The sequence below is a fragment of the Pseudomonas putida genome, from assembly GCF_001941965.1.
Taxonomy (GTDB): Bacteria; Pseudomonadota; Gammaproteobacteria; order Pseudomonadales; family Pseudomonadaceae; genus Aquipseudomonas; species Aquipseudomonas putida_L.
The window spans coordinates 1-54,590 of sequence record NZ_MKZO01000013.1; the positions used below are offsets into that span (position 1 = coordinate 1).

56 protein-coding genes and 3 pseudogenes (1 of these 59 running past the window's edge) are annotated in these 54,590 nt (G+C 64.2%); 32 read left to right on the forward strand and 27 right to left on the reverse strand.

The window, feature by feature from the left end:
- Together PSEMO_RS09355 and PSEMO_RS33775 are read right to left on the reverse strand one after the other, a co-directional pair.
- Positions 1-1,316 (reverse strand): NorM family multidrug efflux MATE transporter (locus PSEMO_RS09355; protein WP_256721065.1); only part of this gene is annotated, 1,316 nt, incomplete at its 3' end.
- Complete coding sequence (locus PSEMO_RS33775) at positions 1,294-1,419, reverse strand: hypothetical protein (RefSeq protein WP_256721066.1); 126 nt, start codon at positions 1,417-1,419, stop codon at positions 1,294-1,296. The genes PSEMO_RS33775 and PSEMO_RS09355, both read right to left, overlap by 23 nt.
- A 29-nt stretch (positions 1,420-1,448) precedes the next feature.
- Here PSEMO_RS33775 and PSEMO_RS09360 point away from each other — a divergent pair, with 29 nt between their 5' ends.
- From PSEMO_RS09360 to PSEMO_RS34205, 3 genes and pseudogenes are all read left to right on the forward strand, one after another.
- Positions 1,449-2,393, forward strand: coding sequence for a LysR substrate-binding domain-containing protein (locus PSEMO_RS09360; protein ID WP_075802788.1), 945 nt, complete (start codon positions 1,449-1,451; stop codon positions 2,391-2,393).
- Positions 2,394-2,544: 151 nt separating this feature from the next.
- A pseudogene (locus PSEMO_RS34200) lies at positions 2,545-3,660 on the forward strand (Cache 3/Cache 2 fusion domain-containing protein); the annotation flags it as partial.
- 135 nt (positions 3,661-3,795) lie between these two features.
- Positions 3,796-4,527, forward strand: a complete 732-nt coding sequence (locus PSEMO_RS34205; protein WP_372239107.1) for a methyl-accepting chemotaxis protein — start codon at positions 3,796-3,798, stop codon at positions 4,525-4,527.
- Positions 4,528-4,640: 113 nt separating this feature from the next.
- Here PSEMO_RS34205 and hglS read toward each other — a convergent pair whose 3' ends face one another.
- Together hglS and PSEMO_RS09375 are read right to left on the reverse strand one after the other, a co-directional pair.
- Positions 4,641-6,017, reverse strand: coding sequence for a 2-oxoadipate dioxygenase/decarboxylase HglS (gene hglS / locus PSEMO_RS09370; RefSeq protein ID WP_075802790.1), 1,377 nt, complete (start codon positions 6,015-6,017; stop codon positions 4,641-4,643).
- Between the two features lie 97 nt (positions 6,018-6,114).
- Positions 6,115-7,014: a LysR family transcriptional regulator gene (locus PSEMO_RS09375; RefSeq protein WP_075802791.1), complete on the reverse strand. Its 900-nt coding sequence runs from the start codon at positions 7,012-7,014 to the stop codon at positions 6,115-6,117.
- A 131-nt stretch (positions 7,015-7,145) separates the two neighbouring features.
- Here PSEMO_RS09375 and amaB point away from each other — a divergent pair, with 131 nt between their 5' ends.
- Entirely contained in the window at positions 7,146-8,636 is a 1,491-nt protein-coding gene (amaB, locus tag PSEMO_RS09380) for an L-piperidine-6-carboxylate dehydrogenase (RefSeq protein ID WP_075802792.1), read from the forward strand.
- Positions 8,637-8,754: 118 nt separating this feature from the next.
- On the forward strand, positions 8,755-10,044 hold the full coding sequence (gene amaA / locus PSEMO_RS09385) for an L-pipecolate oxidase (RefSeq protein WP_075802793.1): 1,290 nt from the start codon (positions 8,755-8,757) through the stop codon (positions 10,042-10,044).
- A 157-nt stretch (positions 10,045-10,201) separates the two neighbouring features.
- On the opposite strand, the gene PSEMO_RS09390 is transcribed toward amaA, so the two are convergent.
- Positions 10,202-11,620, reverse strand: a complete 1,419-nt coding sequence (locus tag PSEMO_RS09390) for a mechanosensitive ion channel family protein (protein ID WP_075802794.1) — start codon at positions 11,618-11,620, stop codon at positions 10,202-10,204.
- Positions 11,621-12,075: 455 nt separating this feature from the next.
- On the opposite strand from PSEMO_RS09390, the gene PSEMO_RS09395 reads away from it, so the two are divergent.
- The 3 genes from PSEMO_RS09395 to vapC all read left to right on the forward strand — a co-directional run bounded on the left by PSEMO_RS09395 (position 12,076) and on the right by vapC (position 13,115).
- Complete coding sequence (locus PSEMO_RS09395) at positions 12,076-12,393, forward strand: DUF6124 family protein (protein ID WP_075802795.1); 318 nt, start codon at positions 12,076-12,078, stop codon at positions 12,391-12,393.
- Between the two features lie 78 nt (positions 12,394-12,471).
- Positions 12,472-12,702 carry a type II toxin-antitoxin system VapB family antitoxin gene (gene vapB, locus PSEMO_RS09400; protein ID WP_075802796.1) on the forward strand — a complete coding sequence of 77 codons (231 nt, stop codon included), beginning with the start codon at positions 12,472-12,474 and terminating at the stop codon, positions 12,700-12,702.
- Positions 12,702-13,115 carry a type II toxin-antitoxin system tRNA(fMet)-specific endonuclease VapC gene (gene vapC, locus PSEMO_RS09405; RefSeq protein WP_075802797.1) on the forward strand — a complete coding sequence of 138 codons (414 nt, stop codon included), beginning with the start codon at positions 12,702-12,704 and terminating at the stop codon, positions 13,113-13,115. The genes vapB and vapC overlap by 1 nt, the downstream gene beginning before the upstream one ends.
- 9 nt (positions 13,116-13,124) lie before the next feature.
- On the opposite strand, the gene PSEMO_RS09410 is transcribed toward vapC, so the two are convergent.
- A complete protein-coding gene (locus PSEMO_RS09410; RefSeq protein ID WP_075802798.1) occupies positions 13,125-14,621 on the reverse strand; it encodes a YifB family Mg chelatase-like AAA ATPase in 1,497 nt (498 codons plus the stop codon).
- Between the two features lie 224 nt (positions 14,622-14,845).
- On the opposite strand from PSEMO_RS09410, the gene PSEMO_RS09415 reads away from it, so the two are divergent.
- Entirely contained in the window at positions 14,846-15,115 is a 270-nt protein-coding gene (locus PSEMO_RS09415) for a hypothetical protein (protein ID WP_075802799.1), read from the forward strand.
- Between the two features lie 295 nt (positions 15,116-15,410).
- Here PSEMO_RS09415 and dmeF read toward each other — a convergent pair whose 3' ends face one another.
- From dmeF to PSEMO_RS09430, 3 genes are all read right to left on the reverse strand, one after another.
- Positions 15,411-16,319 carry a CDF family Co(II)/Ni(II) efflux transporter DmeF gene (dmeF, locus tag PSEMO_RS09420; protein ID WP_075802800.1) on the reverse strand — a complete coding sequence of 303 codons (909 nt, stop codon included), beginning with the start codon at positions 16,317-16,319 and terminating at the stop codon, positions 15,411-15,413.
- Between the two features lie 9 nt (positions 16,320-16,328).
- Entirely contained in the window at positions 16,329-16,604 is a 276-nt protein-coding gene (locus tag PSEMO_RS09425; protein ID WP_075802801.1) for a metal/formaldehyde-sensitive transcriptional repressor, read from the reverse strand.
- Positions 16,605-16,761: 157 nt separating this feature from the next.
- Complete coding sequence (locus tag PSEMO_RS09430) at positions 16,762-17,025, reverse strand: accessory factor UbiK family protein (RefSeq protein ID WP_075802802.1); 264 nt, start codon at positions 17,023-17,025, stop codon at positions 16,762-16,764.
- A 413-nt stretch (positions 17,026-17,438) separates the two neighbouring features.
- Between PSEMO_RS09430 and glnK the strand changes: the two genes are divergently transcribed.
- The 3 genes from glnK (at position 17,439) to sutA (ending at position 19,924) form a co-directional block, all read left to right on the forward strand.
- On the forward strand, positions 17,439-17,777 hold the full coding sequence (glnK, locus tag PSEMO_RS09435) for a P-II family nitrogen regulator (protein ID WP_002555808.1): 339 nt from the start codon (positions 17,439-17,441) through the stop codon (positions 17,775-17,777).
- A gap of 40 nt (positions 17,778-17,817) precedes the next feature.
- Positions 17,818-19,155 (forward strand): ammonium transporter, encoded by a 1,338-nt coding sequence (locus tag PSEMO_RS09440; protein WP_075802803.1) that lies wholly within the window; start codon positions 17,818-17,820, stop codon positions 19,153-19,155.
- Between the two features lie 445 nt (positions 19,156-19,600).
- Positions 19,601-19,924 carry a transcriptional regulator SutA gene (gene sutA, locus PSEMO_RS09445; protein ID WP_075802804.1) on the forward strand — a complete coding sequence of 108 codons (324 nt, stop codon included), beginning with the start codon at positions 19,601-19,603 and terminating at the stop codon, positions 19,922-19,924.
- A gap of 192 nt (positions 19,925-20,116) precedes the next feature.
- Here sutA and PSEMO_RS09450 read toward each other — a convergent pair whose 3' ends face one another.
- The 6 genes and pseudogenes from PSEMO_RS09450 to lptM all read right to left on the reverse strand — a co-directional run.
- Positions 20,117-20,812, reverse strand: a complete 696-nt coding sequence (locus tag PSEMO_RS09450; protein WP_075802805.1) for an HAD family hydrolase — start codon at positions 20,810-20,812, stop codon at positions 20,117-20,119.
- Positions 20,809-21,708: a tyrosine recombinase XerC gene (gene xerC, locus PSEMO_RS09455; RefSeq protein ID WP_075802806.1), complete on the reverse strand. Its 900-nt coding sequence runs from the start codon at positions 21,706-21,708 to the stop codon at positions 20,809-20,811. Before xerC ends, PSEMO_RS09450 begins: the two co-directional genes overlap by 4 nt.
- Positions 21,709-22,446: a DUF484 family protein gene (locus PSEMO_RS09460; RefSeq protein WP_075802807.1), complete on the reverse strand. Its 738-nt coding sequence runs from the start codon at positions 22,444-22,446 to the stop codon at positions 21,709-21,711.
- Positions 22,447-22,459: 13 nt separating this feature from the next.
- Positions 22,460-23,290, reverse strand: coding sequence for a diaminopimelate epimerase (gene dapF / locus PSEMO_RS09465; protein ID WP_075802808.1), 831 nt, complete (start codon positions 23,288-23,290; stop codon positions 22,460-22,462).
- Between the two features lie 4 nt (positions 23,291-23,294).
- Positions 23,295-24,542, reverse strand: coding sequence for a diaminopimelate decarboxylase (gene lysA, locus PSEMO_RS09470; RefSeq protein ID WP_075802809.1), 1,248 nt, complete (start codon positions 24,540-24,542; stop codon positions 23,295-23,297).
- A gap of 12 nt (positions 24,543-24,554) precedes the next feature.
- A pseudogene (lptM, locus tag PSEMO_RS09475) lies at positions 24,555-24,689 on the reverse strand (LPS translocon maturation chaperone LptM); the annotation flags it as partial.
- Between the two features lie 185 nt (positions 24,690-24,874).
- Here lptM and cyaY point away from each other — a divergent pair.
- From cyaY to rnk, 3 genes are all read left to right on the forward strand, one after another.
- The gene (gene cyaY, locus PSEMO_RS09480; protein WP_075802810.1) at positions 24,875-25,207 is read left to right on the forward strand and encodes an iron donor protein CyaY; all 333 of its coding nucleotides are present in this window, start codon (positions 24,875-24,877) and stop codon (positions 25,205-25,207) included.
- Between the two features lies 1 nt (position 25,208).
- On the forward strand, positions 25,209-25,427 hold the full coding sequence (locus PSEMO_RS09485) for a DUF1289 domain-containing protein (protein WP_075802811.1): 219 nt from the start codon (positions 25,209-25,211) through the stop codon (positions 25,425-25,427).
- A 196-nt stretch (positions 25,428-25,623) separates the two neighbouring features.
- The gene (gene rnk / locus PSEMO_RS09490) at positions 25,624-26,034 is read left to right on the forward strand and encodes a nucleoside diphosphate kinase regulator (RefSeq protein WP_075802812.1); all 411 of its coding nucleotides are present in this window, start codon (positions 25,624-25,626) and stop codon (positions 26,032-26,034) included.
- On the opposite strand, the gene PSEMO_RS09495 is transcribed toward rnk, so the two are convergent.
- The 3 genes from PSEMO_RS09495 to PSEMO_RS09505 all read right to left on the reverse strand — a co-directional run bounded on the left by PSEMO_RS09495 (position 26,035) and on the right by PSEMO_RS09505 (position 29,677).
- A complete protein-coding gene (locus PSEMO_RS09495) occupies positions 26,035-28,887 on the reverse strand; it encodes a class I adenylate cyclase (protein WP_075802813.1) in 2,853 nt (950 codons plus the stop codon).
- A 176-nt stretch (positions 28,888-29,063) separates the two neighbouring features.
- A complete protein-coding gene (locus PSEMO_RS09500; protein WP_075802814.1) occupies positions 29,064-29,309 on the reverse strand; it encodes a TIGR02647 family protein in 246 nt (81 codons plus the stop codon).
- 83 nt (positions 29,310-29,392) lie between these two features.
- The gene (locus PSEMO_RS09505; RefSeq protein ID WP_075802815.1) at positions 29,393-29,677 is read right to left on the reverse strand and encodes a hypothetical protein; all 285 of its coding nucleotides are present in this window, start codon (positions 29,675-29,677) and stop codon (positions 29,393-29,395) included.
- Between the two features lie 147 nt (positions 29,678-29,824).
- Here PSEMO_RS09505 and PSEMO_RS09510 point away from each other — a divergent pair, with 147 nt between their 5' ends.
- A complete protein-coding gene (locus PSEMO_RS09510) occupies positions 29,825-30,493 on the forward strand; it encodes a glutathione S-transferase family protein (RefSeq protein ID WP_075802816.1) in 669 nt (222 codons plus the stop codon).
- 112 nt (positions 30,494-30,605) lie between these two features.
- Here the strand turns inward: PSEMO_RS09510 and argH are convergent, their stop codons facing one another.
- A complete protein-coding gene (argH, locus tag PSEMO_RS09515; RefSeq protein WP_075802817.1) occupies positions 30,606-32,000 on the reverse strand; it encodes an argininosuccinate lyase in 1,395 nt (464 codons plus the stop codon).
- A 304-nt stretch (positions 32,001-32,304) separates the two neighbouring features.
- Between argH and PSEMO_RS09520 the strand changes: the two genes are divergently transcribed.
- The 7 genes from PSEMO_RS09520 (at position 32,305) to PSEMO_RS09550 (ending at position 38,704) form a co-directional block, all read left to right on the forward strand.
- Positions 32,305-33,051 (forward strand): LytR/AlgR family response regulator transcription factor, encoded by a 747-nt coding sequence (locus tag PSEMO_RS09520; protein WP_075802818.1) that lies wholly within the window; start codon positions 32,305-32,307, stop codon positions 33,049-33,051.
- Positions 33,052-33,168: 117 nt separating this feature from the next.
- On the forward strand, positions 33,169-34,110 hold the full coding sequence (hemC, locus tag PSEMO_RS09525; RefSeq protein ID WP_075802819.1) for a hydroxymethylbilane synthase: 942 nt from the start codon (positions 33,169-33,171) through the stop codon (positions 34,108-34,110).
- Positions 34,107-34,874, forward strand: a complete 768-nt coding sequence (locus PSEMO_RS09530; protein ID WP_075802820.1) for a uroporphyrinogen-III synthase — start codon at positions 34,107-34,109, stop codon at positions 34,872-34,874. Before hemC ends, PSEMO_RS09530 begins: the two co-directional genes overlap by 4 nt.
- Before the next feature lie 44 nt (positions 34,875-34,918).
- Positions 34,919-36,049: a uroporphyrinogen-III C-methyltransferase gene (locus PSEMO_RS09535; protein ID WP_075802821.1), complete on the forward strand. Its 1,131-nt coding sequence runs from the start codon at positions 34,919-34,921 to the stop codon at positions 36,047-36,049.
- On the forward strand, positions 36,046-37,284 hold the full coding sequence (locus PSEMO_RS09540) for a heme biosynthesis HemY N-terminal domain-containing protein (protein ID WP_075802822.1): 1,239 nt from the start codon (positions 36,046-36,048) through the stop codon (positions 37,282-37,284). Before PSEMO_RS09535 ends, PSEMO_RS09540 begins: the two co-directional genes overlap by 4 nt.
- Positions 37,285-37,483: 199 nt before the next feature.
- Complete coding sequence (locus PSEMO_RS09545) at positions 37,484-38,005, forward strand: disulfide bond formation protein B (RefSeq protein WP_075802823.1); 522 nt, start codon at positions 37,484-37,486, stop codon at positions 38,003-38,005.
- A gap of 228 nt (positions 38,006-38,233) precedes the next feature.
- Positions 38,234-38,704 carry an Rsd/AlgQ family anti-sigma factor gene (locus PSEMO_RS09550; RefSeq protein WP_075802824.1) on the forward strand — a complete coding sequence of 157 codons (471 nt, stop codon included), beginning with the start codon at positions 38,234-38,236 and terminating at the stop codon, positions 38,702-38,704.
- A 28-nt stretch (positions 38,705-38,732) separates the two neighbouring features.
- Here the strand turns inward: PSEMO_RS09550 and PSEMO_RS09555 are convergent, their stop codons facing one another.
- Entirely contained in the window at positions 38,733-39,395 is a 663-nt protein-coding gene (locus tag PSEMO_RS09555; protein ID WP_075802825.1) for an FKBP-type peptidyl-prolyl cis-trans isomerase, read from the reverse strand.
- Positions 39,396-39,635: 240 nt separating this feature from the next.
- On the opposite strand from PSEMO_RS09555, the gene PSEMO_RS09560 reads away from it, so the two are divergent.
- A complete protein-coding gene (locus tag PSEMO_RS09560) occupies positions 39,636-40,790 on the forward strand; it encodes an AlgP family protein (RefSeq protein ID WP_075802826.1) in 1,155 nt (384 codons plus the stop codon).
- On the opposite strand, the gene PSEMO_RS09565 is transcribed toward PSEMO_RS09560, so the two are convergent.
- Complete coding sequence (locus PSEMO_RS09565) at positions 40,766-41,248, reverse strand: TIGR02444 family protein (RefSeq protein WP_075802827.1); 483 nt, start codon at positions 41,246-41,248, stop codon at positions 40,766-40,768. The genes PSEMO_RS09560 and PSEMO_RS09565 overlap by 25 nt on opposite strands.
- Positions 41,249-41,298: 50 nt before the next feature.
- Between PSEMO_RS09565 and PSEMO_RS09570 the strand changes: the two genes are divergently transcribed.
- The 3 genes from PSEMO_RS09570 (at position 41,299) to PSEMO_RS09580 (ending at position 44,514) form a co-directional block, all read left to right on the forward strand.
- Positions 41,299-43,209, forward strand: a complete 1,911-nt coding sequence (locus PSEMO_RS09570; RefSeq protein ID WP_075802828.1) for an ATP-binding cassette domain-containing protein — start codon at positions 41,299-41,301, stop codon at positions 43,207-43,209.
- On the forward strand, positions 43,209-43,796 hold the full coding sequence (locus PSEMO_RS09575) for a mechanosensitive ion channel family protein (RefSeq protein ID WP_075802829.1): 588 nt from the start codon (positions 43,209-43,211) through the stop codon (positions 43,794-43,796). The genes PSEMO_RS09570 and PSEMO_RS09575 overlap by 1 nt, the downstream gene beginning before the upstream one ends.
- A gap of 85 nt (positions 43,797-43,881) precedes the next feature.
- Positions 43,882-44,514 (forward strand): LysE family transporter, encoded by a 633-nt coding sequence (locus tag PSEMO_RS09580; protein ID WP_075802830.1) that lies wholly within the window; start codon positions 43,882-43,884, stop codon positions 44,512-44,514.
- A gap of 110 nt (positions 44,515-44,624) precedes the next feature.
- On the opposite strand, the gene PSEMO_RS09585 is transcribed toward PSEMO_RS09580, so the two are convergent.
- Genes PSEMO_RS09585 through PSEMO_RS09600 form a run of 4 tightly spaced genes read right to left on the reverse strand, consistent with a single transcriptional unit; the run spans position 44,625 to position 47,761 of the window.
- A complete protein-coding gene (locus PSEMO_RS09585; protein ID WP_075802831.1) occupies positions 44,625-45,368 on the reverse strand; it encodes a penicillin-binding protein activator LpoB in 744 nt (247 codons plus the stop codon).
- A 3-nt stretch (positions 45,369-45,371) separates the two neighbouring features.
- The gene (gene lpoB / locus PSEMO_RS09590; protein WP_075802832.1) at positions 45,372-45,962 is read right to left on the reverse strand and encodes a penicillin-binding protein activator LpoB; all 591 of its coding nucleotides are present in this window, start codon (positions 45,960-45,962) and stop codon (positions 45,372-45,374) included.
- A gap of 18 nt (positions 45,963-45,980) precedes the next feature.
- Entirely contained in the window at positions 45,981-46,352 is a 372-nt protein-coding gene (locus tag PSEMO_RS09595; RefSeq protein WP_075802833.1) for a YcfL family protein, read from the reverse strand.
- A gap of 14 nt (positions 46,353-46,366) precedes the next feature.
- Positions 46,367-47,761, reverse strand: a complete 1,395-nt coding sequence (locus PSEMO_RS09600) for a COG3014 family protein (RefSeq protein WP_075802834.1) — start codon at positions 47,759-47,761, stop codon at positions 46,367-46,369.
- A 328-nt stretch (positions 47,762-48,089) separates the two neighbouring features.
- Between PSEMO_RS09600 and PSEMO_RS09605 the strand changes: the two genes are divergently transcribed.
- Together PSEMO_RS09605 and PSEMO_RS09610 are read left to right on the forward strand one after the other, a co-directional pair.
- On the forward strand, positions 48,090-49,985 hold the full coding sequence (locus PSEMO_RS09605) for a cytochrome c/FTR1 family iron permease (protein ID WP_075802835.1): 1,896 nt from the start codon (positions 48,090-48,092) through the stop codon (positions 49,983-49,985).
- Between the two features lie 63 nt (positions 49,986-50,048).
- Positions 50,049-50,510 carry a YaiI/YqxD family protein gene (locus PSEMO_RS09610; RefSeq protein ID WP_075802836.1) on the forward strand — a complete coding sequence of 154 codons (462 nt, stop codon included), beginning with the start codon at positions 50,049-50,051 and terminating at the stop codon, positions 50,508-50,510.
- Between the two features lie 106 nt (positions 50,511-50,616).
- On the opposite strand, the gene elbB is transcribed toward PSEMO_RS09610, so the two are convergent.
- A complete protein-coding gene (gene elbB / locus PSEMO_RS09615) occupies positions 50,617-51,282 on the reverse strand; it encodes an isoprenoid biosynthesis glyoxalase ElbB (protein WP_075802837.1) in 666 nt (221 codons plus the stop codon).
- Between the two features lie 113 nt (positions 51,283-51,395).
- On the opposite strand from elbB, the pseudogene PSEMO_RS33780 reads away from it, so the two are divergent.
- Positions 51,396-52,022, forward strand: a pseudogene (locus PSEMO_RS33780) (sterol desaturase family protein); the annotation flags it as partial.
- A 501-nt stretch (positions 52,023-52,523) separates the two neighbouring features.
- On the opposite strand, the gene PSEMO_RS09625 reads toward PSEMO_RS33780, so the two are convergent.
- Positions 52,524-53,159, reverse strand: a complete 636-nt coding sequence (locus PSEMO_RS09625) for a DedA family protein (protein ID WP_075802839.1) — start codon at positions 53,157-53,159, stop codon at positions 52,524-52,526.
- 208 nt (positions 53,160-53,367) lie between these two features.
- On the opposite strand from PSEMO_RS09625, the gene hemB reads away from it, so the two are divergent.
- Both hemB and ppk1 read left to right on the forward strand, forming a co-directional pair.
- Positions 53,368-54,378 carry a porphobilinogen synthase gene (gene hemB, locus PSEMO_RS09630; RefSeq protein ID WP_075802840.1) on the forward strand — a complete coding sequence of 337 codons (1,011 nt, stop codon included), beginning with the start codon at positions 53,368-53,370 and terminating at the stop codon, positions 54,376-54,378.
- A 97-nt stretch (positions 54,379-54,475) separates the two neighbouring features.
- Positions 54,476-54,590, forward strand: partial view of a polyphosphate kinase 1 gene (ppk1, locus tag PSEMO_RS09635; protein ID WP_372239108.1) — the 5' end (the start) only. 2,051 nt of this gene lie beyond the right edge of the window; the window shows 115 of its 2,166 coding nt (coding positions 1-115); it begins with the start codon at positions 54,476-54,478; its stop codon lies beyond the right edge, outside the window.

The window sequence follows — 54,590 nt, forward strand, 5'->3', positions numbered from 1 at the left end:
CACTGCGGTATTGCTGACGGCGCCGACCTGGGAGTCGGTGGACAGCCTGTTCGCCCGCGACCGTAACGCGGTGGTCCTGACCACACCGGGCCGCCAGCCAGCGCCCCGATCAGCCAGTAACAGCACAGCCCCACCAGGAAGGTGGTCTTGGCATCCTTCAGCCCGCGAATCGAGCCCATGGCCACCGTCTGGATCCCGTCGAACAGCTCGAACCACGCCGCCACCATCAACAGGCTCACCGCCAGCTTCACCACCCCGGCAAACGCCGGATCCTCCAGGTCGAGGAACAACCCCACCAGCGCTTCCGGTTTCAGCCAGAACAGCACCGAGAACCCAAGCATCACCGCCGCGCCAAAGCCGATCCCGACCCGCCCGGCATGCCGCGCCGCCAGCAGCCGGTCGGCGCCGTAGTGCAGGCCGACGCGCATGGTCACCGCATAGGACAACCCCGCCGGGATCATGAACGCCGTCGAGACGATCTGCAGGGCGATCTGGTGCGCGCCCAGTTCGGTACTGCCCATGGTCCCCATGCACAGCGCGGCGAAGGCGAACAGGCCGACTTCCACGGTGTAGGTCCCGCCAATCGGCAGGCCCAGGCGCCACAACTCGCGCAGCGCCGGCATCGATGGCCGCGACAGGTTCCTGCGGATCGGGTAGGGCGCATAGGCCGGGTGCTGACGGATATACAACGCCAGGGCCACCGCCATGCAGTTGGCGACGACCGCCGTCACCAGGCCGATACCCACCAGCCCCAGCTTCGGCAGGCCGAACATGCCCTCGATCAGCGCGTAATTGAGCAGGAAGTTGACCACCGTCCCCACCAGGCTGATGACCATCACCGGCGACGAGCGCCCCAGCGCACTGGTAAAACCGCGCAGGGCCATGAAGGTCAGGTAGCCGGGCAGGGCGAAGGGCAGCAACAGCAGGAAGTGCCCGGCATTCTCGACGTTGCCGGGTGTCTGCCCGAGCAGCAGCAATACCGGCCCGAGGTTCCACAGCACCAGCGCCGCCACCACCGCCATGACCCAGCCCAGCCACAGCCCGGCCTGGGTCAGGCGGGTGGCGCCTTCGGTGTCGCCGGCGCCATGACGGATGGCGACCAGGGTACCGACCGCGGCGATCACCCCGAGGCAGAAGATCGACACGAACGAATAGCTCGCCGCACCCAGGCCGCCGCCGGCCAGGGCCTCGGGGCTGATCCTGGCCATCATCAGGGTGTCGGTGAGCAGCATCAGCATATGCGCCAACTGCGAGGCAATCAGCGGCCCCGCCAGCCGCAACAGTGCCTTGAGTTCATGGGTTGGCGCCGCCTGCATGGTCGGATTCCTCGAAAAATGAAGTGACAAGCCGCCAATTCTCGACCTTTGCGCGGTTGCGCACAAAAGGATAAAAGCGATCATTGGCATGATTAAAACTCATGCGAAGATGCATCCTTACGGAGGTCCTTCATGTCCAGTCGTCTTCCCCCGCTGTACGCCCTGCGCGCCTTCGAAGCGGCGGCGCGGCACAGCTCGTTCACCCGTGCCGCGGATGAGTTGAACATCACCCAGAGCGCGGTGAGCCGGCATATCCGCACCCTCGAGGAGCATTTCGCCTGCCGTCTGTTCATCCGCAACGGTCGCAGCCTGCAACTGAGCGAGGCGGCGCGCCTGCTGCTGCCCGGCGTACGCGAAGGCTTCGGCGCCCTGGAGCGGGCCTGCAGCACCCTGCGCAGCGAAGAGGGCGTGCTGCGCATGAAGGCGCCTTCGACCCTGACCATGCGCTGGCTGCTGGCGCGGCTCAGCCGCTTCCGCCATCTTCAGCCGGGCAACGAGGTACAACTGACCAGCGCCTGGATGGACGTGGACCATGTCGACTTCAACCAGGAACCCTTCGACTGCGCCGTACTGCTGGGCGACGGGCACTTCCCGCCGGACTGGGAGGTGAGCTGCCTGTTCTCCGAATGGCTGGTGCCGGTGGGCGCGCCGGAGTTGCTCAAGGACGGCCCCTGGGATGTGGAAAAACTCGCCGCCTGCGAACTGCTCCACCCGACCCCGGACAAGCGCGACTGGCGCACCTGGCTGGCACGCATGGGCCTCACCGAAGACGTCTCGCTCAAGGGCGGCCAGGTGTTCGACACCCTGGAGCTGGGCATGATCGCTGCCGCCCGGGGCTATGGCGTGTCCATGGGCGATTTGCTGATGGTCGCCGAGGATGTCGCCCAGGGCCGGCTGAGTCTGCCCTGGCCGGCGGCGGTGGCCAGCGGGCTGGACTACTATCTGGTCTGGCCACGCACCCGTCCCGGTGGCGAGCGCCTGCGTCGGCTCAGCGACTTCCTGCAAGGTGAGGCACGGGCGATGCAGCTGCCAGATGTGGAAATGCTGCGGGCAAATGCTACCAACAGCGGCGAATGAACGTTTGCGCGTGAAATAACCGCGCCCTGCGCTCAAGTAATCCCGCGCCAAGCCGAATTAGCAGGCAAGGGCCCGGAATGAGGCCCGTCCGACCCGCCCATCGTGCCCCCGCGATCAGGATGATCCCGGCCTTACTTCGCCAGGAGTTTTCATGTCTCGACCCCGCGCCCGGATTGCCTCGCAGCTTGGCCTTGCGCTTGCCGCCGTGCTGGCCGTTGTCATCACCGGCAGTACCCTGTTCGCCCTGCGCTCCCTCGACCACGCCAACCTGATCACCCGCCAGGAGCACCTGACCAGTGAAGCCCGGCTGCTGGCTGACCAGCTCGGGACTTTCCACGACTCCCTGAAGGACAGCACCCAGCGCCTCGCCGGGTTGTTCGAAAAGCGCTTCAGCGGTTTGACCGTGCAGGCGGGAACGTCCATTCCCGTGGCCGGCATCGCTGCTCCCGGGTTGTTCCTCGACGGCCAGGCGCTGAACAACGATTTCAGCGAAGTCGATGAATTCCGTCAGATGACCGCCGGCGTCGCCACGATCTTCGTGCGCAGCGGCGACGACTTCGTGCGCATCAGCACCTCGCTGACCAAGCAGGATGGCAGCCGCGCCATCGGCACCTTGCTCGACCGGCAGAGCCCGGCCTACGGGCGGATCATGAGCGGCCAGTCCTACGTCGGGCGCGCCTTGCTGTTCGACCGCTTCTACATGACCCAGTACACCCCGGTGCGTGATGCTGGCGGGCAGGTCATCGCCATTCTCTTCGTCGGCTTCGACTACACCGACGCGCAGAAGAACCAGTTCGACAACCTCAAGCGCTTCCGCATCGGCCAGACCGGCTCCCTGGCCCTGCTCGACGAGCAAGGCCGCTGGCTGGTGCCGCCGGCGGGCGTGACCGACCTGGCAAAGGCCGCCAGCGAGGCGGCCGGCTTCGTCGGCAAGCCGGGTGAAGGGCGCTTCTGGAATGACGGCGTGGAAGATCTCTACAGCGTCGCCATGCCGTTCGCCGGCGGCCCCTGGACCGTGCTGGCGAGCATGCCGGAAGCGGAAATCCGCGCGGTGACCTGGAGCGTCGGCACCCGCCTGGCGATTGGCAGCCTGCTGGCGATGCTGCTCGCGGTGGGCGCCACGCTCTGGCTGTTGCGGCGCAAGCTGCGGCCGCTGAGCGACCTGGTGCATCAGGCCGAAGCGCTGGGCGCGGGTGACCTGGATGTGCGTCTGCAGGTCACCAGCCAGGACGAGATCGGCCAGTTGGCCGCCAGCTTCAACCATATGGGCGAAGCGCTGGCGAACATGGTTGTGCGTATCCGCGAGGCGTCGCAGCAAGTCGGCCAGCGTGCCCATGCCCTGGCCGATCTCTCGGCGGGTGCCTGCGATGGCATGGACCGGCAATCCGGTGAGATCACCAGCATGGCCGGCGCGGTGGAAGAGTTCAGCGCCACCTCGGCGAATATCGCCGACAGCATGGGCAGCACCGAGCGCATGGCCCGGGACAATGCCCAGCAGACGCGGATCGGGCGGGCGTCGATGGACGAAGCCTCGACCTCGCTGCAGCAGATTGCCGAAGCCTTGGGCGACACCGCCAAGGTCATCGACATTCTGGGTGCCCGCTCCCAGGACATCGGCGGCATCGTCGGCACCATCACCTCAATTGCCGAGCAGACCAACCTGCTGGCGCTCAATGCCGCCATCGAAGCGGCGCGGGCCGGGGAGCAGGGGCGTGGGTTTGCCGTGGTCGCCGACGAGGTTCGGCACCTGGCGGCGCGTACCCGCCAGGCCACTGATGAAATCTCCTCGATGATCGACAGCGTGCAGCAGCAGACCGGGCATGCCATCAGCACCATGGAGCAAGGTAACCGCCTGATGCGCGAGGGGCTGGAGCGCAACGCCCGGGTCGCCGAGGCGCTGGCGCGCATCGACGAGCAGAGCCGCAGTGCCGGGGAGCAGTTCGCGGTGATCACCACCGCGACCCAGGAGCAGAGTGCGACGGCGACGGTGCTCAGCAGCAACCTGCAGAGCATTGCCACGACCAACCATGATCAGCGGGAAGTGGCGAACGATCTGGCGACTACGGCGCGTCAGTTGGAGGGGTTGGCAGGGCAGTTGCGGGAGGAGGTGGACCGCTTCCGCGTTCGCCACTGATTCTGTTAGTTCATGCTGGCCTCATCGCTGGCAAGCCAGCTCCCACAGGGACCGCGTGCACCGCTGAACCTGTGGGAGCTGGCTTGCCAGCGATGAGGCCAGACCTGACAACCTCATTGCTCAAGCCGGTTCAGGGCTATGATGCAGGCCTCGATAGAGCGCTTTTCACTCTCGGCATACAACGCCAACTCATCCTGCACCACCATCCCCAACGCCTGCTCGAACGCCTCCCTATTGGCATTGCTGCCATACTCCGCCTGACCGTCATCCCCCAGGTTGGACTGGAAAATCCCCGCCGCACTGACCGGCAGAAAATCCTCGTACACCAGCGCCTCGAAGTGGACATGCCCCGCTTCGATCAGCCCTTCCAGCGTCTCGGGCTGCTCTTTCGCCGCCAGCCCCTTCTCCGTCGGGAAGTACCGGAAGTACGCCAGCCCCTGCTCGCGCATCTGCCGCAGATCATCCGGAAACGCCCGGAACGTCTCGGCCAGCAGGCTCATGTAGCGATCGGCATTGCTCTCTGCCGGCACCCCGCCCAGCACATCACGGGTGGCATCGAGCAGTTGGTCATAAAGCAGCCGCCCCTTCGGCGTCAGCGCCGCACCACGCTGTTCGATCTCGCCAAAGCGCGCCGTATGGCTGCCCTGCGTATCACGGAAGGCAATCGACTCCTGCAACGCCTTGAAGCTGGTCTGGCGCAACAGGATCGGATGGCGCCGCGTCGGCGGCCCCTCGATCACTGCCTTTGGCGGAATCCCGTGGGCCGGCATCCCTAGCTGGATCGCATCGATATCCAGGGTGCGCGGGGTCAGGTGGTTGATATGCGGGCCCTTGAACGCCACCACATCGGCGATCAGACGATGCTGGTCGTGCAGTTGCTGGTACTCCTGCGCCGTCACCGTGGCTTCATGGTGCCAACGGAAGGTGTGCAGGGCTTCGTCGACGAACGCCTGGGCATCGGCGTCGTTCAGGCCGCCCTCCTGCTCGCTTTGTTCGATCAACTGCAAGGCGCGCGGCGTGAAGATCTGGCGCTTGTCCAGGATCGACCGGGCCAGCTCGCGCAGGTCCGGATCATCGATCAGCTCCAGGCGCAGCAGCGAGGTGAAGACCCGGAACGGGCTGATATGCAGCGCCTGTTCATGCACCGGACGAAACGCCGTGGAATGCACCGGCACCCCGGCGGAGCTCAGGTCGTAGTAGCCCACCGGCTGCATGCCCATCACCGCGAACAGTCGACCGATGGTCGCCAGCTCCGCCGCCGTGCCGACGCGGATGGCGCCGTGGCGTTCCTGGTCCAGGCGTTCCACCTCACCGGTCCAGCGCAGCGCCTCGGCCACCTCCGGGCGCATCGCCATCACCTGCCGGTTGACCTCGCTCACCAGCGCCAGCAGCGTGCCGTAGAGCGGGACTTCCTGCTTGTACATCAACGACATGGCGGCGGAGAACCGCGCGCGGATAAGGTCCGGGCTGACGAAATCTTCTGCGGGCATCGCGGGCTTCCTGGTGAGTGGTCGGGTACTCATACATGAAAGCGAGGAATGCTGACGGACTTCAAGCGAAAAAAAGTCGAGCAGTCATTCCGTAAATTCAGGACTTTTCCGCGGCGACCTGCTCGGCGATCCAGTCCACCAGGCAGCGCACCTTGGGCACTTCGGCAGCGTGCTCGGAGAACGCCAGGAAATGCGCGCCATTGCTGCGCACGCGGTGCGCCCAGGGCACCACCAGCTTGCCCTCGGCGATATCGGCCTCGGCCAGGTAACCAGGCACCAGCGCCACGCCGCAACCGGCCTGGGCCGCACTCAGGCACATATGGAAGGTGTCGAAGCGCGGGCCGTGATAGCTGTTGGGCGAGTGCAGGCCCTGTTCGAGAAACCATTCGTGCCAGGCTTCCGGACGCGTCGTGCTTTGCAGCAGGACGAAGTCGGACAATTCGCTGGCGTCGCTCAGGCTGCGCCCTTGCAGCAGGTCAGGCGCACACACCGGCAATACCTCTTCGCCGAACAGCTCGATGCAGGTCGCCCCGGGCCAGGTGCCCTGGCCATAGAAGAACACCACATCGGCCTTGGCCTGCAGCAGGGAGAACGGCTCCATCTCGTTGCGGATATCCAGGTGGATATTCGGATAACGCTTGCCGAAGCCCTTCAGGTGCGGGATCAGCCAGCGCACGCCGAAGCTGGGCTGGGTGGCGACCTTGAGTACTTCGGTCTGCTCGCCGTAGGACATGATGTAGCGGCTGGACATGTCCACCTGGGTTAGGATCTTGTTCACCTCGGCCAGGTACAGCGCGCCGGCGGGGGTGAGTTGCAGGCGCCGGCGGATGCGCAGGAACAGGTGATGGCGGAGCATCTCCTCCAGTTGCGCCACCTGCTTGCTCACAGCGCTCTGGGTCAGGTGCAGTTCCTCGGCGGCGCGGGTGAAGCTCAGGTGCCGGGCGGCGGCTTCGAAGCATTGCAGGGCGGCCATCGACGGCACCAGGCGTTTGGACATTGCGGAGCTCCAGGATCATTACCTGACGGAATGATGTGCGGAATAAAGGTCGTTTGTTGCGCCAGAGTGATCGGATTAATACTGATCCCCACCAACGATTACAACCTTTCACCGCCTTGCAGGAGAACAAAATGGTTGATGGACTGCTTGACCGCCTGGGTGTCCCGGCCAGTGCCTACACCAAGGGCAACCATCCCGTTCACACCCCCATCGACGGCAGCGTGATCGCTTCGGTGCAGCTGGAGCCGGCCGCGGCCGTGGGCGCGAAGATCGCCCAGGCGCAGCAGGCCTTCGAAGCCTGGCGCAACGTGCCGGCGCCGCGTCGCGGCGAGCTGGTGCGCCTGTTCGGTGAAGTGCTGCGTGAATACAAGGCGGAGCTGGGTGAGCTGGTTTCCGTGGAAGCCGGCAAGATCACCCAGGAAGGCCTGGGTGAAGTGCAGGAAATGATCGATATCTGCGACTTCGCCGTTGGCCTGTCGCGTCAACTCTACGGCCTGACCATCGCTTCCGAACGCCCTGGCCACCATATGCGCGAAAGCTGGCATCCGCTGGGCGTGGTCGGCGTGATCAGCGCCTTCAACTTCCCGGTCGCGGTGTGGGCGTGGAACACCACGCTGGCGCTGGTCTGCGGCAATGCCGTGGTGTGGAAACCTTCCGAAAAAACGCCGCTGACGGCCCTGGCCTGCCAGGCGCTGTTCGAAAAGGCCCTGGCGAAATTTGGTGAGGCACCTGCGGGCTTGAGCCAGGTGATCATCGGCGATCGTGATGCCGGCCAGGCGCTGGTGGATGATCCGCGCGTGCCGCTGGTCAGCGCTACCGGCAGCACCCGCATGGGCCGTGAAGTCGGGCCGCGTGTGGCGGCGCGCTTCGGTCGCAGCATCCTCGAACTGGGCGGCAACAACGCCATGATCCTCGCCCCGAGCGCCGATCTCGATCTCGCCGTGCGTGCCGTGCTGTTCAGCGCCGTCGGTACGGCCGGGCAGCGTTGCACCACCTTGCGTCGGGTGATCGTGCATCGCTCGGTGAAGGATGAAGTAGTGGCGCGGGTCAAATCCGCCTACGGCAAGGTGCGCATTGGTGATCCGCGCGAGGGCAACCTGGTCGGTCCGCTGATCGACAAGGCGTCGTTCCTGTCAATGCAGGACGCGCTGGCCCGTGCCCGTGACGAGGGTGGCCAGGTGTTCGGTGGCGAGCGTCAGTTGGCTGACCAGTATCCGGATGCCTATTACGTTGCTCCGGCCATCGTCGAAATGCCTGGCCAGACCGAGGTGGTGCGCCACGAGACCTTCGCGCCGATCCTCTATGTGATGGCCTACGATGATTTCGACGAAGCGCTGCGCCTGAACAACGAAGTGCCGCAAGGCCTGTCCTCGTGCATCTTCACCACCGACCTGCGCGAGGCCGAGCGTTTCCAGAGTGCGGCGGGCAGTGACTGCGGGATCGCCAACGTCAATATCGGCACCAGTGGCGCGGAGATTGGCGGGGCCTTTGGGGGCGAGAAGGAAACGGGTGGCGGGCGTGAGTCCGGGTCGGATAGCTGGAAGGCGTATATGCGCCGGCAGACCAATACCGTGAACTACTCGCGGGAGTTGCCGCTGGCCCAGGGCATCGTGTTCGACTGATTCGCAAGCAAGCACACTCCTGCAGGACCGCCACGGTCCCTGTGGGAGCTGGCTTGCCAACGATGCTTTTCCAGGTTCAGAAATAACAAGATCAATACCTGCTCCGGGGAGCCCACCAATGGTCGACCTGCGTCAACAATGCTTGTGGGAACACATCACCCCGCCCCCGGCCCCCGCCTCGGCGCTCACCACTGACGCCGTCGCCGATGTCTGCATCATCGGCGGTGGCATCACCGGTCTTTCCGCCGCCCTGCACCTGCTCGAACAGGGCAAGTCGGTGGTGCTCCTCGAAGCCCGCGACATCGGTCACGGCGGCTCCGGCCGCAACGTCGGCCTGGTCAACGCCGGCACCTGGATCCGCCCCGACGATGTCGAGGCCACCCTCGGCCAGCAACAGGGCAGCCGCCTGAACAAGGTCCTGGGCGAGGCCCCGGCGGAAGTCTTCGCGCTGATCCAGCGCCTCGGCATCGACTGCCAGGCGCACAACGAAGGCACCCTGCACATGGCGCACAACGCCACTGGCGTCGCCGACCTCGAGGCCCGGCACGAGCAATGGACCCGCCGCGGTGCCGACGTCGAACTGCTCACCGGCGCCCGTTGCGAAGACCACTGCGGCACCCGCCAGATCTCCGCCGCGCTGCTCGACCGCCGCGCCGGCACCCTCAACCCCATGGCCTACACCCGTGGCCTGGCTGAGGCCGTCGAACGCCTGGGCGGACGCATTCACCCGCGCTCCCCGGTGCAGGGCCTGGAGCGCAACGGCAACAAGGGCTGGCGGGTAAAGACCGCACAGGCGGTGGTCGATGCCGAAAAGGTGGTCATCTCCACCGGCGCCTACACCGAAGGCGACTGGACCGACCTGCAAAAGCACTTCTTCCGCGGCTACTACTACCAGGTCGCCTCGGTGCCGCTGCACGGCACCGCCGGCGACAATGTGCTCAAGCACGGTCAGGGCTCCTGGGACACCCGCACCGTGCTCAGCAGCATCCGCCGCGACGACCAGGGCCGCCTGTTGCTGGGCAGCCTCGGCCGGGTCGACAACAAGCCCTCATGGTTCATCCGCAGCTGGGCCGACCGCATCGCGGGGCACTACTTCCCGGAGCTGGGCAAGGTCGAATGGGAAATGCACTGGACCGGCTGCATCGACTTCACCCCGGACCACCTCATGCGCCTGTTCGAGCCGGCGCCGGGCATTGTCGCTGTCACCGGCTACAACGGCCGTGGCAACACCACCGGCACGGTGATCGGCAAGGCGTTTGCCCGGTTCCTGATGCAGGACGACCCGGCGACGCTGCCGATACCGTTCTCGCCGATGAAACCGGTGGCGGTGCCCGGGTTGCGCACCGGTTTCTATGAAACCGGGTTCTCGCTGTATCACGCAGGCCAATGCCTGCGGGTCGTTCTTTAAAGGCTGGCGCGGTTCAGGTAGGAGCGTGGCTTGCCCGCGAAGGAGTGCGAAGCGCTCCCAGAAATGGTGGCAACAATGAGAATTTGGGACCGCTGCGCGGTCCTTCGCGGGCAAGCCACGCTCCTACGAGCACGGCGTCGCTCAGATATCGATGCCTTTAAGGCTTGCGCTGCAGCCAGTGCAGGAAGCCGCCTTTCTTGATCGCGGCGGGTTTCTGCAGCAGCAGCGACTGGCTGTTCTGCTGGCGGACGCTCTGGAGCTTGCCCAGGGCATCCTTCACTTCATGGCGCTGTTCCAGGCACTGCTTCACCTCGGCCTTGTCGATGCGGTAGAGCAGGCAACTGGTCAGGGTGCGGAATTCCGCGGCTGACATGGCGTCGTCCAGCAAACCCTCGACGCCGAGCACCTCACCCGGCCCCATGCGCCCGGCTTCCAGCAGTTTCTCGCCATCGTGGACCGCCGCCGACACCACGCCGGTGCCGATCACCAATACATGATCGGAGGCCTCGTCGACCCCGAGGATCACCTGGTCGGCCGGGTACTCCACGGCAATCATGCGCTGGCTCAGGCTGTCCTTCTCCTCGCTGCTCAGGGCGCGGAAGATGCGCACGTCCTCCAGCAGGCTGCGCTGGCGGCTCCAGGGGCGGGTATCGTTTTCCGGGTTCCAGATCACCCCGGCGGCGACCAGGTGGCGGTGGGCCAGATCGAACATCTGGTTGCGCACGCTGGTCTTCTGGTCCATCGCCGCGACGAAGCCGCTGGCCTCGTACTCCACCGACTCCAGGGTCGAGGTCTTGATCGTCGCCTTGGGCTTGGGCACGGCGAGCAGGGCGCTGCTGCCTTGCAGGGTCTTCTCCAGTGCATCGAGCACCTTGCGCGGGCGCACGCTGGCCGGCACCACCACGCTGATGGACACCCCATGCACATCGTTGGGCCGGCTGAAATTGAGCAGCTTGGCCTTGGCCGCCACCGAATTGGGGATCACCGCCATGCTGCCGTTGCCGGTCAGCAGGCGGGTGGCGCGCCAGTCGATATCGATCACCTTGCCCTCGGTGCCGTCGATGCTGATCCAGTCATCGATCTGGTAGGGGCGGGTGGTGTTCAGGACGATGCCGGAGAACACATCGCTCAGGGTGCTTTGCAAGGCCAGGCCGATCACGATGGCCATCACCCCGGAGGTCGCCAGCAGGCCTTTGACCGGCAGCTGCATCACGTAGGCGGCTGCGGCGACGATGGCGACCAGGAAGATCAGGGCGCCGAGGACGTCCTGGAGCAAGCGGCCGGTGTGGCCGCTGCGGGCGATCAGGAGCAGGCCGATGACCACCGTCAGCGTGCGCGCGGCGAACAGCCACCAGGTGATTTCCAGCACCGTGGCGATCAGGTTGCGGGCCAGGTCTTCGGGCCAGGGCGGGGGTTGCAGCGGGCTGATGCCGGCGCTCAGGAGCACGCCGGTGAACAGCAGGAAGGCCACGACCCGGGCGGCGGTGCGCCAGTTGCGGCGTTCCACGGGGATGGCGCGCCAGAGGAGCAGGTCGAGGAGGAGGAGGAAGGCGCCGAGCAGGAGGGGGTAGGGCATGGGGTTCTCGGGAGTTGGGCCTTGGGTGGGTGTGGTGTGGCTGATGGCCTCATCGCTGGCAAGCCAGCTCCCACAGGTACGGTGCATGCAGTCCCTGTGGGAGCTGGCTTGCCAGCGATGCGATCTCAAATGTCATTCGAAACAACAGATTTCACAATGGTCTGTAGCCGTTTTCTGTCAGACGCTTCTGAATCATACTGCGCGGCCTGTTGCTCTGTTGCGAACCCAGGCTCAGACCTTCATGTTGCAGTGATCGGGTGTCGCAGCTCGAAGCAATAGACGCAGCTTGTCATCAGTTTCGCCCTCTTTTGAGAGGCGTCTCTTCAATGGCGGCTGTGCGTGGGGCACCTTCGGGTGCGCCGGTTCCTATTGCCCGGTCTGCGAACCCACGTACAGCTGCCACCCTCCGTTTCGCAGCGTATCGGTGTCAGCTCAACTGCAATAGGAGTTGCGCTATGAAGAAGCCCGTCCCCGATCCACCGCCCTTCGACTTTTCCCGTTTCAAAACCCGCGGCATATCTTTTGGCCCCCACGATTTCAATGGCAAGTGCATGTTCAACGTCAGTGAGGAACTCTGTGCTGAAGATGCGCTGGTCCACGCCTGTCTGTTGCTCAATTGCTTGCGCGCGTCTGCTTGCGATGCCGCTTCGCACCTCACTGCCAACGATCATGCCCTGGTGATTGGTATCGCCCAGCAAGCGGAAATGGCCAAGGCGTTGGTGGACTCGGTGTTGGCGGGGCTTGTTTGCAGTGGCAGAGGCGGTGGGGAGTAGTGGTGACATATCCCGTTGACATATCCCAAATGGCGTCTACTATGGGATATACGCTTTATATATCCCTTGAGGTGATCTATGGAACAAGGTGCAGTTTTTCAGAGTAATCGCAGCCAAGCCATAAGGCTGCCCAAGGCTGTCGCTCTTCCAGAGGATGTGAAGCGCGTCGATGTTGTAGCCCTCGGACGTACCAGGATCATCACGCCGGCTGGCGAATCCTGGGATAGTTGGTTTGAGAGCGAGGGCGTCACCGCAGATTTCATGGCAGAACGTGAGCAACCCGAAGACCAGGAGCGGGAGGCGTTTTGATGCTCAAGTTCATGCTCGATACCAACATCTGCATCTTCACTATCAAGAACCGTCCCTCTGAGGTTCGGGAAATCTTCAAGCGCCATCATGGACAGATGTGCATAAGCACCGTGACCTTGATGGAGTTGGTATATGGAGCCGAGAAGTCCGCGAATCCCGAGCGCAATCTTGCTGACGTCGAAGGATTTGCGGCTCGTCTGGAGGTGCTCAAATACGACCATGAAGCAGCTGCCCACACTGGGCAGTTGCGCGCAGAGCTTGCTCGGCTTGGCAATCCGATTGGCCCTTATGATCAGATGATTGCCGGACATGCCCGCTCCCAAGGTCTGATCGTCGTATCCAACAATCGCCGCGAATTCGACCGCGTGCCGGGCTTGAGGGTTGAGGACTGGGTTCCGCCTTCCACGGTCTGATTGCTCTGCTTACTCTTGCCCCGCCGGCCGATACTGCAACGCCTCCGCCAGATGCTCCCGCCGGATATCCTCGACCTCTTCCAGATCCGCCAACGTCCGCGCCACCTTGAGCAAGCGATGCGCCGCCCGCAGCGACAGGGTCAGGCGCTCGCAGGCATGTTCCAGCCATTTCTCGTCCTCTGTGGATAACCTGCAATGTCGGCGCAAACCGGGCAGGTCGAGGAAGGCATTGGCACAGCCTTGGCGCTGCTGCTGGCGCTCACGGGTGATGGCGACCTGGCGGGCGACGGTGGCGCTGTCGGGGCCGTCTTCGCTGGTGGGGGAGAGTGCCGTGGCTTCACGGGCGACGGTGAGATGCAGGTCGATCCGGTCCAGTAACGGGCCGGATAGCTTGTTGCGATAGCGCTGCACCAGTTCGCTGCTGCAGCGGCAGCGGCCGGTCGGGTCGCCGAGATATCCACAGGGGCAGGGGTTCATTGCTGCAACGAGCTGGAAGCGTGCTGGAAACCGCACGCGGTCCCGGGCCCGGGCGACCACAATCTCCCCTGATTCCAGTGGCTCGCGGAGCACCTCCAGCACGCGACGTTCGAACTCGGGTAGTTCATCGAGAAACAGGACGCCGTGGTGGGCCAAGGTGATTTCGCCGGGTGTCGGACGTGACCCGCCACCGACCAAGGCAGGTCCGGAGGCCGAATGATGGGGATGTCTGAACGGTCTTTGCGGCCAGCAATCCAGCGGCTTCGGGCTCGCTACCGACTGGATCGCCGCAACTTCCAGTGCCTCGCGTTCATCCAGCGGCGGCAACAAGCCGGGCAGGCGACTGGCGAGCAAAGTTTTTCCAGTCCCCGGCGGCCCGCTGAACAACAGGTTATGCGCCCCCGCCGCAGCCACCAGCAGCGCCCGCTTCGCCGCCAACTGCCCCTGCACCTCGCTCAGATCCGGATAAGGCCGGGGATTGAGCAACAACCCATTGGGCTGATACGGCATCAACGGCTGCTGCCCGCTGAAATGCCCGACCAGCTCCAGCAGATTGTCCGCCGCATACACCTCCAGCCCCGAGGCCATACAGGCCTCCTCGGCATTCGCCTTCGGCACCACCAACGCCCGCCCCGCATCCCTGGCGGCGAGCGCGGCGGGCAGCACACCTTGCACCGGCCGCACCGCCCCGGACAACGCCAGCTCGCCGAGACACTCCACCTTGTCCAGCGCTGCCTGGGTGAACTGCCCATTGGCTGCCAACAAACCCAGCGCAATCGCCAGATCGAAACGCCCGCCGTCCTTAGGCAGATCCGCAGGCGCGAGGTTGAGGGTGATCCGCCGCTGGGGAAACTCCAGCCGCGAATTGACGATCGCACTGCGCACCCGGTCCTTGCTTTCCTTGACCGTGGCCTCGGGCAACCCGACCAGGGTCAGGGTCGGCAGACCGTTGGCGAGATGGGCTTCGATAAGAACGGGCGGCGCCAGCACCCCCACCTGGGCGCGGCTGTGGACGATGGCGAGGGACATGAACACTCCATGATCGATGCGGGGCCGCGTCGTGCGGTTTTGCAAGGATAGTGGTGGGTTCGGAGGGTGAATTAAGGAGAGTGCTTCGGCTTGTTACGGGGGAAATAGAGACCAGCGAGAAGGGGCTTTCAGGAAATGGTTTGAAATCTTGATGAGTAGAACGCTGACTCGGTTTTACTAGGATCTCATCAGCCCTCCCTCATCTGTCGATCAAGGTGCTGTCCATGCCTGATGAAGAAAACCATTGCCTGCTGCTTCGTATGCCACAGCAAGATACGCCTTCAACATTGGATGTTGCGACTTTCGAGAGGTTGATGGCGATAACCGGGATGAGCCGCGATGAGCTGGTGCATCGGGCTTTACGGGAGCTTGCGAATCGTTGGCTGCCGAAGTACGAGCCAGACGACGGCCCGTTAACCAGGGCCCAGTACGAGGCTATTCGGAGGGCATCCTCAAGCACCTCCGGCGATGCTTTCAGTCTCAGGTTGTTCTGAGCACGGGGTCGAGACTTACTCAGGTCCTGTGGGGCCCCAGCCTTTCCGGCTGCGGTATCGCGTAAAGAACAGTTCTAAAGCACGACTTGAACCCTGTGGGAGCGGGTTCATCGGAGCGCCGAACCGCCGCGATTGCGGTAGTGAATTCACCATCGCAATCGCGGGTAAACCCGCTCCCACAGGGTTCGCGCTACATCAATGGATGTTGTGCAGCCTGAAAATGCATCGTATAGGAGTCATTTCCCGGCCTTTGCCGCAAAATGCCTTCTATACGATGCAATTCCCGACACCGCCCTCACCCCACCTGCACCTCAACCGTCAAATGCCGCACCTCATGCACCGGCACCAACCGCTGCCGAATACTCGCCAGATCCACCCCGGCCTTCCCCACCACACTGACAATCGCCGCATGCGCCTCCGGCCCCACCCGCCAGACATGCAGATCAGTAATCCGCGCATCCCCGGGCTTCTCCACCAGCTCGCGAATCTCCTCGGCGACATGCTCGTCCGTCTGGTCCAACAGCACCCCCGCCGTAACCTTCATCAAACTCCACGACCAGCGCGCAATCACCAGCGCACCGACAATCCCCATCACCGGATCCAGCCACACCCAGCCCAGGAACCGCCCGGCCAGCAGCGCAGCAATCGCCAGCACTGAGGTCAGCGCATCGGCAATCACATGCAGGTACGCCGAACGCAGGTTGTGGTCGTGGTGATGAGGATGCTCGTGCCCATGCTCATGATGATGGTGGTCATGACCGTGCCCATGCCCCAGCAGCAGCGCACTGACGATATTCACCACCAACCCGATCACGGCAATGAAGATCGCCATGTCGAACTGCACGTCACCCGGCTGGAACAGCCGAATCGTCGACTCGACACCCACACTCAAGGCAACGATGCCGAGGATCAGCGCCGAAGCGAACCCACCCAGGTCCCCCACCTTGCCCGTGCCGAAGCTGTACCGCGAACTCCCCGCATGCCGCCGCGCATAGGCATAGGCCGCCGCCGCGATACCCAGTGCACCGGCATGGGTCGCCATATGGAAACCATCGGCCAGCAAGGCCATGGATCCGGTGATATAACCGGCGGCGATCTCGGCCACCATCATCACCAGCGTGAGAATCACCACCCATAAGGTACGGCGGGCGTTCTGGTCATGGGCGGAGCCGAGGAACTGATGATCGTGCGCGTGCTGGTTCATGGTGATCCCTCACTTGGAGTAGCGCCGGATGGCTTCGAGTAGTTCTTCCATGCCCTGTGCCCGCTCTTCATCGCTCAACTCGGGATTGGCGACGTGCTCGCGGGCATGGTCCTCGATGATCTCTTCCAGTAACCCGTTCATGGCACCGCGGGTAGCGGCGACCAGGTGCAGGGTCTTGCCGCAGTCGGCGCCTTCTTCCAGGGCCTTTTCCACCGCCTGCAATTGACCGGCGATGCGCTTCACGCGCTTGAGCAGCGCGTCCTTTTTCACATGGGTGTGCGACACGGGTATACCCCCCCTACCTATCGAATGGGCCGGAGAATGGCATACCCCCACCCCCTATGCAAGCGACAGGCGAGCGAAGGCCGGGGACGGGATCAGGAAGGGGAGAGGAGTTGGCCGCAGGACCAGCGCAGGCGCGCTGGTCGGCAACCGGGAGGCATCACTCGCTGGCGATGGGGTTCAGGCGGGCTTCGAGCTCTTCGACCTTGGCTTCCAGTGCTTCAAGACGAGCACGGGTGCGGGCCAGGACGACCATCTGGCTGTCGAATTCTTCACGGCTGACCAGGTCGAGCTTGCTGAAGCCACTTTGCAGCAGCGCCTTGAACTGGCTTTCCAGCTCGCTGCGCGGTTGTCCGGGGTCGTTGCTGAACAGGCGCGAGGCCTGGTCGCTCAGGGCATCGAGAAAGGCTTTGGGCGCAAGCATGGGGGCGCTCCTGTTTCGGAAAGAGGGCCGGCAGTGTAGCACGGGCCTTTCACCGCCTTCCGTTGCACACTTTTTGAACATCCCGCGACACAGGCGCGCACCGTTGTAGTGCGCCGTTTTGCCTACTGGCGACTGGCCAAGACCGCCTATTGCGTGCAAGCCGTTGTAATCCGGCGCTTTCCCGGACATGGCATTGTTTCTGCTAAGACCATCGTGACCCATGCACTGATGCAGTCCCAGGACGAGGCAGTGCTCAGGCGGAGCGAAGACACGAAGTTTTGTCTGGTGCTGGTTTCGCCAGTCAGCCTCACGGATTAAAGGCTGAGGAAACGTTACAAAGCCCAGGCACTGCGCTTAGACTTGAGTCGGGTTTGTTTTCCTGGGGCAAGTCCACCTATTCGGGAGAGAGTTTCATGAAGCTAGTCACTGCCATCATCAAGCCGTTCAAACTGGACGATGTGCGCGAGTCGCTGTCCGAAATCGGCGTGCAGGGCATCACTGTCACTGAAGTCAAAGGCTTCGGTCGGCAGAAGGGTCACACCGAGCTGTATCGCGGCGCGGAGTACGTGGTCGACTTCCTGCCCAAGGTCAAGATCGACGTCGCCATCGACGACAAGGATCTGGATCGGGTCATCGAGGCCATCACCAAGGCCGCCAACACCGGCAAGATCGGTGACGGCAAGATTTTCGTGGTGAATCTGGAACAGGCTATCCGCATCCGTACCGGCGAAACCGATACCGACGCGATCTAACAAAAGCCGCCCCAAACCCAACGCCCCAGGAGAATACAACATGACTCTGCGTAAATTCGCAGGGCTAGGAGCCCTATTGTCCCTCGTAATGCCAGCCGTCGCGCTGGCCGAGGAATCCGCTGCGGCCACTGCGGCTCCCGCGCTCAATTCCGGCGACACCGCCTGGATGCTGACTGCCACTGCCCTTGTTCTGTTCATGACCATCCCCGGCCTTGCCCTGTTCTACGGCGGCATGGTGCGTTCGAAGAACGTGCTGTCGGTGATGATGCAGTGCTTTGCCATCACCGGCCTGATCAGCGTGCTGTGGGTCATCTTCGGTTACAGCCTGGCCTTCGATACCACCGGTATGGAGCAGGGCGTCACCAACTTCAATTCCTTCGTCGGCGGCCTGTCCAAGGCATTCCTCGCCGGCGTGACTCCGGAAAGCCTGACGGCGGCCTTCCCTGAAGCGGTCTTCGTGGTCTTCCAGATGACCTTCGCCATCATCACCCCGGCGCTGATCGTCGGTGCCTTCGCCGAGCGCATGAAGTTCTCCGCGATGCTGGTGTTCATGGCCATCTGGTTCACCCTGGTCTATGCACCGATCGCGCACATGGTCTGGTCCGGCAACGGCGGCCTGATGTGGGACTGGGGCGTGCTCGACTTCGCTGGCGGCACCGTGGTGCACATCAACGCCGGTATCGCCGGCCTGGTAGCCTGCATCGTGCTCGGCAAGCGTAAAGGCTTCCCGACCACTCCGATGGCGCCGCACAACCTTGGCTACACCCTGATGGGCGCCGCCATGCTGTGGATCGGCTGGTTCGGCTTCAACGCAGGCTCCGCCGCTGCCGCCAACGGCACCGCCGGCATGGCCATGCTGGTGACCCAGGTCGCCACTGCCGCCGCCGCGCTGGGCTGGATGTTCGCCGAGTGGATCACCCACGGCAAACCAAGCGCCCTGGGCATCGCTTCGGGTGTGGTTGCCGGTCTGGTTGCCATCACTCCGGCTGCCGGCACCGCTGGCCCGATGGGCGGCCTGGTGATCGGCCTGGTGTCCGGCGTGGTCTGCTTCTTCTGCGCCACCAGCCTGAAACGCAAACTGGGTTATGACGACTCCCTGGACGCCTTCGGCGTGCACGGTGTCGGCGGTATCGTCGGCGCGATCCTCACCGGTGTGTTCGCTGCACCGGCCCTGGGTGGCTTCGGCACCGTGACCGACATCGCCGCGCAAGTCTGGATCCAGGCCAAGGGCGTCGGCTTCACCGTGATCTACACCGGCATCGTCACCTACGTGATCCTGAAAGTGCTGGATGTGGTGATGGGCCTGCGTGTCAACGAAGAAGAAGAGTCGGTCGGCCTCGACCTGGCTCAACACAACGAGCGCGGCTACAACCTGTAACCCGCCGCGAAAAAAACTTGCCCGGCTTGCCGGGCATTTTTTCGCCTCGAATTTGCCTCGGTGGCGGCGCGCAAACGGTTTTTCGCGGCAGGTTCATTCCTGATGGAATGACGCTCGGATTGTCGGCGGAAAACTTACAGTCCCTGGCGCGTTTTAGGCACTTTGCTTTTTCATCCGGCACGCTAGAATGCGCGCCGTGGAGTGATGATGGCCTGTTCACACACTTCATGGCCCTTTGCTAGGCTTGCTGGTGAGCGAGCCGCTCGGCGGGGACGAAACCGGGGCTTTGAACCGGCAGCTCTTTATTTGGTCAGGCTCTGAAGGGCCTGCACGGCGTTCGCCAGCGAGAGCGGCGGGCGCTGTCCGTATCTTTCTCCAGCAGTCGTAAACCTCTACGGCAACTGGTCTATAACTAATCTGCTTTTCGCAAGTCATGAGGTAGAACATGAGCGACGACGATCTGGAAAATGACGACCTCGAAGTAGGCGACGAAGACGAGGGCGATGAAGGCCTCGAAGCGGCGGCGGACGACGGTGCCGAAGACGCTGGCGACGACAGCCCGGCCCCTGCGGCCAAGGGCAAATCCAAGGCAGCGGTCTCGGTAGACGAGATGCCGAGCATGGAAGCCAAGCAGAAGGAGCGCGATGCGCTCGCCAAGGCCATGGAAGATTTCCTGGCCCGTGGTGGCAAGGTGCAGGAAGTGGAAGCCAACGTGGTTGCCGATCCGCCCAAGAAGCCCGACAACAAATACGGCAGCCGTCCTATCTGAGGCCGTCGTAACGAAAAGCCCGCCATCAATCAGCGGGCTTTTTTGTGCCTGGCCTAATGGAGCGGACAACACCGTCCCTGTGGGAGCTGGCTTGTCGGACCGCCGAACCGCAGCGATTGCTGTAGTGAATTCACCATAGCTATCGCTGGCAAGCCAGCTCCCACAGGGTTTGTGCAAAGGCTGATGAAGAGGTCAGCGCCAGCGGGCGAGGACGTCTGGCAGTTGCGACAGCCGCTGGATCTCCGCATCCGGCCGGCCAGCCGCCTCCCATGCCTTGCCCTGCGGGTTGAACCACACCGCGCGCAGGCCCGCACGCTGGGCGCCAGCGATATCGTCGCCCGGATGATCACCGATATGCACCGCAGCCCCCGCTTCGACCTCACCCTGGCGCAGAGCCTCGAGGAACGGCGCCGGGTCCGGCTTGCCAATCCCCAGGTCCTCGGCACAGAGCGCGAATTTGAAGTAATCCGCCAGCCCCAGCCGCCGCACATCGGCATTGCCATTGGTGACCACGCCCAGGGTGTAGTGCCGGCGCAGCAGCTCCAGCACTGGCTGCACCTCGGGGAAGATCTCGATTTGGTGGCGGGCATGCAGGAACACTTCAAACCCTTCGTTGGCCAGCTCACGGGCCTTCTGCTCGCTGTAACCCACCTCTTCCAGCGCATGGAACAGCACGCGGCGGCGCAGAGCGCTGATGCGGTGCTTGAGGCCAGGCTCGGCCTGCACCACACGCTCGCGAATGGCGTACAGGTGCTCCACCGGCACGCCACCCAGGCTGGGTGCATTGGCCGCCAGCCAGTCGCGCAGGACGGCCTCGGCACTGACGATCACCGGGGCGGTGTCCCACAGGGTGTCGTCGAGGTCGAAGGTGATCAGCTGAATACTCATGAGTCGTCGCCTTTACTGCGTTTGGCCCGAGGATGCGCGCTGTCGTAGACCGCGGCAAGGTGCTGGAAATCGAGGTGGGTGTAGATCTGGGTGGTCTTGATGTCGGCATGGCCGAGCATCTCCTGCACGGCACGCAGGTCCTGCGACGACTCCAGCAGATGGCTGGCGAAAGAGTGCCGGAGCATGTGCGGATGCAGGTTCTGGCCAAGCTCGCGCTCGCCAGCGGCCTTCACCCGCAGCTGAATGGCGCGCGGCCCCAGGCGCCGGCCCTGCTGGCTGACGAACACGGCGCCGTCCTGCGGGTTGCTCAGCGCGCGCAGGGCCAGCCACTGTTCCAGTGCCTCACGGGCCTTGCGTCCGACGGGCAGGACGCGGGTCTTGCTGCCCTTGCCGTGGACCTGCACCAGCCCGGCGGGCAGGTCGAGCTGTTCCAGGTCGAGGCTGGTCAGCTCGGAGAGGCGCAGGCCGGAGGAATAGAACAGTTCGAGAATCGCCTGGTCGCGGTGGGCGAGAAAGTCGTCTTCGACGCCGCCTTCGAGCAGTTGCAGGGCGCGATCGGTGTCCAGCGTTCGCGGCAGGCGCCGCTCGCCCTTGGGCGCGGCAAGGCCGTTGGCCGGATCGTGATCGCAAATGCCTTCGCGGTTGAGGTAGCGATAGAAGCCCCGCACCGCCGAGAGCAGGCGGGCCAGGCTGCGCGAGGATTGCCCCTGATGGTGGCGGCGGGCGATGAACTGGCGCAGATGCTGGATCTGCAGAGCTTTCCAGTCGGTGATCCCCACCGTCCCGCAAAAGGCCAGGACGCTGTCGAGATCACGCCGGTAGGCCAACTGGGTGTGCTCCGACATCTGCCGCTCGCTACGCAGATGGGTGCAGAACGCCTCCAGCTGGCGTTCCATTCAGCGCACCGGGCGCAGGGTCTGGGTCAGGCGCGGCACGACGCGGCCGAGTACTTCGGCGATATAGCCGAGGAACAGGGTGCCGACGGTGCTCTTGTAGTGATGCGGGTCGCGGCTGCCGATTGCCAGCACGCCATGCAGTCCCTGATTTTCCAGGGCCGCCACGGCGCTGGAACCGACTTCCTTGCGCTGTGCCTCGCCGAACAGGAAGTCCAGCTCATGCTCGCGCAGGTTGCCGCTGACGGTCTTGCCGCCGCAGAGCAGGCCGCCGATGGCCTGCTGCGCTTCGCTGGTGGGCACCCAGCGGCCCACCGGCGCGGCGTTCTCGCCAAACAGGATGAGGCTGACGAAGGGCACCTGGAAGTCCTGGCGCAGACGGTCTTCCACGGCCATGACCACGGTTTCCAGGTTGTCGGCGTCGAGCAGGTCGAGGATCAGGCGGCGGGTCTTCTCGAACAGGCGGTCGTTGTCGCGGGCGACATCCATCAGGTGCGAGAGGCGGTGGCGCATTTCGATGTTGCGGTCGCGCAGCAGCTTCAACTGGCGCTCCACCAGCGACACGCTGTCGCCACGCTGGTGGGGAATCAGTTGCTCGAGCAGGAGGTCGTCATGCTCGGCAAAGAAGGTGGGATGGGCGCGCAGGTAAGCGGCCACGGCCTCGGCCCCGACGTCGGGCGTGGAGCCCTCCGCGAGGATTTCGCTGGGTTCCGCGGCTGGCGCCTGGGGCTGATCGGTCATGGCTGGCACTCACTCATAGACGAACCTGTCCTTCGTAGACCCGGACGGCCGGGCCGGTCATCATCACCGGCTTGCCCGGGCCGCCCCACTCGATGGACAGGCGTCCGCCGGGCAGGTCGATAAGCAGCGGCGAATCCATCCAGCCCTGGCTGATGGCGGCCACCGCAGCGGCGCAGGCACCGGTACCGCAGGCCTGGGTTTCCCCGGCGCCGCGTTCCCAGACGCGCAACTGGGCGCGATGACGGTCGATGACCTGGAGGAAACCGACGTTGACCCGCTGCGGGAAGCGCGGGTGATGTTCGATCTGCGGGCCGAGGTCATGCACGGGGGCATTGTTGACGTCGTCCACCCGCAGCACGGCATGGGGGTTGCCCATGGAGACCGCAGCCAGCTCGACGGTCTGCCCGCCGACGTCCAGCGGATAGCTCAGGGCCTGGGCCGGTGCCTGGAACGGGATTTGCGCCGGGACCAGGCGTGGCGGGCCCATGTCGACGCTGATCTGCCCGTCGTTGCGCACGTCGAGCTCGATGATCCCGCCCTTGGTTTCCACGCGGATGCGCTTCTTCGCGGTCAGGCGTTTGTCGAGGACGAAGCGGGCGAAGCAGCGTGCACCGTTGCCGCACTGTTCCACTTCGGAGCCGTCGGCATTGAAGATGCGGTAGCGGAAGTCCACTTCCGGATTGCTCGGTGCCTCGACGATCAGCAGCTGGTCGAAGCCCACGCCGGTGTGGCGGTCGCCCCACTGCTTGGCGTGCTTGGGCAGGATGTGCGCGTGCTGGCTGACCAGGTCGAGGACCATGAAGTCGTTGCCCAGGCCGTGCATCTTGGTAAAGCGCAAAAGCATCGTGTCACTCCGGCAGCAGGCTTTCGCCGGCGAACAGCTCGGCTACGGTCTCGCGGCGGCGCACTTCGAAGGCCTGGTCGCCATCGACCAGCACTTCGGCGCAGCGGCCACGGGTGTTGTAGTTGGAGCTCATGACGAAACCATAGGCGCCCGCGGAGCGAACGGCCAGCAGGTCGCCTTCGGCCAGGTTCAGGGCGCGGTCCTTGGCGAGGAAGTCGCCGGTCTCGCAGATCGGCCCGACCACGTCGTAGTTGCGCAGCTCGCCTTCGCGTGGCTGTACCGCGCTGACGTCCATCCAGGCCTGGTACAGGGCCGGGCGGATCAGGTCGTTCATCGCCGCGTCGACGATGGCGAAATCCTTGTGCTCGGTGTGCTTGAGGTACTCCACGCGGGTCAGCAGCACGCCGGCGTTGGCCACGATGTGCCGGCCCGGTTCGAAGACCAGGGCCAGATCGCGGTCGCCCAGGCGCTCGCGCACGGCCTTGATGTAGTCGCCGGCCAGGGGCGGGACTTCATCGCGGTAGCGCACGCCGAGGCCGCCGCCCAGGTCCAGGTGATTGAGCAGGATGCCGCAATCGCCGAGACGGTCGACCAGCATCAGGATGCGGTCGAGGGCGTCGAGGAAGGGCTCCAGCGAGGTCAGTTGCGAACCGATATGGCAGTCGACCCCGACGATCTCCAGGTTCGGTAGCTGTGCGGCGCGAACGTAGACCTCTTCGGCATCGGCGATGGCGATGCCGAACTTGTTCTCTTTCAGGCCGGTGGAGATGTACGGGTGGGTGCCGGCATCGACGTCCGGGTTGACCCGCAGCGAGACCGGGGCACGTACGCCCATTTCCGCAGCCACCTGCTGCAGGCGCTCCAGCTCTTCGCTGGACTCGATGTTGAAGCAGTGCACGCCGACTTCCAGGGCGCGGCGCATGTCGGCGCGGGTCTTGCCGACGCCGGAGAAGACCACGCGATCGGCACGGCCACCGGCGGCCAGCACGCGTTCCAGCTCGCCGCCGGAAACGATGTCGAAGCCCGCGCCGAGACGCGCCAGGACGTTGAGCACGCCCAGGTTGGAGTTGGCCTTGACCGCGAAGCAGACCAGGTGCGAGGTGCCTTGCAGGGCATCGGTGTAGCTACGGTACTGGGCCTCGATATGGGCGCGGGAGTACACGTAGGTCGGGGTGCCGAAACGTTCGGCGAGCGCCGACAGGCCTACACCTTCCGCGCACAGCTCACCGTCGCGGTAGTTGAAAGCGTCCATCGGAATCCCTTACTGGTGCTGGTGCGATTGCGACTTCTTGCCGTCCTTGCTGTCATCAGGAAGGTACAACGGGCCTTTCTGGCCGCAGGCGGAGACAAGGCAGGCAACCGCGACGAGCGCCGCGAGGGAGGAAATCAGGCGCTTCATGGCGAAATCCTTTGATTTAAGCAGTATTGCGCCGGAGTATACCGAGCGTCCGGCGCCTTGCCTATGTAGCCGGCCAGCCGTCGGGCGGCACGGGCGGGACGCGGCGTTTGTCTTTGCATTCGCGGCGCGGCGCTCGTATCTTGCCCGGCTTGCGTGTTGAGCAGACATTTTTCGAGGTTCCTGCAATGAGTTTGAGCGAAGCGCGTTTTCACGATCTGGTAGACGCGACCCAACAGGCACTGGAAGACCTGTTCGATGAGAGCGACCTGGACCTGGACATGGAAAACTCGGCCGGTGTGCTGACCATCAAGTTCGACAACGGCGCCCAGTTGATCTTCAGCCGCCAGGAGCCGCTGCGCCAGCTGTGGCTGGCCGACCGTTCCGGTGGTTTCCACTTCGACTACGACGAAGAAAGCGGCAAGTGGACCTGCGAGAAGACCGAGGAGCTGCTGGGCGAGATGCTCGAGCGCATCGTCTGGGAACGGGCCGGCGAAAAGCTCGATTTCGAAGAGATCTGAGATGAGCGAGGTTCGACCGGCCAAGCCGCTGTACAGCAATGTCAGCCCGGCGGTGAAGTCGCCGTGCATCAGCACCTGTCGCCTGGATGAGGCGCGGGTATGCATCGGCTGTTTCCGTCATGTGGAGCATATTCGCGAGTGGCGCTCGGCGGATGACCAGCGGCGGCGGGAGATTTGTGCCGAGGCCGGTGTGCGGCGGCTGGCTGCGACTGGCTCCTGAATCTGTGGGGCTTTTGCTGGCCTCATCGCTGGCAAGCCAGCTCCCACAGGGTCCGCGTCGTGCTTTCGAGGTCTTGTGAAATTACCCGGCTGTGGTAGTGTCAGCCTCACAACGGCCATCTGCCGAACATTCGAAAACCCCGCCCTTGGGCGGGGTTTTGCTTTATGCGATCTGCCAAAAGGAGTCTGAACGGATCATGAGCACCAAACCTTCCCTGACCCTCACTCGCCTGGACGTACAGCGTCTGGAACGCCTGCTCGACAGCCTCGACGAGAGCACGCCGGGCGTGCTGGCCCTGCAGGGCGAGCTGGACCGTGCCGCGCAGGTGGTGGGGCACGAGGAAGTCCCTGCCGGGGTGGTGACCATGAATTCCCGCGTGCATTGCCGCGAGGAAGCCAGCGGCAAGGACTATCACCTGACCCTGGTCTACCCGCAGGACGCCGGCAAGGAAGGCAATGTGTCGATCCTCGCGCCGATCGGCTGCGCGCTGCTCGGCCTGTCGGTGGGCGAGCAGATCGACTGGCCGGCGCCCGGCGGCAAGACCCTGAAGCTCAAGCTGCTGGAAGTCGAATACCAGCCCGAAGCGGCAGGCGACTTCGACCTCTGATCAGACCGCCGCCAGGGCCTGGTTGAGCAGGCGCTCCAGTTCCTGCTTGTAGCGCAGGTAGAGAATGCTCGAGCCCTGGCCGTCGGCGAGCAGGTCGGACAGGTCCAGGTCGGTGATGTAGCAGCGATAGCGCTGGGCATCCCGGCGCTGCTCGATGATTTCGCGGGCGACCACGGCATACAGCTGGTCGCCGTGATCCAGCTCGGAAAACTCCTTCTGGTTGCAGTACAGCGTGACATGCATGGCGCTGTCCGCTGCCGCCTGGATGATCGCCTGGACCTCGTAGTAAGGCAGGTCGAAGGCCAGCTCCGGCGCCTGCCAGGGCTCGACCTGGCGGGCGCGACCGCTGCCCGACGGGAGAATCCGGTAATACAGGGTGTCCAGCGGATGGGCCTGCTGCTCGTCCATCGGCAGCCGCGCATTGCGGCGGAACACCACCGATTGCAGGAAACGCTGCAACGGCAGGAGCAGGCTGCTTTCGTCATGGTAGGGCAGGCGCTGTTGCCAGAGCGCGTTGTACTCATCGAGCACGTAGACATCCGCCCAGTTGTCCTGCACCCGGTAGAACACCTGCACGCACTGTGGCTGCCCCTGTGGCAGGACCAGCGCCAGGTCGTGGTCTTCCAGCACGTTGCCATCCAGCGCCAGCGGGCTGTAGCTGCTGCGCTCTTGGCCCAGGTACGCCAGCAGCGCCGCCTGGTTGTCCACCGACACCAGGTTGACCCCGTCGCTGAACAGCTCCAGCACATGGGTATGCTGCTGCACCTGGATCAGGTAGCGGTGGTTCAGGCCCTGGTCGAACAGGGCCTGTGCGGTGATGAACACCTCCTCGACCCGTTGCGCGATGGCCAGGGCGCGGTTGTGGCAGAAGCTGCGCACGCGCAGTTTCGGCCGGTGCGGCGCGTCGCTGGCGTGGTCGAGGCTGTTGAGGAAGTCGCGCAGGCAACGCAGCAGGGCGTGTTCGCCGTCGTAGCGCAGCACCTGCACTTCGTTCCAGCTGTTGAGGGTGACCTGGTCGAGGGTCAGCACCAGGTTTTCGCGGACCCCGGCATAACTCAGCGAGTCGGTGCGCTCGGTGGTCATCAGGATGTTCAGGTCGCGGTGATGGCGCAGCGGGTCAACGCCAACGTTGACCAGCAACAGCACCTCGTCGGCTACGCTCGGGCGCAGCAGGCGCGCGTCGCTGACGGTGTTCAGCGGCAGCATCACGCTCTGCTGCAGGCTGCCGATCAGGTTGAACAGCTCGTACTCGCTCAGGTCGCTGCCGCCCGGGTGCAGGGCCAGGCGCGTGGCGCTGTCGATCACCCCGTTGCGATGCGCCCAGGCCAGCAGGTCGAGCAGGTCGCGGCTGCGCTTGATCGGGGTGAAGTGCTCCCACTCGTGCACGCCCAGGTTGCCGTTGTAGAGGCCCCAGTGGGTCTGGCCCGGCTCCTTGCGGTCCGGCGAGTTGACCAGGGTCAGGGTGTCTTCGGCGAGGTCCGGGGCCACCCCCGGGTTGACGAACTCGACCTTGCCGGCGCGGCGCTCGAAGGCGGCGTAGAGGCGGCGGCCAAGGATATTCAGGTCGCGCTGGTCGATCCGCGCGGTGGCGCCGAGATTGCGCGCGAACTGGTCGAGGAAGCGATAACTGTGGTTCAGCTCGGCCACCAGCACCCGGCGCTCGGCCGCCACCTGGCGGACCTTCCATTGGCTGCGGCTGTCGAGCAGGGCCAACTGGCGCTCGTCCCAGCCCCATTCGTGGGCCAGGCGCTCCAGCAATTCGCTTTGCCAGTTGGGTTTCTGCCGGGCCAGCTGGCTGATCTTGCGGTTGACCTTGAGGTACAGGCTGCGTCGTACCAGCTCCAGGCGCTGGGTCTCGTTGCGCCGTTGCAGGTACTGCTCGATCCGCCGGTAGACCATCATGTACGGGTCCAGCTCGTCGATATCGAGGACGTTGGCGAACACCGCCTGCTTGAAGTGCAGGCTCAGGCAGCGCACGTCCGGGTGCTCGCTGGCGTAGACCTCGGTCAGCAGCAGCTTGAGCACCGACTTGTAGGGCGACTCGATGCCCTTGAACAGCTGCCAGAGCCCGGCGCCGACGAATTCCCCGGGCGGGATATGCGACAGGTTGCCCAGGTCCAGCACCTCGTCGGCACGCACGAAGCGCTTGGACACCAGGGTCTCGGCGTACCGCGTGTAGTTGCCTTCCTCGTAGACCGGCACCAGCCACCACAGCGGGGTGCGCCCCGCCAGCCAGATCGCGGTGCGGTAGAACTCGTCGAGCAGCAGGTAGTGCTGGGTGGTGCCGCAGTCGTCGGAGCTGAGGCGGCTGTCGCGCTCGCCGCGGACGAACTGGCCCGGTTCGATCAGGAAGAAATGCGCTTCGGCGCCCTGGCTGGCGGCCCAGGCCTCCAGCAACTGGCATTTGCGGCGCAGCTCGGCCACCGCCGCTTCGCCCAGGTCGGCGGCATGACAGACCCAGATATCCATGTCGCTCTGTTCCGCCTGGGCCAGGGTGCCCAGGCTGCCCATCAGGAACAAACCGTGGATCGGCTGCACCTGCTCGCCGCGCTTGGCCTTGTAGGAGAACGACCGGGTCAGGCGCTGGGCTTCGGCCAGGGCCAGCGGGCTTGGCTCGTAGGCGGAGACGCCCGCCGGAGTAGTGCCGGAGACATAGCCGGGCAGCAGCGGATGATTGACGTGGAAAAACAGCGGCAACAGGGTCAGCACCTGTTGCTGGCGGCTGGACAGCCCTTCCATGGCCCGGGCCATGCGGCCATGGTTGAGATCCAGGAAGCGCTTGCGCAGCTGGCCGAGGACCTTGCGGTCGATGCCCTGGTCGAGATCAGGGCGGATTTCGTGAGGAAGATTCATCGCAAGCTCAAACCAGCCGTCGTAAGGGCACGGGCGAGTTTAGCCGCAGTCGCAGCGAAGCGATAAGCGCAATTTGATTTTTGACGCCAAATTTACAGCACCGCCTGTCGGCGCCGCCGAATCTGTCGTGGCAAGTCCGCAGCGCAGGGCTGCGAACTTGCAGGTTTGCAGCGGAATCAGGCGGGTTCGGCGACGTTCAGGATGGTCAGCAGTTGCTGGGCCGCTTCGGCGGCGTCATGGCCGAGCTGGGTCAGGTAGCCGCCATCGGGCTGGTCGATCAGTTTCTTTTCATAAAGGCGTTTTGCCGCGGCAATGGTCTGTGGTGCGGCGGTGGCATGGACTTTGAGTCCTTCCTGAGTGCTGTCCAGATTGAACAGCGCGAGAATTTCCAGTTCGGCAACCAACTCGGGGGTGAACGACATAGATACTCCGACTTCAAGAAAAGGAGGGTGGCACCTCTGCGGATGCCTGGTCTTGCAGTGTAGTCGCCTCGCCTTGGTTTGCCTTATTCCTTCTCTGGCGGCAATTCGGGCAGGGCGCGCAACGCGGTTTCGTACCATTCGGTGTCGAAGGCACGGTCTTCGTCGAGCATGGCATCGATCTCGACCGCCAGCACGTGGGCCATCAGGTTGAGGATGTCTTCGCGCTCGTAGCCCACCAGGGTCAGCTTGTTGAAGGCCGCCTTGGCCGCCGGCGGCTCGCCGCTTTCGATCTGGTTCTCGATGGCCTGGGTCAGGGTCGATTCGGCGAAGGCTTCTTCGTCGTCGTGGTCGATATCGTGGTCGCTCATGGCGCGCTCCTTGGGACAATGCCGCCAGTGTGCCACGGCCTTGCCGGCAATGCCGGGCTATCTGTCGCCTGCATGATGCTGGTCAGTCGCCGGGCATTGCGGCTATAACAGCCCGGCCAACCCCTTTCGGCCTGGAGGCTGTTCCACATGCTCAAGCTTCATGGATTCGCGGTCAGCAACTACTACAACATGGTCAAACTGGCGCTGCTGGAAAAAGGCCTGCCGTTCGAGGAAGTGCTGTTCTTCGGTGGCCAGGTCCCGGATTCGCTGAAGATCAGCCCGCGGGGCAAGGTGCCGGTGCTGGAAACCGAGCACGGCTACCTCAGCGAGACCGACATCATCCTCGACTACATCGAGCAGACCCAGGGCGGCAAGCCGCTGCTGCCGGCCGATCCGTTCGCCCGGGCCAAGGTCTGGGAGCTGGTCAAGGAAATCGAGCTGTACATCGAGCTGACTGCCCGGGTGTTCTACCCGCAGTCGTTCTTTGGCGCGGAAGTGCCGGAACAGCTCAAGGCCAAGGCCTGGCCGGAGTTGCTGGCGGGTCTGGCGACCCTCAAGCGCAATGGCGTGTTCGCCCCTTACGTGGCGGGCGAGCGCTTTACCGTGGCGGACCTGTATTTCTTCTTTAGCGTCGATCTGGCCCGGGCCGTGGGCAAGAAGGTGCAGGGCGTGGACGTGCTGGAAGACTTCCCGCAGGCCGTGGCGCTGCTGGAACTGATCGGGCAGAACCCGCATGTGGTGGCGATCAATGAGGCGAAGGCCGCGCAATTCCCGACCTTCCTGGAGAAAGTGGTGAAGGCGCGTAGTCAGCAGTAAGGAAAGTCGAAGGCCTGACACAGAACCTGTGGGAGCTGGCTTGCCAGCGATTGCTGTAGTGAATTCACCATTGCTATCGCTGGCAAGCCAGCTCCCACAGGGGCCAGTGTGCTTAGCGGCTGGCCAGCAGGGTCTTGCCGCGAACTACGGCAGCCCGCACCTGCGCCGGCGCGGTCCCACCAATGTGGTTACGCGCATTCACCGAACCTTCCAGGGTCAGCACGGCAAACACATCCTGCTCGATCTGGTCGCTGAACTGACGCAGTTCTTCCAGGCTCATCTCGGCCAGGTCCTTGCCTGTGTCCACGCCATATTTCACGGCATGGCCAACGATCTCGTGGCAATCACGGAACGGCAGGCCACGACGTACCAGGTAGTCGGCCAGGTCGGTCGCGGTGGAGAAACCGCGCAGCGCCGCTTCACGCATGATTGCATGACGTGGCTTGATCGCCGGGATCATGTCGGCAAAGGCACGCAGCGAGTCGCGCAGGGTGTCGGCGGCGTCGAACAGCGGTTCCTTGTCTTCCTGGTTGTCCTTGTTGTAGGCCAGCGGCTGGCCTTTCATCAGGGTCAGCAGGCCGGTCAGGGCGCCGAACACGCGGCCGGTCTTGCCACGCACCAGCTCCGGGACGTCCGGGTTCTTCTTCTGCGGCATGATCGAGCTGCCGGTGCAGAACCGGTCAGGCAGGTCGATGAACTGGAACTGCGCGCTGGTCCACAGCACCAGCTCTTCGGAGAAGCGCGACAGGTGCATCATCGCGACGCTGGCGGCAGCGCAGAATTCGATGGCGAAGTCACGGTCGGAAACGCCGTCCAGCGAGTTGCCGGCCACGGCTTCGAAGCCCAGCAGCTGGCAGGTCAGTTCGCGGTCGATCGGGTAGGTGGTGCCGGCCAGCGCCGCGCTGCCCAGTGGCATGCGATTGGTGCGCTTGCGGCAGTCGACCAGGCGCTCGTAGTCGCGGCTGAGCATTTCGAACCAGGCCAGCAGGTGGTGGCCGAAGGTTACCGGCTGGGCGGTCTGCAGGTGGGTGAAGCCGGGCATGACGGTTTCCGCCTCGCGCTCGGCCTGTTCCAGCAGGCCCTGCTGCAGGCGGGTGATCTCGGCGAGGATCAGGTCGATCTCGTCACGCAGCCACAGGCGGATGTCGGTGGCGACCTGGTCGTTGCGGCTGCGCCCGGTGTGCAGCTTCTTGCCGGTGATGCCGATGCGGTCGGTCAGGCGTGCCTCGATGTTCATGTGCACGTCTTCGAGGTCGACACGCCAGTCGAAGTTGCCGGCCTCGATCTCGCCCTGGATGGTCTTCAGGCCGTCGATGATGCTGTCGCGCTCGGCGTCGGTGAGCACGCCGACCTTCGCCAGCATGGTGGCGTGGGCGATCGAACCCATGATGTCGTGGCGGTACAGGCGCTGGTCGAAGGTGACGGAGGCGGTGAAGCGGGCGACGAAGGCGTCGACGGGCTCACTGAAGCGGCCGCCCCAGGACTGGTTGGTCTTGTCAGTGCTCATGGATTCGCTCGTTGAAGGCGTGAACGGGAAAAAAGTGTGCGGATGATAACAGGGTTGCCAGGCCCGACGGGGCTCGGCGGTCGGCACAAATGCGGGTTTATGTCGCGCTTGCAGGGGATATTTAGCGATTGAACGGCAGTGTTGCGGCAACCGTCTACAGTTGGACAGAGGATCGGCATTGTTTGCTGTCGACCAGTGAATCTTTAGCCATCGTGCGAGTCTGAGCGTGGGTCGCCGTGACGGCCTGTCACCGTGATTGTCCACGTTTGCCTTGTGCGAGACTCACGCAGGAATCCAGCGCAATATGAATGTCCTGATCGTTGATGACGAACCCCAAGCCCGCGAACGCCTGAGCCGCCTGCTCGGCGATCTGGAGGGCTATACCGTGCTGGAGCCCAGCGCCACCAACGGCGAAGAGGCTCTGGCGCTGATCGAAAGCCACAAACCCGACATTGTCCTGCTCGATATCCGCATGCCCGGCATGGACGGCCTGCAGGTCGCTGCCCGCCTGTGCGAGCGCGAAGCCCCGCCTGCGGTGGTGTTCTGCACCAGCGAAGACGAATTCACCCTCGATGCGTTCAAGGACAGCACCCTGGGCTACGTACTCAAGCCGGTGCAGGGCGAAGACCTGCACGCCGCCCTGCGCAAAGCCGAGCGCCCCAACCGCACGCAACTGGCCGCGCTGACCCGCCCGGGTGCGGAAAGCGGCAGCGCCCCGCGCAGCCATATCAGTGCGCGCACCCGAAAGGGCATCGAGCTGATCCCCCTGGACCAGGTGATCTACTTCATCGCCGACCACAAGTACGTGACCCTGCGCCACGAGCATGGCGAAGTCCTCCTGGACGAGCCGCTCAAGGCCCTGGAAGACGAGTTCGGCGAGCGTTTCGTGCGCATCCACCGCAATGCCCTGGTGGCCCGCGAGCGCATCGAGCGCCTGCAACGTACGCCCCTCGGGCACTTCCAGCTGTTCCTCAAGGGGTTGAATGGTGACGCACTGATCGTCAGCCGCCGGCATGTGGCCGGCGTGCGCAAAATGATGCAGCAGCTTTAGGGCGGGGATGGACGGGATCGCGACCAGGGATGGTCTTTTCTTTAGCTGACATGGATCTGCAAGAGACTTTGATCTAGCTGTTATCATCCGGCGAATCACTCTCGTACGGATCGTTCCATGTCCACTCGCGAAATCCGCATTGCCACCCGCAAAAGCGCCCTTGCCCTGTGGCAGGCCGAATATGTCAAAGCCCGTCTGGAACAGGCCCACCCGGGCCTGACCGTGACCCTGGTGCCGATGGTCAGCCGCGGCGACAAGCTGCTCGATTCGCCGCTGTCGAAGATCGGTGGCAAGGGCCTGTTCGTCAAGGAACTGGAAACCGCGCTGCTCGAACAGGAAGCCGATATCGCGGTGCACTCCATGAAGGACGTGCCGATGGACTTCCCCGAAGGCCTGGGCCTGTTCTGCATCTGCGAACGTGAAGACCCGCGCGACGCCTTCGTCTCCAATACCTATTCCAGCCTCGATGCCCTGCCGGCCGGCAGCATCGTCGGCACCTCCAGCCTGCGCCGCCAGGCCCAGTTGCTGGCCCGCCGTCCGGACCTGCAGATCCGCTTCCTGCGCGGCAACGTCAACACCCGCCTGGCCAAGCTGGATGCCGGCGAGTACGACGCCATCATCCTCGCCGCCGCCGGCCTGATCCGCCTCGGCTTCGAAGACCGCATCACCGACACCATCAGCGTCGACGACAGCCTGCCGGCTGGCGGCCAGGGTGCGGTGGGCATCGAATGCCGCAGTGCCGACAGCGAAATCCACGCGCTGCTGGCGCCTCTGCACCATGTCGATACCGCCGACCGCGTCAGCGCCGAACGTGCACTGAACAAACACCTCAACGGTGGCTGTCAGGTGCCGATTGCCTGCTACGCCGTGCTCGAAGGCGACCAGCTGTGGCTGCGTGGCCTGGTCGGTGAACCGGCCGGTGGCGCGTTGCTCAATGCCGAAGCCCGCGCTCCGCGTGGCGCTGCCGAAACCCTCGGTGTGCAGGTGGCCGAAGCGCTGCTGGCCCAGGGCGCCGGCGAAATCCTCAAGGCGGTCTATGGCGAGGCCGGTCACCCGTGACCGCCTGGCGGCTGCTGCTGACCCGGCCGGCCGAGGACTGCGCGGCCCTCGCCGCCACCCTCGGTGACGCCGGTGTGTACGGCAGTTGCATGCCTTTGCTGGAGATCGAGCCACTGGCGGTTTCGGAGATGCAATGGGCGCTGGTGCGCAATCTCGATCGCTACCGGGCGGTTATCGTGGTCAGCAAGCCGGCGGCCCGGCTGGGCCTGGAGCTCTGTGCCGAACACTGGCCCGCGCTACCGTCGCTGGCCTGGTTCACCGTGGGCGCGGCGACCGCCGCCGTGCTCCAGGAGCAGGGCCTGACCGTGCATTTTCCGGAGAGCGGCGACGACAGCGAAGCACTGCTGCGCCTCCCTGAATTGCAGGCGGCCCTGACCTCGGAGGTACCGAGGGTGCTGATCATGCGCGGCGAGGAGGGGCGCGAGCTGCTGGCGGACCAGTTGACGGCACTCGGTGCGCGTGTCGACTATCTGCCGCTGTACCGTCGCAGCCTCCCCGACTACCCTGCCCAGGCCCTGGTGCAACGCATCGAAGCGGAACGCCTGAACGGCCTGGTGGTCAGCAGTGGGCAGGGCTTCGAACACTTGCGCACCCTGGCTGCGCAGGATTGGCCGCGCGTGGCGCGGCTGCCCTTGTTCGTGCCGAGCCCGCGGGTGGCGCAGATCGCCCGCGAGGCCGGCGCGCAGAATGTGGTGGATTGTCGTGGCGCGAGTGCCACGGCTTTGCTGGCGGCGTTGCAGGAAACCCCTGCGCCCGCTTCCTGAGGCGCTAAGCTGAGGCGACGCGCCTGAAAACAAAGGATGGATACGTGAGCGAAACAGCCTTGCCTAACGAAGAACAGCAAACGACGTCCGAGGCTCCGGCGACTCCCGCACCCGCGTCTTCCGGGCGTTCCGGTAACGGTCTGGCGATCCTCGCCCTGCTGCTTGGCGCCGCCGGTGTCGCGGCGGGTGGCTGGGGGCTGTGGCAGGTGCGGCACCTGCAGCAGGTCAACCAGGACCAGGTCGAGCAGGTCCGCCAACTCAACCAGCAGAGCGAAGCCTTGCAGGCCCGCGAGCAGCAGCTCTCGGCCCAGCTGGGCAGCCTGCCGCCGGCCAGCGAGCTGGAAGACCGCCGCCGTCTGGTAGCGCAGTTGCAGGGCGATCAGCAACGGCTGAGCCAGCGTCTGGAAACCGTCCTCGGCGCCAGCCGCAAGGACTGGCGCCTCGCCGAGGCCGAGCACCTGTTGCGCCTGGCCAGCCTGCGTCTCTCCGCGTTGCAGGACATCGCCAGCGCCCGCGCCCTGGTCGAAGGCGCCGACCAGATCCTGCGCGAGCAAAGCGATCCGGCCTCCTTCGCCGCTCGCGAGCAACTGGCCCGCAGCCTTGCCGCGCTGAACAGCGTGCAGCAGCCTGACCGCACCGGTCTGTTCCTCAAGCTCGCCGCGTTGCGCGAGCAGGTGGTGCAGCTCAATGTGCTGGCGCCGGAATTCAAGAACGATGGCGAGGCCCTGTTCGGCCTGACCTCGGACGGCGACGGTGCCAGTCGCTGGTCGCAGTGGTGGGCGGAGATCTCGCGCTACTTCCGCATCAACTTCAACGCCGATGAAAACATTCGTCCGCTGCTTGCCGGCCAGGCCCTGGCGCAGGTGCGCCTGGCCCTGAGCCTGGCGCTGGAGCAGGCGCAGTGGGCGGCGCTCAACGGTGAAGCCAAGGTCTACGGCCAGGCGCTGGACGAAGCCCGCAGCGTGCTGCTGGGCAACTTCAACAAGGACAACGAGCAGAGCCGCCTGATGCTGGAGCAACTCAATGCCCTGGTGAAGGAGCCGGTGACCGTGGTCACTCCGGACCTGGCCGAAAGCCTGACCGCCGTGCAGGCCTATCTTGAGCGCCGGCACTTGCCTGCCGAGGAAGCCATCTTGCGCCAGCCAGGTGAGAAAGCCGGGGAGGCGACGCCATGAAACGCGCCTATATCCTCGCGGTCGTGGCGATCATCGTCGCCACCCTGCTGGGTATCGCCGTGGCCAAACACAGTGGCTACGTGCTGATCGCCTATGACAGCTTCCGCTACGAATCGAGCCTGTGGGCAACCCTGGCCTTGATCGTTGCAGTGGTCCTGGTCCTGTGGCTGCTCAAGCTGCTGATCGGCCTGGTGCTGACCTCCACTGGTGTGGTCAACCCCTGGTCGCGGCGCAACCGCAGCCGGCGCACCCGCCTGGCCATCGAGCAGGGGCAGCTGGACCTGGCCGAAGGGCGCTGGGCCAGTGCCCAGCGCCATCTGCATCGCGCCGCCGAGGCCGAGCGTCAGCCGCTGCTGTACTACCTCGGTGCTGCACGTGCGGCCAACGAGCTGGGCCGCACCGAAGACAGCGACAACCTGCTGGAGCGCGCCCTGGAGCGGCAGCCCCAGGCCGAGCTGGCGATCGCCCTGACCCACGCGCAGTTGCAGGTGGATCGCGGCGACACGGATGCCGCGCTGGAAACCCTGCAAGCCATGCACGAACGCCATCCGCACAATGCCCAGGTGCTGCGTCAACTGCAGCGCCTGTATCAGCAACGTGGCGACTGGTCGGCGCTGATCCGCCTGATGCCGGAGCTGCGCAAGGACAAGGTGCTCTCGGGCAAGGAGCTGGCCGAGCTGGAGCGTCGTGCCTGGGGGCAGAACCTGTCCCTGGCGGTGCAGCGCGAAGACGACGGCCAGGCCGCGCGCCAGTCGCTGGAGCGTGCCTGGCAGCAGTTGACCAACGCCCAGCGCCAGGAGCCGCAACTGGTCCTGGCCTATGCCGAGCAGCTGCGTCAACTGGGTGCGGAAAACGAAGCGGAGGAAATTCTTCGCACTGCCCTCAAGCGTGAATACGAGAGTCATCTCGCGCGCCTCTACGGACTGGTGCGCGGCAGCGATCCGGCGAAGCAGCTGCAGACCGCCGAAGGCTGGCTCAAGACCCACGCCGACGACCCGAGCCTGCTCCTGACCCTGGGCCGTCTGAGCCTGCAGAATCGGCTCTGGGGCAAGGCTCGCGATTATCTCGAAAGCAGCTTGCGCCTGCAGCGCAACCCCGAAGCCTGCGCCGAGCTGGCCCGCCTGCTGGCCGGCCTTGGCGAGAACGAGCGCAGCAACGCGCTGTTCCAGGAGGGCCTTGGCCTGCTCGACGAGCGCCTGCTGGCCCTGCCGTTGCCGGACCCGGTTCGCGCCTGACCCGGCATCAGGGGCTGACCGCAAGGGTCAGCCCCTGAAGGGCTCTAGTAGAGGGTTCCTGGTTGATTTGTGGATTTTTCCTACCAAGTTAGGCGAATTTTCCAATAAAAATCAGAGACTTGTCCGGTTGGTTGCTTCTTGAAACAACCAAGCGCTTTCCTCTACCGTTGCCAAATGTCTTTTCTGCCCTGGTCCTGCCATGCCTTTGGCCTGTCTGCGCTCCTTTTTCTTCCCGGCTTTCCTGGCGTCCTTCCTGGTGCTGTCCGGCTCGTTCTACCTCGAGTTCGGCCTGGGCCTGGCGGCGTGCCCGTTGTGCCAGGGGCAACGTTTCCTGCTGGCGGCATTCTCGCTGACCTGCCTGGGCGCGATGCTGCACATGCCCGGGCCCACTGCGGCACGGCGCTGGCTGTGCCTGTGCCTGGGGCTGTCGCTGCTCGGCAGCGCGCTGGCGGCGCGGCATGTCTGGCTACAAGGGCTGTTTCCTGTTCCCGAGATACCCTGCGAGCAAAACCTGGCCTACCTGCTCGAGCACGGCACCGTGCTTGAATGGCTTCATGGGCTGGTGCTGGGCTCGGCCGAGTGCGTGCCGATCACCTGGAGCTTCTTCAGTCTCAGCGTCCCGGAATGGAGCCTGCTGGCCTTTGTCGCACTAGCACTGGCAGTGCTGCTGCGCCTGCTTCCCAAACACCGGCTGAACCTGGCCGACTCGCCGGGGTCATGAAAGGGCTGGTCGCCGTTTCAAACGACCGGCGGCGATGGGTCGCAGGATTAAACACTTGTATGAAACTAGTCGCCTGCGTACCTTGAAGCCAAGGGCGTGCGGGAATAATCTCCCCTGCACGCATACCGAAAACACTGCTGCTCAATGCCGTTCTGCCGTTGTTCCTTTTCTATCGCGACTTGCGATACCGGGGCGCAGGGGGCACGACCCTTAAGGGATGAGACCGCCATGTTAGATAGTTGTCAGAATGCTCAGGAACGCTGGGGTGGGGTTCACAAGCTCATTGACCGCTGGCTGCTGGAGCGAGAGGAGCTGGTTACTGCGTTCCGCGAATTGCGCGATGCCAAGCCGGCATTTGCCGACAAGACGCTCAATGGCCGCTTCTGCGAAATTCTCGTCGATTACGTATCGGCCTGGCATTTCGAAATCTGCGAACAGCTGATCAGCGAAGCCAAGGCGTTCGGTGACAACCGCGGCCTGGAGCTGGCGGAGCAGATCAACCCGCGTATCGATGTCAGTACCGAGATTGCCCTGTCGTTCAACGACAAGTGCAGCGAGGGCAAGTGCAACGACAACGGCCACTTTGCCGAGTCATTGCAAAAGCTGGGTGGCCAGCTGCGCGAGCGTTTCGAGCTGGAAGACTGCCTTATCGAAGTGCTGCATACCGCCCACAAGGAAGAAGCGCCAGCGACTGTCTGACTTCCTGTGCTGAAACGTTGCCGATTGCTCAGTCGGCAACGTCGAGCAGTTCGATCTCGAATACCAGGGGCGTGTAGGGCGCGATCAGGTCACCCGCGCCATCGGCGCCATAGGCCTGCTCCGACGGGATCACCAGGCGGTACTTCGAACCCGCCGCCATCTCCGGCAGTGCTGCCTGCCAACCCGCGATCACGCTGTCCAGGTTGAACCACTGGGGCTGGTCGTTCTGGTCGAACACCGTGCCGTCCGGCAATCTTCCGACATATTTCACCTTCACCTTGCCGCCCGCTTTAGGCCTGGCGCCCGTGCCTTGCTGGAGGGCTGTCATCAGCACGCCATCGCTCAACTCACGCACGCCTGCGCGGCCTCGCTCGTTGGCGATGAAACGGCGCTCGGCGGCCAGTGCCTGTTCGACATGGGACTGCGCGGCAGCGTCATTGGCCTGCTGGTCATGCTGGGCGAGGACCGCGTCGATGCGCTCCTGGGACAGGGCGAGTGGCTTGTTCTGGTAGGCCTGTTGCAGCCCTTCGAGCAAGGCCTGGAGTTGCAGCCCCGGAACCTCTGCACGCAGGCGTTCGCCCAGGCTGGCGCCGAGGCTATAGGCGAGGTCGTGATCCGAGGGCGATGCGCTTTGTTCCGCATGGGCCGGGGGCAGCAGGAAGAATAATGACAGCAGCAAATAGCGCGGCACGGCCTGGCTCCGAAGATGACAAAGAAGAGTTGCAGCGGTGTTGATTATGCCCGTTCGCGGAGGCAAGTTAGTTAATTGTCTGCAATCTGTAACACAGCATCTACACTTGCCCGGAGCGGCAGCTTCAACAACTTTGCCCAGGCATGCAACGCGGCGACTTCTTTACTGTCAACATGCCCTAGCGGCGATAGCAGCACAGGTCTAGTATGAGCCGCAATTTCGTCAGCCAGGAGGAAAGCCATGTCGGCCAACAAGAAGCCAGTCAACACGCCGTTGCACCTGCTGCAACAACTCTCGGGCAGCCTGCTCGAGCATTTGGAAAATGCCTGCTCGCAAGCGCTGGCCGATGCGGAAAAACTGCTCGCCAAGTTGGAGAAACAACGTGGCAAGGCTCAGGAAAAACTGCACAAGTCCCGTCTGAAACTTCAGGACGTTGCGGCCACTGGTAAAGCCAAGGCACAGGACAAGGCAAAAGGCGCAGTTGGCGAACTGGAAGCACTGCTCGATTCGCTGAAAGAGCGTCAGACCCAGACCCGTACTTATATTGCGCAACTGAAAAAAGATGCCCAGGAAAGCCTGAAGATTGCCCAGGGTGTCGGCAAGGTTCGTGAAGCTGCAGCCAAGGCCCTGTCTTCTCGTACTCCGGCTAAACCTGCTGCTGCCAAGGCAGCCGCTAAACCGGCCGCCAAGCCTGCTGCCGCCAAGGCGCCGGCCAAGCCAGCTGCCAAGGTTGCTGCTGCTAAGGCGCCAGCCAAGGCCGCTGCGAAACCTGCTGCTGCCAAGCCAGCGGCCAAAGCCGCTGCCGCCAAACCGGCCGCAAAAACCGCGGCTGCCAAGGCTCCAGCCAAGGCAGCCGCCAAGCCGGTAGCTGCCAAGCCTGCTGCTAAAGCGGCTGCCGCCAAACCCGCCGCGAAAACCGCTGCTGCCAAGGCTCCAGCCAAACCCGCTGCCAAGCCAGTAGCTGCCAAACCCGCAACCAAGCCTGCTGCGGCCAAGCCGACCAGCGCCGCTGCCGCTGCGAAAGCGCCAGCAAAAGCTGCTGCGAAACCCGCTGCTGCCAAGCCCGTAGCTGCGAAACCGGCCGCCAAGCCTGCTGCTGCGAAACCAGCTGCCAAGCCTGCCGCCGCCAAACCAGCCGCCAAGCCAGTTGCCGCCAAACCAGCAGCCAAGCCTGCTGCGGCCAAGGCACCAGCCAAACCAGCCGCTGCGAAACCTGCCGCCAAACCTGCAGCAGCCAAGCCAGCGGCCAAACCAGCCGCCGCCAAGCCCGCTGCGGCCAAGCCAGCCACCCCGGCTGCGCCTGCTACAGCGGCACCGGCGCCTGCTGCTTCGCCAGCGCCAGCGGCAACCCCTGCCGCTACCCCAAACACTCAGACGCCGTCTTCGGCTTCCTGAGTCGTTCCCGTCGCGACGCGCAGCACCTGCAGCGCGTCGTGATCGCGGGAGGCTGCCGGCGCCAGCCGGGTCAGCCAGCTTTCCGGCGGGGCTTCGGCTCCGCTCGGCCAGCCAGCACAAGCGTCTTGCAAGCGTTGCAGTTGCACGCGTTCCGCATCCAGTTCAAGTGCTTTCAAGCGCTCACGCAAGGCCGCCAGTTGCGGATCCTTCAGCGCGTCCCCACGCCATTGCTGTCGTAGTGCGCGCAAGGGTTGAACCACATCGATTTGCCAAGGCCCGGCCAATTGCCGCAGCCGCTCGACACGCTCGTCGCTGATCTCCACGTGCCGCTGCTCCAGCCAGGCGCCGCACAACATCAGGCAGACGTCGGCACCCAGTGCCTGCAATTCCAGGCAGGCTGTTTCCACGCCGGGACGGGCATAGAGCCCGATGGCGAAATCCCACAGGTCGGTGTGCATATTCCTGCTCGCGCCAGTTGCCAGCGAAGCTGGTAGACTCCGCCGCCATTATGATCAGACTTTCGAACCTCACTTTACAGCGTGGTCCGCAACGCCTGCTAGACGGCGCGGAACTGACCCTGCACGCCGGCCAGAAAGCCGGCCTGATCGGTGCCAATGGCGCCGGCAAATCCAGCCTGTTCGCCTTGCTGCGCGGCGAGCTCACCCCGGATTCGGGTGACTGCCAGCTGCCTGGCGACTGGCGTATCGCCCATATGCGCCAGGAGGTCGACACCCTCGATCGCCTGGCGGTGGACTATGTGCTCGACGGAGATATCCGCCTGCGCAAGGTCCAGGACGAGCTTGCCGCCGCCGAAGCCGCCCACGACAACGCGGCGCTGGCGCGTCTGCATGTCGAACTCGACAGCGCCGACGGCTACACCGCCGACGCCCGTGCGCGCAAATTGCTGGCCGGCCTTGGCTTCACCAATGAGCAGATGGACCGCCGTGTCGGCGACTTCTCCGGGGGCTGGCGGATGCGCCTGAACCTGGCCCAGGCCCTGATGTGCCCGTCCGACCTGCTGCTGCTCGACGAACCGACCAACCACCTCGATCTCGACGCGATCCTCTGGCTGGAAGACTGGCTCAAGGGCTACCCGGGCACGCTGCTGCTGATTTCCCACGACCGTGACTTCCTCGATGCCGTGGTCGATCACGTCGCCCATGTCGAACAGTGCAAGCTGACCCTCTATCGCGGCGGCTACACCGCCTTCGAGCGGGCCCGGGCCGAGCGCCTGGCGCAGCAGCAACAGGCCTACGAGAAGCAACAGGCCCAGCGCGCGCACATGGAAAAGTACATCGCCCGTTTCAAGGCCCAGGCCACCAAGGCCCGTCAGGCGCAGAGCCGGATCAAGGCCCTGGAACGCATGGAAGAGCTGACCGCCGCCCATGTCGATTCGCCGTTCGACTTCGTCTTCCGCGAATCGCAGAAGATCTCCAGCCCGTTGCTCGACCTGTCCGAAGCCCGCCTGGGCTATGGCGAGAAAACCGTGCTGGAGAAGGTCAAGCTGCAATTGGTGCCGGGTGCCCGGATCGGCCTGCTCGGCCCCAACGGCGCGGGTAAATCGACCCTGATCAAGAACCTCTCCGGCGAGCTGCAACCGCTGGCCGGGCGTCTGGTCCGTGGCGAGAACACCTCGGTCGGCTACTTCGCCCAGCACCAGCTCGATTCGCTGGACAGCAAGGCCAGCCCGCTCCTGCACCTGCAACGCCTGGCGCCGAGCGAGCGCGAGCAGACCTTACGCGACTTCCTCGGCGGCTTCGACTTCCGTGGCGACCGTTGCGACGAGCCGGTGCTGAATTTCTCTGGCGGCGAGAAAGCCCGCCTGGCCCTGGCGCTGATCGCCTGGGAGCGGCCGAACCTGCTGCTGCTCGACGAACCGACCAACCACCTGGACCTGGAAATGCGCCTGGCGCTGACCATGGCCCTGCAGGAATTCAGCGGCGCCGTGGTGGTGGTGTCCCACGATCGTCACCTGCTCAAGAGCACCACCGACGAATTCCTCCTGGTCGCCGACGGCAAGGTCAGCGAGTTCGATGGCGACCTCGACGACTACGCCCGCTGGCTGGTCGACTATCGCCAGCGCAATGTGCCGGTGAGCAACACCCCGGTCAACCCGGACAAGACCGACAAGAAGGCCCAGCGCCAGGCCGCCGCCGCGCTGCGTCAGCAACTGGCGCCACACAAGCGCCAGGCCGACAAGCTGGAAGCCGAGTTGAGCAAGCTGCATGGGGACCTCGCCAAGGTCGAGGCCAGCCTCGGCGACAGCGGCGTCTACGAAGCGGCGCGCAAGGATGAACTGCGCGACCTGCTGGCCCGTCAGGCCCAGCTGAAAACCCGCGAAGCCGAACTGGAAGAAGCCTGGATGGAAGCGCTGGAAGTGCTGGAGACCATGCAGGCGGAGCTGGAGGCACTGTCCTGATGGAAGCGCTGCGGCAGATGATTCCGGTGGAATGGCTCGGGCCGTTCTGGATGGGCCTGCAGATCCTGCTGATCCTGGTGGTGGCGTTCGTTCTGCAGCGTCTGGTGGCGCGCAGCCTCAAGACCCTGGGCGAGCGCTACCCGCTGCCGCCACAACTGATGATGCCGCTGCGCGGTGGCCTGCGCTGGCTGATCATGGGCAGCGCGCTGATCTTCGTGCTGGAGCGCCTGGGGGTTTCCGCTACCGTGCTGTGGACGGCCTTGTCAGGCTTCGTCGCCGTGGCTGCCGTCGCGTTCTTCGCCATCTGGAGCGTGCTGTCCAACCTGCTCTGTGCGGTGCTGATCTTCACCGTCGGCCCATTCCGCATCGGTGATGTGGTGGAACTGGTCGATACCACCGACAAACCCGGTATCAAAGGCCGGGTCACGGCCATCAACCTGCTGTTCACCACCCTGGTGGAAATGCCCGAGACTGGCGGTGCGCTGGTGCAGGTGCCGAACAGCCAGTTCTTCCAGAAGTCCGTACGCCGCTGGCGGGGTAGCGATGGGCTGCCACTGGTGGGCGAGGACAAGTCCCTCGGCAAGTGATCGGCCACTGAAAACTTTTGTGGTGATTTTCTTGCAGGCGGATTAGCGTTGAGCCCTTGAACCGATTTTGTGGCCGAGGTGTGAGATGTCGCTGGAAACGTGGTTGGCCTTTTTTGCCGCCTGTTGGGTAATCAGTCTGTCGCCGGGCGCCGGGGCCATCGCCTCGATGTCCTGCGGTTTGCAATATGGCTTCTGGCGTGGCTACTGGAATGCCCTGGGCCTGCAACTGGGCCTGATCCTGCAGATCGCCATTATTGCGGCTGGTGTGGGTGCGGTGCTGGCGGCTTCGGCGACGGCGTTCCAGGTGATCAAGTGGTTTGGCGTGGCTTACCTGATCTACCTCGCGGTCAAGCAATGGCGGGCGCTGCCGGCGGACCTCTCAGACGAGTCGGCGGTACGGCCGATCGGCAAGCCGTTGAGCCTGGTGTTCCGGGGTTTCCTGGTCAACGTCAGCAACCCCAAGGCGCTGGTGTTCATGCTCGCGGTGCTGCCGCAGTTCATCAACCCGCATGAGGCGCTGTTGCCGCAGTACGTGATGATCACCGTGACCATGATCAGCGTGGACCTGCTGGTGATGGCGGGTTACACCGGGCTGGCGTCGAAGGTGCTGCGCCTGCTGCGTACGCCGAAACAGCAGCGGCGGATGAACCGGACCTTTGCCGGGTTGTTCCTGGGTGCGGCGACCTTGCTGGCCACCATTCGCCGGGCGCCGGTCTGAGGTAGTACCGGCCCTATCGCTGGCAAGCCAGCTCCCACAGGTACAGCGGTGTTCTCAAGAACAGTGGTGAACCTGTGGGAGCTGGCTTGCCAGCGATGAGGCCAGTGAATTCAACGCAGGATCTTCGCCGGCTCATCCGGCGGCAGATTGTTGCGCTGCACCGGGCGACCTTCCGCCCCGGACACCCGCCCACCCAACTGCTCCGCCATCTGCCGGGCCACATCCTCGCCCAGCGCCTTCGACACTTCCCGCACCACTCTTGGCCGGTTCAGGCTGACCTTGATATCCCGCGAACCCACCAGCTTGGTGTCCTGCCCTTCACCCAGGGCGGTGAACGCCGAGGTGATCTCGTAGGTGCGGGTGTTGATCAGGCTGAAGTCAGCCACCAGGCTCAGGCCCAGCACCGCCGAGTAGCTGTTGGTGTGGTCCAGGGCGTTGATGTCGCGCTGGAAGTCGACATCCGACAAGGTGCCGAACAGCACATAGTCGGCACCCTTGAAGTCGCCGGCCTTGATGCGCTTGATGATGTCGTAGACATCGGTCTTGCTGCCGGTGATGTACGGCGTGCCCTGGACCAGCTGGAACATCCCGGACTTGAGGATCTCGCCCTTGATGTCACCGCTGAACTTGCGCAGTTCGGTCTGCTCGATGTAGCTCTCGCTGCTCTCGAACTCGTTGTAGTTGGACGAGCTGTTGGCGTGATACAGGCTCGCCGACGAACTGTTCTGCGCCGAAACGATGTGGATGTACTGCTCCACACGCTCCTGGTAGGCCAGATCGGTCACCGCCACCTTCGGCGCTGCCTGCACGCCGAAGGCGCAGGCCAGGCCGAGAATTCCCATCCATGCACGCATTGCTTATCGCTCCGTGGTCTTGCGGATTTCTTTTTCGTCCATCCATTCGGCCAGGCCGCTTTCGACGTCGACCAGTTGCAGGCTGAATTTGTAGAAGACGTCCTTGTAGTCGCTGCTGCGCTTGACGATGGAGCTGATCGAGCCTTCCAGGCGGTACTTGGCGGCAATCATGTTGCCGGTCCTGGCGATGGTGCTCTTCTTGTACAGGCCGCTCTGGTTCTGCAGCTTGAGCTGGTCGACCTGGCTATCCATCTGGTTGTTGTCGCTGGCGAAGCGGGCGCTGCCGGACTTCATCAGCTGGGTCTTGATCGAGGTGGTGATCTCGCGGGTATCGATGTACTCGCTGGTCTTGTTCTTCACGTCATACACCTGCACCACCGGGCGGCCCTGCAGCACGCCGGACTGGGCCAGGGAGCGGGTCATGCTTTCGGCGATCATCTGCAGGTCGGTGGAACCGAACTCGTTGGTTACCAGTTCGACGGCCTTGGTATCGCCGTAGCTGATGTTCTTGCTGCCCAGCACCGGGGACGGTGTGGAGCAGCCGCTGGCGAGGGCAACGACGGCGGCGAGCAGGGAAACCTGGACGAACTTCATGGAAAACTCCTGGGAAAATTACTGGGACTGGACTTCGAGGCGGAAATCGGTGGCTTGCGGCACCGGGGCAATGGCCGGCAGTACGGTGGATTGCGCGCCGTACAGGGTCAGGGTTTTCCAGCTCTCTTCATCCGCGACCGGGAAACCGTCGTTGCCCAGCCAGGCGAAGCGGTAGAACAGGGTCTTGTTGCTGCCGCTGGTGTTGTTCAGCGCCACCTTGACGGTGAGGAAGCCGTTCTCGCGGGCGACCCGCATCGGGCCGGTCTCGATGTTCTTCAGCTTGCCCATGACCGCGACCTTGCTGGCAGCGCTACCGGGTGCAGGTGGCGGTGGTGTGGCGCAGCCGGCCAGCAAGGCGGCGGCGAGGGCGACGGAAAGCTTGAAACGCATGGCGAATCCTTCGGTTACTTGAGGCTGGCGACGGCCGCTGCCGACGCAGGAGGAATGACGGGGTGCACGGCCTGGCCGGCGCTGAACAGCTGGTTGCCGATCACGCGCAGGGCGACGACCTGATACGGCCGGTCGATGGTGACCGCGACTTTGCCGCTGCCCAGGCTCAGGCGGTGCTCGCCCTGGCTCAGGCGTACACGGGTGACCAGGGTTTCGTTGGGCAGGGTGCGCCAGGTGCGGGTGTCGGCGCCTTCGGTGATGGCGGCCGCAAGACCGAGCACCAGGCCGGCCATGGGGTTGGTCTCGTTGAGCTTTTTCTGCGCCACGACCCGGGTGGCTGCCCGCACCGTGCTGCGCAGGATGATGCCCGGCATGTCGTCGCGCAGGGCGCGGCGCGACATGGCGGAGGTGCTGTTGAGGGCGGTAAGGCCCAGGGGCTTGTCGTCCAGGCTGACCTGGCCGACCGGCGCGGTGGAGGTGTCTTCGCGAATCACCGGGAACGACAGCGGGGTCAGCACCAGGTTGCCCTGGACGATCAGCGGCAGGGCGAAGCTCATCGAGTCGCGGGCCGGCGCCAGGCCGCTTTGCACCACGATCAGGACGTCGCTGTCCTTGTGCTGGTCATCGCTCTTGCCGGGGGCCTTGTCGAGGTCGAGCAGCGCCTGTTCGAGCAGTGGCGTGTTCGGCAGCAGCTCGGCGGCCTTGCGATAGCCCGGCGCGGCCAAGCCCTGTTCGCCCAGGGCCTCGTAGACATAGCCGGAGAGGTAGTGGCTGAAGGCGCTCTGGTAGCTGTTTTTCAGGCTGATGACCTCGGGGGCGTCTAGGCTGGCGACCGGGTAGCCCTTGAGATCCTTGTACGCGGTCCTGATCCCTTGCTGTTCGGCCTGCTCTTCGCGCTTGAGGTATTCCTTGTCGCGCAGCTCGGCGATCAGCGCCTCGCGCTCGTGGGTCTTCTTGATCTCGGTGCGGGCGCCGTCGAAGTCATTCCGGGCCAGCAGGTTAAGGGCCATCTGCGTGGTCAGCATGACCTTTTCGTAGTCGTAGCCCTCGTAACGGCGGACCTTGTCGTTGACCAGGTAGCTGCCGAACTGGCTCAGGTACTTGTCGGTGTCGAGTTTGACCGACTCCTCCCACTTGAACACCATGCCGTCGGCTTCGTGCCAGGCGTTCTGGCTGCCGGCCAGGTCGCCCTTGGAGCGCAGCAGTTCGCCTTTCTCGAACCAGTAGAGCAGGTCCTTGTCCTCGCTCTTGTTGTTCTTTTCCAGCACGGCGAGGGCGGCGTCGACATTGCCGGCCGTCAGGTGCTGGTTGGTTTCCTTGAGTTCGCTGTCGTAGCTGCGAAACACGGCGCAGCCGGTCAACTGGGTGGCCACGAAGAGCGTGGCAAGCGTCAGAGCGCGGGACTTCATTACATCTTCCCTGAGTAATTGGCAGAGTCGTTTTTCGGATCATTAAGTCCGAAATGTTCTTATGTGCTTCGCGTTGATTTCGAATGGCTATATTGGAAGGCGCGGCGTATTAGGCGCCATTTCTCTGGGAGACAGGGGCGCTGTTTTTTACAGCGGGTAAGTGCCACTATCCGTGCCATTATCCCCCAAGGACCGGACGAACGGTAACTGCCGGGGGGATGAAAGTGGCAATTGATGAAATTGTTGCTAATTTTTACGATTCGCCTTGAGCCTGCCAGGACGCCGGTGAACAATATTCGCTCCGTCGTTGACCTCCGAGACTGGCCCCATGATTTCCCGCTCCCGCTTGATTGCCTGGCTGCTTTGGCCGGTGCTGGCCCTTGGCAGTGCCATGGCACTGGCCGAACCTGTCGAGGGGGCGGCGAAAGCCCTGCACCTGCTGGATTACATCGGCGCCGACTACCCGCCGACCGTCGAGGCTGGCAAGGTCATCGACGAATCCGAGTACCGTGAGCAACTGGAATTCGTCGGCACCCTGCAAGGGCTGCTGGCCGATCTGCCGGAGCGCCCGCAGCGCAAGGCGCTGGAAGAGGGCGTAACCGCGCTGCGCCAGGCCATCAGCGAGCGTCAGGACGGTCCGGGTGTTGCTCGTCAGGCCCGGCAACTGGGTGCCGAACTGGCGCTGGCCTATGAGGTGGCGCTGGCGCCGCTGATCACCCCCGACCCGAGCCGTGGTGCACCGCTGTATGCCCAGCATTGCTCGGTCTGCCACGGCGACACCGGTGCCGGCGACGGCCCGGCGGGTGTCGGTCTGGAGCCGGCCCCGGCGAACCTGCGCGATACCGCGCGGCTCGATCATCTGAGCCTTTACGACATCTACAACACCCTCGGCCTGGGCATCGAAGGCACCGATATGCCGTCCTTCGCCGACCAGTTGGACGAGCGCCAGCGTTGGGACCTGGCGACCTATATCGCCAGCTTCACCGCTGATCCGGCCAAGGCGGCCAGCGACAAGCCGTTCAGCCTCGGCGACCTGGCCCGCCAGACCCCGGCCGAAGTCCAGGCTGCCCAAGGCCCCGATGCCGTACAGACCTTCCGTGCCCAGCGCGCCCAGCCGCCGCAGGTCAAGCGCGGGCCGGGGCAACTGCTCGACTACACCGCCAACACCCTCGACCAGAGCCTTGCGGCCTACCAGAGCGGCGACCACGAACAGGCCTACGACCTGTCGGTAGCCGCCTACCTGGAAGGTTTCGAGCTGGTGGAAAGCTCGCTGGACAACGTCGACAGCAACCTGCGCAAGGACACCGAGAAAGCCCTGATGGCCTACCGGCAGTCGCTGCAGGACGGCCTGCCGCTGGAGCAGGTCAAGGCCAGGCTGGAGATCGCCAAGGCCAAGCTCAAGGACTGCGCAGGGCTGCTTGGTGGCGATGGCCTGAGCTGGTCGCTGAGCTTCATTTCCGGCCTGCTGATCCTGCTGCGCGAAGGCCTGGAAGCGATCCTGGTGCTGGCGGCGATCCTCGCCTTCCTGCGCAACACCGGGCAACAGGCGGCGGTGCGTAGCGTCAATATCGGCTGGGGCCTGGCGCTGGTCGCCGGATTTGCTACCTGGGCGGTGGCGGCCTATGTGATCGATGTCGGCGGTGCCCAGCGCGAATTGCTGGAAGGCAGTACGGCGTTGTTCGCCAGCGTCATGGTGCTGTGGCTCGGGGTCTGGATGCACGACCGCCGGCATGCTGCCGCCTGGCAGGACTACATCAAGAGCAGCCTGGTGGGCGGTGGCGGTCGTTTCGGCTTTGCCGTGCTGGCGTTCTTCTCGGTGTATCGCGAGCTGTTCGAAGTGATCCTGTTCTACGAAACCCTGTGGCTCCAGGCTGGCCCGGCGGGTCACCAGGCGGTGCTGGCCGGTGGCGCCACTGCGCTGGTGCTGCTGGTGGGTCTGGCCTGGGTGATCCTGCGCGGTTCGGCCAAGCTGCCGCTGGCACTGTTCTTCAGCATCAACGCCGCGCTGCTCTGCGCGCTGTCGGTGGTGTTCGCCGGTCACGGGGTCAAGGCGTTGCAGGAGGCCGGGGTCTTCGGTACCCATCCGGTACCGTTCTTCGATTTCGAATGGCTGGGCATCCATGCCGACCTGTATTCGCTGTCGGCCCAGGCCGTTGCCTTGCTCGCTGTCATTGTCCTGTACGGGCGCAGCTGGCTGGCCTCGCGTCGGGTGGCGGCGTCCTGATTTGAAGCGGGGCGGGCGAGCGGCGATACTGCCCGCCCGTTTCAAGTTGTGGATAACTTCCTCATGCGTGTCTGGATCGATGCCGATGCCTGTCCGAAGCTGGCCAGGGATCAGGTAGTCAAGTTCGCCCTCAAGCGTCAGTTCGAAGTGGTGATGGTGGCCGGCGGGCCCCAGGCCAAGCCGCCGTTCGCCCTGGTGAAGCTGATCGTGGTGCCCAGTGGGCCGGATGCTGCCGATGATTATCTGGTGGAGCATGCGGTGCCGGGTGAGCTGGTGATCTGCAGCGATGTGCCGTTGGCCGACCGCCTGGTGAAGAACGGCGTGGCGGCGCTGGATCCGCGCGGACGCGAGTTCGATGAGCGCAACATGGGCGAGCGGCTGGCGGTGCGCAACCTGTTTACCGATCTGCGCGAGCAGGGGCAGGTCGGGGGAGGACAGGCGCCTTATGGGGAGAAGGAGAAGCAGGCGTTCGCCAATGCGCTGGACCGGATCCTGACCCGGCTGGTGAGGCAGTTTCCCGGTTGATGGGTTGGTCTTGAGGGCCCTATCGCTGGCAAGCCAGCTCCCACAGGTTCAGCGGTGCACGCGGTCAATGTGGGAGCTGGCTTGCCAGCGATGAGGCCCTGGAGGCTTACTCGCCTTCGTGGGTCAACTCGAGCACCCGGTCAACCAGCTTGTAGATCCCGCTCGCCGCATCACTGATCGACTGCGCCAGCATGTACGCCGGGGTGCTGACCAGCTTGCGCTGGGTATCTTCGACGATGTCATGCACATCGCATTCTTCATGGGTGCCGCCCATCTTGACGATGGCCGCGCTGGTGTCGGCATCGTTGCCGATGGTGCAGACCACGCCCGGTCCGTAGATCTTCGCCGCCAGCGCCGGGGAAATGCATATCAGCCCGACCGGCTTGCCCGCCTCGGCAAAGGCTTCGGCCAGGGCCAGGACATCCGGGTGCACGCTGCAGCCCGGGCCGTCGACGGCGAAGCTGGAGAGGTTTTTCGCCGCGCCAAAGCCGCCAGGCACGATCAGCGCGTCGAAGTCGTCGACATCCGCTTCACCCAGGTCCTTGACGTTGCCGCGGGCAATCCGCGCCGACTCGACCAGCACGTTGCGCGTCTCGGGCATTTCTTCGCCGGTCAGGTGGTTGATCACATGCATCTGCGCGATGTTCGGCGCGAAGCATTGCACCTGGGCGCCACGCTGGTCGAGGCGCAGCAGGGTGATCACGCTTTCGTGGATTTCCGCGCCGTCGTAGACGCCGCAGCCCGACAGAATCACAGCAACTTTTTTGGTCATGCTTCCTACTCCCGTTTCAAGGCGCTAAATGTCGTCTAATTTGGCAGTTGTCGCCATAGGGATTACTGGATCGTAGGCCTAATCTTGATCCATCGCCTGAAAATGGACCTGCCATGGACTTCATCCTGCTCGCCGTGCCGTTTTTCTTCGTATTGATCGCGGTGGAACTGCTGGCCGATCGCTGGCGCGGGCAGCGTAATTACCGACTGGCCGACACCGTGAACAGCCTGAGTGCCGGGGTGCTGTCCACCACCTTTGGTTTGCTCACCAAGGGCGTGGGGCTGGTGACCTATGCCGTAGCCGTGGAACACCTGGCGCTGTTCCGCTTGCCGGCCGAGGCCTGGTGGGTGTGGGTGCTGGCCTTCGTCGCCTATGACTTTTGCTACTACTGGCTGCACCGCTTCGGGCACGAGCGCAACATCCTCTGGGCCGCCCATTCGGTGCATCACCAGAGCGAGGACTACAACCTGTCCACCGCCCTGCGCCAGACCAGCACCGGCTTCCTGCTGTCGTGGATCTTCTACCTGCCCCTGGCCGTGCTCGGTGTGCCGCTGCTGGTGTTCGTCAGCGTCGGCGCGCTGAACCTGCTGTACCAGTTCTGGGTGCACACCCGGCACATCCCGAAGCTGGGCTGGTACGAATGGATCTTCGTCACGCCATCCAATCATCGCGTCCACCATGCGCAGAATCCTTTGTATTTGGATCGCAACTATGGCGGTGTGTTCATTCTCTGGGACCGCCTGTTCGGCACCTTCCAGCCCGAAGACGACGCCGAGCCGGTGATCTTCGGGGTGACCACGCCGCTGGCGAGCTGGAATCCGCTGTGGGCCAACCTGCAGTTCTATGCCCAGCTGTGGAGCGATGCGCGGCGCGCTTCACGCTGGCAGGACAAGCTGCGAATCTGGTTCATGCCTACTGGCTGGCGCCCGGAGGATGTGGCGCAACGTTATCCACAGGCCAGGCAGGATCTGGCGAACTTCCAGAAATTCGAAGTGCCCCTCGCCATGCCACGGCAGGTGTATGTGCTGCTGCAGTTCGCCGTGTACGTGGCGCTGGGCAGCTACCTGATGAACGCCGGGCCGCATTTGCCGCTGTCGGCCTTGCTGCTGGGCGCGCTGGTGATGGGGTTCGGGCTGTTCGTGCTGGGGGCGGCGCTGGAGAACCGGCCCTGGGCGCTGAAACTGGAACTGTGGCGGCTGGCGCTGAATGTGCCAGCCTTCGCCTTGGCGGGGTGGGCCGGCTTAGGGCCGGTCACTGTCCTGGGAGGTGTCGCTCTGCTTGGCTACAGCCTGCTCAGCCTGATGGGCCTGCGCTTCCTGTTTGGCGATGCGCGCGGCCTTGAAACGCCGGCGCAGCCACAGCAGGGCGCCGAGCACCAGCAGACCGCCGAGCACCCATAGCTCGTACTTCTTCACGTTGCCCAGCAGGCCTTCGAGGATGGCGCCGAAGTGGTAGGCGGCAGCGCCCAGGGCCAGGGCCCAGATCGCCGCGCCTATGCCGTTGAGCAGCAGATAACGGCGCGGTGGGTAGCCGGACAGGCCGATGGCCACCGGCATCACGGTGCGCAGGCCATAGACGAAGCGGAAACTCAGGACCCAGATGTCCGGATGGCGGCGCACATGCTCCAGTGCGCGGTCGCCCATCAGTTGCCAGCGCGGCTTGCGCGCGAGCAATTTGCGCCCGTGACGACGCCCCATGAAGTACCAGAGCTGGTCGCCGGCGTAGCTGCCGAAGAAGGCCACCAGCACCACCAGGTTGATATCCATGTATCCGCGGAACGCCAGGAATCCGGCAAGCACCAGGATGGTCTCGCCTTCAAAGAACGTACCTAGAAAAAGGGCAAAGTAGCCAAAATCTTGCAGGAATTGTTGGAGCATTTTCTGGATGCTGGCGAAATGAACGCGCAGCCTACCCCTTCATGGCCTTTCGGGAAAGTGTCCAAATGTGTCTCGACGTGAACAATTCCTACAGAGGACAATGACTGCGTCTGTAGGTCGCAGTCTTACACCAGCCTGTCACACAAGCGTCATAATGGCCGCTTATAACTGTCGCGCCCGCCTGTTCGTGCGGGCTCAGGAGTCTGCCGTGAGCTTTACCCCTGCCAATCGCCTGTTCCCTGGTACCCGCCTGCGTCGCAACCGCCGCGACGATTTTTCCCGTCGCCTGGTTCGCGAGAATGTCCTGACGGTCGACGACCTGATTCTTCCGGTATTCGTCCTCGAGGGTGAAAACCGTCGCGAGGAAGTCGCGTCCATGCAGGGCGTCGAGCGCCTGAGCATCGATCTGCTGCTGGAAGCGGCGGCAGGCTGGGTCGAGCTGGGTATTCCGGCCCTGGCCCTGTTCCCGGTCACCCCGACCGAGAAGAAATCCCTCGATGGCGCCGAAGCCTGGAACCCGGAAGGCATTGCCCAGCGCGCTACCCGCGCCCTGCGTGCGCGCTTCCCGGAGCTGGGGGTGATCACCGACGTCGCCCTCGACCCGTTCACCACCCACGGTCAGGACGGCATCCTCGATGAAGAGGGCTACGTCCAGAACGACATCACCGTCGATGCCCTGGTCCGCCAGGCCCTGTCCCACGCCGAGGCCGGCGCCCAGGTGGTCGCACCGTCCGACATGATGGACGGCCGCATCCAGGCGATCCGCGAGGCCCTGGAACTGGCCGGTCATGTGAATGTCCGCATCATGGCCTACTCGGCCAAGTACGCCAGCGCCTATTATGGTCCGTTCCGCGATGCGGTCGGTTCGGCGCTCAATCTGGGCAAGGCCAACAAGGCCTCCTACCAGATGGATCCGGCCAATACCAACGAGGCGCTGCATGAAGTGGCGGCCGACCTCTCCGAAGGCGCCGATATGGTCATGGTCAAGCCAGGCATGCCGTATCTGGATATCCTTCAGCGGGTCAAGGACGAGTTCAAGGTGCCGACCTTCGTTTACCAGGTCAGCGGCGAATACGCGATGCACATGGCGGCGATCCAGAATGGCTGGCTCTCCGAAGGTGTCATTCTCGAATCGCTCACCGCTTTCAAGCGGGCGGGTGCCGACGGCATTCTCACGTATTTCGCTGTGCGCGCCGCACAATTGATGAGAGGGCAGTAACGCCCTTCAGGAACGCAATATGAATAACGAAGCACTGATCGAAGCTGCGGTTAAGGACATCAAGGACGTGAAGGAAGAGGCGGCCGTACCCGAGCCGATGCTGGAAACCCCGGCGGAGCCCGCTGCGGTTCCGGTGGTCACTGCGGAAACGCCGGCCGTCGCGCCGACGCCGGCCGTGGCGATCCCGGGCCTGGATGACACCAGCCTCTACA

Coding starts and splice junctions, on each gene's coding strand:
- PSEMO_RS33775 (WP_256721066.1), bottom strand. CDS start 1,419: ATGAGTTTTAATCATGCCAATGATCGCTTTTATCCTTTTGTGCGCAAC.
- PSEMO_RS09360 (WP_075802788.1), top strand. CDS start 1,449: ATGTCCAGTCGTCTTCCCCCGCTGTACGCCCTGCGCGCCTTCGAAGCG.
- PSEMO_RS34205 (WP_372239107.1), top strand. CDS start 3,796: ATGGCCGGCGCGGTGGAAGAGTTCAGCGCCACCTCGGCGAATATCGCC.
- hglS (WP_075802790.1), bottom strand. CDS start 6,017: ATGCCCGCAGAAGATTTCGTCAGCCCGGACCTTATCCGCGCGCGGTTC.
- PSEMO_RS09375 (WP_075802791.1), bottom strand. CDS start 7,014: ATGTCCAAACGCCTGGTGCCGTCGATGGCCGCCCTGCAATGCTTCGAA.
- amaB (WP_075802792.1), top strand. CDS start 7,146: ATGGTTGATGGACTGCTTGACCGCCTGGGTGTCCCGGCCAGTGCCTAC.
- amaA (WP_075802793.1), top strand. CDS start 8,755: ATGGTCGACCTGCGTCAACAATGCTTGTGGGAACACATCACCCCGCCC.
- PSEMO_RS09390 (WP_075802794.1), bottom strand. CDS start 11,620: ATGCCCTACCCCCTCCTGCTCGGCGCCTTCCTCCTCCTCCTCGACCTG.
- PSEMO_RS09395 (WP_075802795.1), top strand. CDS start 12,076: ATGAAGAAGCCCGTCCCCGATCCACCGCCCTTCGACTTTTCCCGTTTC.
- vapB (WP_075802796.1), top strand. CDS start 12,472: ATGGAACAAGGTGCAGTTTTTCAGAGTAATCGCAGCCAAGCCATAAGG.
- vapC (WP_075802797.1), top strand. CDS start 12,702: ATGCTCAAGTTCATGCTCGATACCAACATCTGCATCTTCACTATCAAG.
- PSEMO_RS09410 (WP_075802798.1), bottom strand. CDS start 14,621: ATGTCCCTCGCCATCGTCCACAGCCGCGCCCAGGTGGGGGTGCTGGCG.
- PSEMO_RS09415 (WP_075802799.1), top strand. CDS start 14,846: ATGCCTGATGAAGAAAACCATTGCCTGCTGCTTCGTATGCCACAGCAA.
- dmeF (WP_075802800.1), bottom strand. CDS start 16,319: ATGAACCAGCACGCGCACGATCATCAGTTCCTCGGCTCCGCCCATGAC.
- PSEMO_RS09430 (WP_075802802.1), bottom strand. CDS start 17,025: ATGCTTGCGCCCAAAGCCTTTCTCGATGCCCTGAGCGACCAGGCCTCG.
- glnK (WP_002555808.1), top strand. CDS start 17,439: ATGAAGCTAGTCACTGCCATCATCAAGCCGTTCAAACTGGACGATGTG.
- PSEMO_RS09440 (WP_075802803.1), top strand. CDS start 17,818: ATGACTCTGCGTAAATTCGCAGGGCTAGGAGCCCTATTGTCCCTCGTA.
- sutA (WP_075802804.1), top strand. CDS start 19,601: ATGAGCGACGACGATCTGGAAAATGACGACCTCGAAGTAGGCGACGAA.
- PSEMO_RS09450 (WP_075802805.1), bottom strand. CDS start 20,812: ATGAGTATTCAGCTGATCACCTTCGACCTCGACGACACCCTGTGGGAC.
- xerC (WP_075802806.1), bottom strand. CDS start 21,708: ATGGAACGCCAGCTGGAGGCGTTCTGCACCCATCTGCGTAGCGAGCGG.
- PSEMO_RS09460 (WP_075802807.1), bottom strand. CDS start 22,446: ATGACCGATCAGCCCCAGGCGCCAGCCGCGGAACCCAGCGAAATCCTC.
- dapF (WP_075802808.1), bottom strand. CDS start 23,290: ATGCTTTTGCGCTTTACCAAGATGCACGGCCTGGGCAACGACTTCATG.
- lysA (WP_075802809.1), bottom strand. CDS start 24,542: ATGGACGCTTTCAACTACCGCGACGGTGAGCTGTGCGCGGAAGGTGTA.
- cyaY (WP_075802810.1), top strand. CDS start 24,875: ATGAGTTTGAGCGAAGCGCGTTTTCACGATCTGGTAGACGCGACCCAA.
- PSEMO_RS09485 (WP_075802811.1), top strand. CDS start 25,209: ATGAGCGAGGTTCGACCGGCCAAGCCGCTGTACAGCAATGTCAGCCCG.
- rnk (WP_075802812.1), top strand. CDS start 25,624: ATGAGCACCAAACCTTCCCTGACCCTCACTCGCCTGGACGTACAGCGT.
- PSEMO_RS09495 (WP_075802813.1), bottom strand. CDS start 28,887: ATGAATCTTCCTCACGAAATCCGCCCTGATCTCGACCAGGGCATCGAC.
- PSEMO_RS09500 (WP_075802814.1), bottom strand. CDS start 29,309: ATGTCGTTCACCCCCGAGTTGGTTGCCGAACTGGAAATTCTCGCGCTG.
- PSEMO_RS09505 (WP_075802815.1), bottom strand. CDS start 29,677: ATGAGCGACCACGATATCGACCACGACGACGAAGAAGCCTTCGCCGAA.
- PSEMO_RS09510 (WP_075802816.1), top strand. CDS start 29,825: ATGCTCAAGCTTCATGGATTCGCGGTCAGCAACTACTACAACATGGTC.
- argH (WP_075802817.1), bottom strand. CDS start 32,000: ATGAGCACTGACAAGACCAACCAGTCCTGGGGCGGCCGCTTCAGTGAG.
- PSEMO_RS09520 (WP_075802818.1), top strand. CDS start 32,305: ATGAATGTCCTGATCGTTGATGACGAACCCCAAGCCCGCGAACGCCTG.
- hemC (WP_075802819.1), top strand. CDS start 33,169: ATGTCCACTCGCGAAATCCGCATTGCCACCCGCAAAAGCGCCCTTGCC.
- PSEMO_RS09540 (WP_075802822.1), top strand. CDS start 36,046: ATGAAACGCGCCTATATCCTCGCGGTCGTGGCGATCATCGTCGCCACC.
- PSEMO_RS09545 (WP_075802823.1), top strand. CDS start 37,484: ATGCCTTTGGCCTGTCTGCGCTCCTTTTTCTTCCCGGCTTTCCTGGCG.
- PSEMO_RS09550 (WP_075802824.1), top strand. CDS start 38,234: ATGTTAGATAGTTGTCAGAATGCTCAGGAACGCTGGGGTGGGGTTCAC.
- PSEMO_RS09560 (WP_075802826.1), top strand. CDS start 39,636: ATGTCGGCCAACAAGAAGCCAGTCAACACGCCGTTGCACCTGCTGCAA.
- PSEMO_RS09565 (WP_075802827.1), bottom strand. CDS start 41,248: ATGCACACCGACCTGTGGGATTTCGCCATCGGGCTCTATGCCCGTCCC.
- PSEMO_RS09570 (WP_075802828.1), top strand. CDS start 41,299: ATGATCAGACTTTCGAACCTCACTTTACAGCGTGGTCCGCAACGCCTG.
- PSEMO_RS09575 (WP_075802829.1), top strand. CDS start 43,209: ATGGAAGCGCTGCGGCAGATGATTCCGGTGGAATGGCTCGGGCCGTTC.
- PSEMO_RS09580 (WP_075802830.1), top strand. CDS start 43,882: ATGTCGCTGGAAACGTGGTTGGCCTTTTTTGCCGCCTGTTGGGTAATC.
- PSEMO_RS09585 (WP_075802831.1), bottom strand. CDS start 45,368: ATGCGTGCATGGATGGGAATTCTCGGCCTGGCCTGCGCCTTCGGCGTG.
- lpoB (WP_075802832.1), bottom strand. CDS start 45,962: ATGAAGTTCGTCCAGGTTTCCCTGCTCGCCGCCGTCGTTGCCCTCGCC.
- PSEMO_RS09595 (WP_075802833.1), bottom strand. CDS start 46,352: ATGCGTTTCAAGCTTTCCGTCGCCCTCGCCGCCGCCTTGCTGGCCGGC.
- PSEMO_RS09600 (WP_075802834.1), bottom strand. CDS start 47,761: ATGAAGTCCCGCGCTCTGACGCTTGCCACGCTCTTCGTGGCCACCCAG.
- PSEMO_RS09605 (WP_075802835.1), top strand. CDS start 48,090: ATGATTTCCCGCTCCCGCTTGATTGCCTGGCTGCTTTGGCCGGTGCTG.
- PSEMO_RS09610 (WP_075802836.1), top strand. CDS start 50,049: ATGCGTGTCTGGATCGATGCCGATGCCTGTCCGAAGCTGGCCAGGGAT.
- elbB (WP_075802837.1), bottom strand. CDS start 51,282: ATGACCAAAAAAGTTGCTGTGATTCTGTCGGGCTGCGGCGTCTACGAC.
- PSEMO_RS09625 (WP_075802839.1), bottom strand. CDS start 53,159: ATGCTCCAACAATTCCTGCAAGATTTTGGCTACTTTGCCCTTTTTCTA.